Origin of the sequence: Paraburkholderia sp. BL17N1, from assembly GCF_003634175.1 — a bacterium.
Taxonomy (GTDB): domain Bacteria; phylum Pseudomonadota; class Gammaproteobacteria; order Burkholderiales; family Burkholderiaceae; genus Paraburkholderia.
This window is the reverse complement of sequence record NZ_RBIW01000001.1, coordinates 114351-171199: the sequence shown is the minus strand read 5'-3', so window position 1 is coordinate 171199 and position 56849 is coordinate 114351. Positions and strand designations below refer to the sequence as shown.

At 63.9% G+C, this 56849-nt stretch carries 47 protein-coding genes and 1 pseudogene (2 of these 48 cut by a window edge); 27 read left to right on the top strand and 21 right to left on the bottom strand.

The features are described 5' to 3' along the window. Together nth and rsxB are read right to left on the bottom strand one after the other, a co-directional pair. Positions 1–475, bottom strand: partial view of an endonuclease III gene (nth, locus tag B0G82_RS00795; protein ID WP_121306365.1) — the 5' portion only. Its footprint begins 170 nt before the window's first position; 475 of the gene's 645 nt are visible here — the first part of the coding sequence; it begins with the start codon at positions 473–475; its stop codon lies off the left edge, out of view. Between the two features lie 19 nt (positions 476–494). Further along, positions 495–1328 carry an electron transport complex subunit RsxB gene (gene rsxB, locus B0G82_RS00790; protein ID WP_121308575.1) on the bottom strand — a complete coding sequence of 278 codons (834 nt, stop codon included), beginning with the start codon at positions 1326–1328 and terminating at the stop codon, positions 495–497. A gap of 242 nt (positions 1329–1570) precedes the next feature. On the opposite strand from rsxB, the gene B0G82_RS00785 reads away from it, so the two are divergent. Then, positions 1571–2203 carry a TetR/AcrR family transcriptional regulator gene (locus tag B0G82_RS00785; RefSeq protein ID WP_012432273.1) on the top strand — a complete coding sequence of 211 codons (633 nt, stop codon included), beginning with the start codon at positions 1571–1573 and terminating at the stop codon, positions 2201–2203. Between the two features lie 88 nt (positions 2204–2291). On the opposite strand, the gene phaZ is transcribed toward B0G82_RS00785, so the two are convergent. Next, complete coding sequence (gene phaZ / locus B0G82_RS00780; protein ID WP_116142509.1) at positions 2292–3569, bottom strand: polyhydroxyalkanoate depolymerase; 1278 nt, start codon at positions 3567–3569, stop codon at positions 2292–2294. Between the two features lie 180 nt (positions 3570–3749). Beyond that, the gene (locus tag B0G82_RS00775) at positions 3750–5630 is read right to left on the bottom strand and encodes a glycoside hydrolase family 15 protein (RefSeq protein ID WP_121306364.1); all 1881 of its coding nucleotides are present in this window, start codon (positions 5628–5630) and stop codon (positions 3750–3752) included. A 241-nt stretch (positions 5631–5871) separates the two neighbouring features. Here B0G82_RS00775 and B0G82_RS00770 point away from each other — a divergent pair, with 241 nt between their 5' ends. Then, a complete protein-coding gene (locus tag B0G82_RS00770; protein ID WP_116119369.1) occupies positions 5872–6117 on the top strand; it encodes a hypothetical protein in 246 nt (81 codons plus the stop codon). A 252-nt stretch (positions 6118–6369) separates the two neighbouring features. Here the strand turns inward: B0G82_RS00770 and B0G82_RS00765 are convergent, their stop codons facing one another. Together B0G82_RS00765 and B0G82_RS39940 are read right to left on the bottom strand one after the other, a co-directional pair. Continuing rightward, positions 6370–6522 carry a DUF3096 domain-containing protein gene (locus B0G82_RS00765; protein WP_007175701.1) on the bottom strand — a complete coding sequence of 51 codons (153 nt, stop codon included), beginning with the start codon at positions 6520–6522 and terminating at the stop codon, positions 6370–6372. 129 nt (positions 6523–6651) lie between these two features. After that, positions 6652–6804, bottom strand: coding sequence for a hypothetical protein (locus tag B0G82_RS39940; RefSeq protein WP_199730140.1), 153 nt, complete (start codon positions 6802–6804; stop codon positions 6652–6654). On the opposite strand from B0G82_RS39940, the gene B0G82_RS00760 reads away from it, so the two are divergent. Next, positions 6754–8049, top strand: a complete 1296-nt coding sequence (locus B0G82_RS00760) for a lactonase family protein (RefSeq protein WP_121306363.1) — start codon at positions 6754–6756, stop codon at positions 8047–8049. The two genes, B0G82_RS39940 and B0G82_RS00760, sit on opposite strands and share 51 nt — an antisense overlap. Positions 8050–8255: 206 nt before the next feature. Here the strand turns inward: B0G82_RS00760 and B0G82_RS00755 are convergent, their stop codons facing one another. Together B0G82_RS00755 and B0G82_RS00750 are read right to left on the bottom strand one after the other, a co-directional pair. Next, entirely contained in the window at positions 8256–12638 is a 4383-nt protein-coding gene (locus tag B0G82_RS00755) for a DNA translocase FtsK (protein WP_121306362.1), read from the bottom strand. A 261-nt stretch (positions 12639–12899) separates the two neighbouring features. After that, a complete protein-coding gene (locus B0G82_RS00750; RefSeq protein WP_106280230.1) occupies positions 12900–13439 on the bottom strand; it encodes an META domain-containing protein in 540 nt (179 codons plus the stop codon). Positions 13440–13692: 253 nt separating this feature from the next. Between B0G82_RS00750 and purT the strand changes: the two genes are divergently transcribed. From purT to B0G82_RS00715, 6 genes are all read left to right on the top strand, one after another. After that, a complete protein-coding gene (purT, locus tag B0G82_RS00745) occupies positions 13693–14907 on the top strand; it encodes a formate-dependent phosphoribosylglycinamide formyltransferase (RefSeq protein ID WP_121306361.1) in 1215 nt (404 codons plus the stop codon). A 135-nt stretch (positions 14908–15042) separates the two neighbouring features. Next, complete coding sequence (locus B0G82_RS00740) at positions 15043–15255, top strand: DUF6726 family protein (RefSeq protein WP_121306360.1); 213 nt, start codon at positions 15043–15045, stop codon at positions 15253–15255. Between the two features lie 91 nt (positions 15256–15346). Continuing rightward, positions 15347–15715 carry an MliC family protein gene (locus B0G82_RS00735; RefSeq protein WP_106280236.1) on the top strand — a complete coding sequence of 123 codons (369 nt, stop codon included), beginning with the start codon at positions 15347–15349 and terminating at the stop codon, positions 15713–15715. 271 nt (positions 15716–15986) lie between these two features. Next, the gene (locus B0G82_RS00730) at positions 15987–17639 is read left to right on the top strand and encodes an acetolactate synthase large subunit (RefSeq protein ID WP_121306359.1); all 1653 of its coding nucleotides are present in this window, start codon (positions 15987–15989) and stop codon (positions 17637–17639) included. A 25-nt stretch (positions 17640–17664) separates the two neighbouring features. Continuing rightward, positions 17665–19101 carry an aldehyde dehydrogenase family protein gene (locus B0G82_RS00725; RefSeq protein WP_121306358.1) on the top strand — a complete coding sequence of 479 codons (1437 nt, stop codon included), beginning with the start codon at positions 17665–17667 and terminating at the stop codon, positions 19099–19101. 359 nt (positions 19102–19460) lie between these two features. Next, entirely contained in the window at positions 19461–20933 is a 1473-nt protein-coding gene (locus B0G82_RS00715; RefSeq protein WP_116142501.1) for a DEAD/DEAH box helicase, read from the top strand. A 192-nt stretch (positions 20934–21125) separates the two neighbouring features. Here B0G82_RS00715 and gluQRS read toward each other — a convergent pair whose 3' ends face one another. Together gluQRS and B0G82_RS00705 are read right to left on the bottom strand one after the other, a co-directional pair. Continuing rightward, positions 21126–22016 carry a tRNA glutamyl-Q(34) synthetase GluQRS gene (gene gluQRS / locus B0G82_RS00710; protein WP_121306357.1) on the bottom strand — a complete coding sequence of 297 codons (891 nt, stop codon included), beginning with the start codon at positions 22014–22016 and terminating at the stop codon, positions 21126–21128. Between the two features lie 31 nt (positions 22017–22047). Beyond that, positions 22048–22911 carry a sulfurtransferase gene (locus tag B0G82_RS00705; RefSeq protein WP_106280245.1) on the bottom strand — a complete coding sequence of 288 codons (864 nt, stop codon included), beginning with the start codon at positions 22909–22911 and terminating at the stop codon, positions 22048–22050. A 331-nt stretch (positions 22912–23242) separates the two neighbouring features. Here B0G82_RS00705 and dnaE point away from each other — a divergent pair, with 331 nt between their 5' ends. After that, positions 23243–26821, top strand: coding sequence for a DNA polymerase III subunit alpha (gene dnaE, locus B0G82_RS00700; protein WP_121306356.1), 3579 nt, complete (start codon positions 23243–23245; stop codon positions 26819–26821). Between the two features lie 36 nt (positions 26822–26857). Here dnaE and B0G82_RS00695 read toward each other — a convergent pair whose 3' ends face one another. Next, positions 26858–27619, bottom strand: coding sequence for a glycosyltransferase family 2 protein (locus tag B0G82_RS00695; protein ID WP_121306355.1), 762 nt, complete (start codon positions 27617–27619; stop codon positions 26858–26860). A 200-nt stretch (positions 27620–27819) separates the two neighbouring features. On the opposite strand from B0G82_RS00695, the gene msbA reads away from it, so the two are divergent. The 5 genes from msbA (at position 27820) to B0G82_RS00670 (ending at position 34889) form a co-directional block, all read left to right on the top strand. Continuing rightward, positions 27820–29613: a lipid A export permease/ATP-binding protein MsbA gene (gene msbA, locus B0G82_RS00690; RefSeq protein WP_121306354.1), complete on the top strand. Its 1794-nt coding sequence runs from the start codon at positions 27820–27822 to the stop codon at positions 29611–29613. Positions 29614–29726: 113 nt separating this feature from the next. Further along, complete coding sequence (locus tag B0G82_RS00685; protein ID WP_121306353.1) at positions 29727–30803, top strand: glycosyltransferase family 4 protein; 1077 nt, start codon at positions 29727–29729, stop codon at positions 30801–30803. Positions 30804–31150: 347 nt separating this feature from the next. Next, positions 31151–32278 carry a glycosyltransferase family 9 protein gene (locus B0G82_RS00680; RefSeq protein WP_121308574.1) on the top strand — a complete coding sequence of 376 codons (1128 nt, stop codon included), beginning with the start codon at positions 31151–31153 and terminating at the stop codon, positions 32276–32278. Then, complete coding sequence (locus B0G82_RS00675) at positions 32278–33624, top strand: O-antigen ligase family protein (protein ID WP_121306352.1); 1347 nt, start codon at positions 32278–32280, stop codon at positions 33622–33624. The genes B0G82_RS00680 and B0G82_RS00675 overlap by 1 nt, the downstream gene beginning before the upstream one ends. A 5-nt stretch (positions 33625–33629) precedes the next feature. Then, positions 33630–34889, top strand: coding sequence for a glycosyltransferase (locus B0G82_RS00670; RefSeq protein WP_121306351.1), 1260 nt, complete (start codon positions 33630–33632; stop codon positions 34887–34889). 16 nt (positions 34890–34905) lie between these two features. On the opposite strand, the gene B0G82_RS00665 is transcribed toward B0G82_RS00670, so the two are convergent. After that, on the bottom strand, positions 34906–35226 hold the full coding sequence (locus B0G82_RS00665; RefSeq protein WP_116119385.1) for a hypothetical protein: 321 nt from the start codon (positions 35224–35226) through the stop codon (positions 34906–34908). Between the two features lie 85 nt (positions 35227–35311). Then, a complete protein-coding gene (locus tag B0G82_RS00660) occupies positions 35312–35860 on the bottom strand; it encodes an ester cyclase (protein ID WP_121306350.1) in 549 nt (182 codons plus the stop codon). Between the two features lie 219 nt (positions 35861–36079). Between B0G82_RS00660 and B0G82_RS00655 the strand changes: the two genes are divergently transcribed. From B0G82_RS00655 to B0G82_RS00640, 4 genes and pseudogenes are all read left to right on the top strand, one after another. Continuing rightward, entirely contained in the window at positions 36080–37006 is a 927-nt protein-coding gene (locus B0G82_RS00655; protein ID WP_106280261.1) for a recombination-associated protein RdgC, read from the top strand. A 244-nt stretch (positions 37007–37250) separates the two neighbouring features. After that, positions 37251–38658 (top strand): annotated as a pseudogene (locus B0G82_RS00650) (DUF308 domain-containing protein). Positions 38659–39028: 370 nt separating this feature from the next. Next, on the top strand, positions 39029–39955 hold the full coding sequence (locus tag B0G82_RS00645; RefSeq protein ID WP_121306349.1) for a transglutaminase family protein: 927 nt from the start codon (positions 39029–39031) through the stop codon (positions 39953–39955). 142 nt (positions 39956–40097) lie between these two features. Further along, positions 40098–40901, top strand: coding sequence for a transglutaminase family protein (locus B0G82_RS00640; RefSeq protein ID WP_106280454.1), 804 nt, complete (start codon positions 40098–40100; stop codon positions 40899–40901). Between the two features lie 90 nt (positions 40902–40991). On the opposite strand, the gene B0G82_RS00635 is transcribed toward B0G82_RS00640, so the two are convergent. The 4 genes from B0G82_RS00635 to B0G82_RS00620 all read right to left on the bottom strand — a co-directional run bounded on the left by B0G82_RS00635 (position 40992) and on the right by B0G82_RS00620 (position 45067). Next, complete coding sequence (locus B0G82_RS00635; RefSeq protein WP_121306348.1) at positions 40992–42203, bottom strand: MFS transporter; 1212 nt, start codon at positions 42201–42203, stop codon at positions 40992–40994. Positions 42204–42347: 144 nt separating this feature from the next. Next, on the bottom strand, positions 42348–42821 hold the full coding sequence (locus B0G82_RS00630; protein WP_121306347.1) for a VOC family protein: 474 nt from the start codon (positions 42819–42821) through the stop codon (positions 42348–42350). Positions 42822–42857: 36 nt separating this feature from the next. Beyond that, positions 42858–43325 (bottom strand): VOC family protein, encoded by a 468-nt coding sequence (locus B0G82_RS00625; protein WP_106280270.1) that lies wholly within the window; start codon positions 43323–43325, stop codon positions 42858–42860. A 131-nt stretch (positions 43326–43456) separates the two neighbouring features. After that, positions 43457–45067 (bottom strand): SH3 domain-containing C40 family peptidase, encoded by a 1611-nt coding sequence (locus B0G82_RS00620; protein ID WP_121306346.1) that lies wholly within the window; start codon positions 45065–45067, stop codon positions 43457–43459. Between the two features lie 265 nt (positions 45068–45332). Here B0G82_RS00620 and B0G82_RS00615 point away from each other — a divergent pair, with 265 nt between their 5' ends. The 3 genes from B0G82_RS00615 (at position 45333) to B0G82_RS00605 (ending at position 48499) form a co-directional block, all read left to right on the top strand. Further along, on the top strand, positions 45333–45758 hold the full coding sequence (locus B0G82_RS00615; RefSeq protein ID WP_121306345.1) for a TOBE domain-containing protein: 426 nt from the start codon (positions 45333–45335) through the stop codon (positions 45756–45758). Between the two features lie 186 nt (positions 45759–45944). Beyond that, positions 45945–46445: a GAF domain-containing protein gene (locus tag B0G82_RS00610; protein WP_106280276.1), complete on the top strand. Its 501-nt coding sequence runs from the start codon at positions 45945–45947 to the stop codon at positions 46443–46445. Between the two features lie 356 nt (positions 46446–46801). Continuing rightward, positions 46802–48499, top strand: a complete 1698-nt coding sequence (locus B0G82_RS00605) for a GGDEF domain-containing phosphodiesterase (RefSeq protein WP_121306344.1) — start codon at positions 46802–46804, stop codon at positions 48497–48499. Between the two features lie 56 nt (positions 48500–48555). Here B0G82_RS00605 and B0G82_RS00600 read toward each other — a convergent pair whose 3' ends face one another. Next, positions 48556–48771 (bottom strand): DUF2945 domain-containing protein, encoded by a 216-nt coding sequence (locus B0G82_RS00600; protein ID WP_106280280.1) that lies wholly within the window; start codon positions 48769–48771, stop codon positions 48556–48558. 192 nt (positions 48772–48963) lie between these two features. On the opposite strand from B0G82_RS00600, the gene B0G82_RS00595 reads away from it, so the two are divergent. Continuing rightward, positions 48964–49773: a mechanosensitive ion channel family protein gene (locus B0G82_RS00595; RefSeq protein WP_121306343.1), complete on the top strand. Its 810-nt coding sequence runs from the start codon at positions 48964–48966 to the stop codon at positions 49771–49773. 150 nt (positions 49774–49923) lie between these two features. On the opposite strand, the gene B0G82_RS00590 is transcribed toward B0G82_RS00595, so the two are convergent. Together B0G82_RS00590 and B0G82_RS00585 are read right to left on the bottom strand one after the other, a co-directional pair. Continuing rightward, positions 49924–51036, bottom strand: coding sequence for a PHB depolymerase family esterase (locus tag B0G82_RS00590; RefSeq protein ID WP_121306342.1), 1113 nt, complete (start codon positions 51034–51036; stop codon positions 49924–49926). Positions 51037–51126: 90 nt separating this feature from the next. Beyond that, on the bottom strand, positions 51127–51552 hold the full coding sequence (locus tag B0G82_RS00585; protein ID WP_106280285.1) for a CopG family transcriptional regulator: 426 nt from the start codon (positions 51550–51552) through the stop codon (positions 51127–51129). Between the two features lie 501 nt (positions 51553–52053). Between B0G82_RS00585 and B0G82_RS00580 the strand changes: the two genes are divergently transcribed. From B0G82_RS00580 to B0G82_RS00560, 4 genes are all read left to right on the top strand, one after another. Then, entirely contained in the window at positions 52054–53460 is a 1407-nt protein-coding gene (locus tag B0G82_RS00580) for a class I SAM-dependent methyltransferase (RefSeq protein WP_121306341.1), read from the top strand. A 1-nt stretch (position 53461) separates the two neighbouring features. Next, positions 53462–54799: an ATP-binding protein gene (locus B0G82_RS00575; protein ID WP_121306340.1), complete on the top strand. Its 1338-nt coding sequence runs from the start codon at positions 53462–53464 to the stop codon at positions 54797–54799. Between the two features lie 7 nt (positions 54800–54806). Continuing rightward, positions 54807–55211, top strand: coding sequence for a response regulator (locus tag B0G82_RS00570; protein WP_121306339.1), 405 nt, complete (start codon positions 54807–54809; stop codon positions 55209–55211). A gap of 180 nt (positions 55212–55391) precedes the next feature. After that, positions 55392–56402: a response regulator gene (locus B0G82_RS00560; protein WP_121306337.1), complete on the top strand. Its 1011-nt coding sequence runs from the start codon at positions 55392–55394 to the stop codon at positions 56400–56402. A gap of 59 nt (positions 56403–56461) precedes the next feature. On the opposite strand, the gene B0G82_RS00555 is transcribed toward B0G82_RS00560, so the two are convergent. Next, positions 56462–56849: the 3' portion of a dihydrofolate reductase family protein gene (locus B0G82_RS00555; RefSeq protein ID WP_121306336.1), read on the bottom strand. Its footprint extends 275 nt past the window's final position; the window shows 388 of its 663 coding nt (coding positions 276–663); its start codon lies beyond the right edge, outside the window; its stop codon occupies positions 56462–56464.

The following is a 56849-nucleotide window of genomic DNA, read 5'->3' as shown; positions in this document are numbered from 1 at the left end:
CCGCGCGAACGTCCTTGCCGGGCGCGAGGCCGGTTCGATTCGCAACCCGAAAGATGTGCGTGTCGACCGCAATGGTCGGATGACCGAACGCCGTGTTCAGAATCACATTGGCCGTTTTCCGGCCGACGCCCGGCAGACTTTCGAGCGCTTCGCGATCCTCGGGCACTTCGCCGCCGTACTGGTCGAGCAAAATGCGGCACGTCGCGATGACGTTCTTCGCCTTGGTGCGATAGAGGCCGATAGTCTTGAGGTAGCCGGTCACGCCTTCCTCGCCCAGATCGAAAACCTTCTGCGGCGTGTTCGCGACCGGGAACATCTTGCGCATGGCCTTGTTGACCGACACGTCGGTGGCCTGTGCGGACAGCAACACGGCGATCAGCAGTTCGAACGGAGTGGTGTACTCGAGTTCGGTTGTCGGATGAGGATTGAGACTCTGAAGCGTCTCGTAGATGGCGCGGCGTTTGTTCGCGTTCATGCTGGGCGTGACGGTGCGGTTAGCGCTTGTCGGACGGCGTGCCGGTGTCGTCCGCGGCGAGGCCGAGACGGCGGCGGCGCGCTTCGGCGGCGTCGATCTGCGCCTGCACATCCGCGCTCACGCGCTCGGTGTTGAGCGGGCCCTGGCCTTTGGCGGCCAGTTCCTCTTTCTTCTTGCGAGCACGTTCGAGCGCGGCCTGGATGATCGCGCGTTTCTTTGCATCGGCGTCGTCCGCGGCGGGTGCAACCGATGGCGTCGCCTCGCTGGACGCAGTTGTTTCGGTAACCTGAGCAGTGGGAGTGCTGCCTGCTCGCCGCGCTGCAGCACGTGCTTCGGCGGCCTCGCGCTCGCGTGCGAGACGCGCTTCGCGCCGGTCGTGGCGCGCGCGCGCGGCGTCGGCCTGTGCCTGGCTCCATGCATTCCAACCGGTCGCTTCACCCGTGACCGGCGGCAAGGCGATGCAGTCGACGGGGCAGGGCGGCACGCACAGGTCGCAACCAGTGCAGAGTTCGACGATCACCGTATGCATCTGTTTCGGTGCGCCAACTATTGCATCGACTGGACAGGCCTGCATGCACAACGTGCAACCGATGCAAACTTGCTCGTCGATAACCGCCAACGGGCGCGGCCTTTCGACGCCATTGGCGGAATTGAGCGGAATCACCGGCTTGCCGAGCAACGCGGCAAGCCGCACGATGCCTTCGGCGCCGCCCGGCGGGCACTGGTTGTAATTGGCCTCGCCGCTTGCAACGGCTTCGGCATAGGGACGGCATGCGGGGTAACCGCACTTGGTGCATTGCGTCTGGGGGAGCAGATCTTCGATGCGGTCTGCGAGGGTTCTGGTATCTGTCACGGTCACGGCGTGGGGCTCTGACTGGTGCTTTGGCTTGCGGCCGCACAGCTTGAACTAAATAGCACATTATCGCCGATTTCCCCAATTGCCATCCGCAATCCATGTGCCATAATCGAAGCGCTTTTTCGAAAGACCGCAGAAGGGTATTCCCCCAACCAGCCCGTTCAGTGCTGTCGGTGCAAGGCCCGAGGAGAGGCCGGCGGCGCGATCCGGATAACGCGGCTCACGAAGACGATGCCACCATGAATCAGCCGAAAATCAAAAGAGATCCTGAAGGCACACGGCGCCGCATTCTGCTCGCGGCGGCCGAAGAGTTTGCAAATGGTGGGCTATTCGGCGCGCGCGTCGATCAGATCGCTCGCCGCGCGGAAACGAATGAGCGCATGCTCTATTACTACTTCGGTAGCAAGGAGCAACTGTTTACCGCGGTACTCGAGCACGCGTTCAGCGCGCTCAACGAAGCGGAGCGCACGCTCGAACTCAATGGCATTGCCCCGGTCGAGGCCATCACGCGTCTCGCGCATTTTGTTTGGGATTACTACCGCGATCATCCCGAGTTGCTGCGTCTCATCAATAACGAGAATCTGCACGAAGCACGCTATATGCAGAAGTCCACGCGCATCCGCGAAATGATCTCGCCGATCGTCGCCACGCTCGGCGGCATTCTCGAACGCGGTCAACGCGCGGGGCTGTTTCGCACCAATGTCGATCCGCTGCGCTTCTATGTCACGCTGTCCGGCATGGGCTATTACATCGTGTCGAACCGCTTCACGCTCGAAGCCACGCTCGGCCGCGACTTCAGCAGTGCGAGCGAGCGCAGTGAAGTGATTCAGATGAACACCGAGTTGCTGCTCGCCTATCTGTTGCGGAAGTAACGTCGCGCCGCGCCCCGAGGCTTCGGGATCCTCAGAAACGACAACGGCCTCCGAAGAGGCCGTTGTTTATCGACTATGCGTGCGACGCTCAGGCTTCGACTTTTTCCTTCGCAACCTTCGGCGCCTTGTTGTGCTCGAGGATGAAGTCGCGCAACTGCGGATAGATGATGGTGCGCCAGCGGCGCCCTGAGAAAATGCCGTAGTGCCCGCACTTTTCCGCGGTGAAGTGACGCTTGTTCGCTTCCGGAATGCCCGTGCACAGATCGTGAGCGGCATAGGTCTGGCCGTCGCCGGAGATATCGTCCAGTTCGCCTTCGATCGTGAAGAGCGCGGTCTTCGTGATGTCCTGCGGTTTCACCCGTTCGCCGGAGACGTCCCACGTGCCTTCGGCAAGGCTGAATTCCTGGAAGACCACGCGGATCGTGTCGAGGTAATAGTCAGCGTCCATGTCGAGCACGGCGTTATACTCGTCGTAGAAGCGGCGGTGCGCTTCCGCGTCGTCCTCGTCGCCGCGCAGCAGGCTCTGGTAGTAATCCCAGTGCGACGCCGCGTGGCGTTCCGGATTCATGGCCACAAAGCCGGTGTGCTGCAAAAAGCCCGGGTAAACCTTACGGCCCACGCCCGGATAATTCGGCGGCACCGTGAAGATCACGTTGTTCTCGAACCACTCGTACGAGTGCTGTGTGGCGAGCGAGTTGACCGAGGTCGGGCTTTTGCGGGCGTCGATCGGGCCGCCCATCATCGTCATGGTGCGCGGCGTGTCTTCACCGCGGCTCGCCAGCAGCGAAATGGCGGCGAGCACCGGCACGGTCGGCTGACACACCGAGATCACGTGCAGATTCTTTGCGCCGATGTGACGGATGAATTCCTGAATGTAGGCGACATAGTCGTCCAGACCAAACTCGCCGGCTTCGAGCGGCACCATGCGCGCGTCGATCCAGTCGGTCAGGTAGACCTTGTGATCCTGCAGCAGCGTTTTAACGGTGTCGCGCAGCAGCGTGGCGTGGTGTCCTGACAACGGTGCGCACACCAGCACGACCGGTTCATCTTTCAATTGGATGACAGCGTCGCTGTCGTCCGCGAAACGCTTGAAGCGCATCAGGCGGCAAAACGGCTTCTCGATGATCGTCTGTTCGATGATCGGGATGTTATGGCCGTCTTTGACAATCTGATGAAGATTGAACTCGGGCTTTTCGTAATCTTTACCAAGCCTGTAGAGCAGTTCGTAACCGGCTGAGAGGCGCGTGGCGCCAGGCACGTAGGCCAAAGGGCTGGCGGGATTCGCAAAGGATTTCGATGCGGCCTGAGCCCAGGCGGTGAGGGGGCTCAACATCGCCCGTTGGAATTCGTGCAGTTGGTAGAGCATGGGTGCTCCGTTTTAAGCGGTTCGCATGGGGCTTCGCAAACACGCCTGTGGCGTTGCAGCGGGCCAAATTGTTTGTAGGCACATTGTTTTTCGGCCGACAGTCTCGTCGATCATATCGAACAAAGCGTACTTGTGCAATGCAGCATTTTGCGCGCACACGGCACGCAAACTGTCATTAAATCATGCTACTGGCGATGTTGCCGCGCCGCTATCCGGGGTTGCAGCAGCATCAAGTTCCGTGTCTCCGGTGCCGTTATGGGAGGGGTGCCCGGTCGCCTGCGCCATGGCCTGTTCATGTTTCATCAGGTTCAGGCCGGTGTGGACCAGCGCCACGTGCGAAAACGCCTGCGGAAAATTGCCGACAAGGCGCTTCGCAGCCGGGTCGTATTCCTCCGCGAGCAAACCGACATCGTTGCAGAGCGCGAGCAGCCGTTCGTACATCGCGATCGCTTCGTCGATACGGCCTTGCAGCGCCAGGTTGTCCACCATCCAGAACGAACACGCTAGAAACGTGCCTTCTCCCGGCGGCAGGCCGTCGTCGTATTCGGTCGTGCGATAGCGCATCACGAAGCCGTCGTGCATCAGGTCGCGCTCGATCGCCGCCACGGTGCCTTTTACGCGCGGATCGTTCGGCGGCAGGAAGGCGACTAGCGGCATCAGCAGCACGCTCGCATCGAGCTGGTCGGTGCCGTAGCATTGCGAGAACGCGTTGAGCGCGGGATTCCAGGCCTTCTCGCAGACTTCCGCATGAATTTTCGCGCGGGTGGCGCGCCATTCGTCGAGCGGCCCGTCGAGCTTGAACATTTCCGCCGACTTGATGGCGCGGTCGTAGGCGACCCATGCCATGACCTTCGAGAAGGTGAAATGCTGGCGGCCGCCGCGCGTTTCCCAGATGCCTTCGTCGGGTTCCTGCCAGATCGTGTCGAGGTGCGAGAGCAGCGCGCGCTGCACGTTCCATGCGGTGTCGTCCGCCTGCAGGCCGCCGACGCGCGCCAGATGCAGCGCATTCATCACTTCGCCATAGACGTCGAGCTGGCGCTGGCCGACCGCGTTATTGCCGATCCGCACCGGTTTCGCGTCCTGATAGCCCGGCAGCCAGTCGATTTCGAATTCGGGCAGGCGCCGCTCGCCGGCGATGCCGTACATGATCTGCAACTGGTCCGGCGCACCGGCCATCACGCGGCCGAGCCAGCTGCGCCATGCGCGTGCTTCGTCGTAGTAGCCGCCGCGCATCATCGCGAGCAGCGTGATGGTGGCGTCGCGCAGCCAGCAGTAGCGGTAGTCCCAGTTGCGCGTGCCGCCGAGCTGCTCCGGCAGCGACGTAGTGGGCGCGGCGACGATGCCGCCGGTCGGCTCGTAAGCGAGCGCCTTCAGCGTGATCAGCGAGCGGCGGATCGGTTCGGCCCAGCGTCCTTCGACCGTGCTGCGCGCCGACCATTCGAGCCAATGATTCTCGGTGCGCGCCAGCGAGGTGTGCGCATCGCGCGCCGGCGGAATGCGCAGATGCGAGGCCGCATAAGCCAGCGAGAACGGCACCCGTTCGCCTTCGCTGACGGTGAATTCGGCAACTGTCTTCATGTCTTCGCCGTGCAACCCGACCGGCGTGCGCAACACGGCGGTGTCCGGTCCGACGATCGCCTTGATGCCGCTGTCGTGCTTCAGGCGGTCAACCCAGGGAATCGAGAAGCCGTAATCGAAGCGCAGCACCAGTTCCATCTTCATGGGCACCCTGCCGCGTCTGCCGACCACGAGCCGCACCATTTCCGACCAGCCGTTACCCGGCGGCATGAAATCGATCAGCGTGACGGCGCCTTCGGGCGTCTCGAAGTCAGTTTCGAGGATCAGTGTCTCGCCACGATAGCGACGCGTGATGGTCGGCGGCGTGTCCGAGACCGGCGAGATCAGCCAGCGGCCGTTTTCGGGCGTGCCGAGCAGGGCGGCGAAACAGGCGCCGGAATCGAAGCGCGGCCAGCAGAGCCAGTCGACGGATCCCTCGCGGGAAACTAGCGCGGCCGTATGGCCGTCGCCGATGAGCGCATAGTCTTCGATAAGTGCGGGCATGAGAGCGAGTCAGTAGTGCGCGCGGCGAGTCGCGCCCGCGCGAGGTGTCGTTGAAGTGTCGTTGCCTTTACCCGACTGGCTGGATGCGTTTTGGTTCATCACGCAACGCAGCAAAACGCGGGTTGGTAATTGTCAAATCAATGCCTACAATCAGATTTCATACCGACGCCCCGGAGCTTTCCGGATTATGACCCAGCCCCGCCCATGGCGCATACAGACGCCGTTTCCGAGGACTAAAGCTATGCTGAACCCGTCGAAATCTGATTGCATCACGATTCTCTCGGCCGCCAGCGAACTTGCCGACGATTCGATGCTGCCACTCGATCATGGCCGCCTGGGCCTGACCCGCAACGGCTTGATGACCGCCGCCGCCTTTCTGGTCGAACGGGCCTGTTTCCGCCGTTACCAGACAGGCGACGGCCATTATGCCGTCGGCGCGCTGTCGCTGCAGGGACGCCTGCGTCTCGACCAGCTTTCGAACGGTTGACTGACGGCGCTTTATGCACACCGGATGGTGACTTCGCCGCACTGACCGCAAGCTCACCATGCTTCGGCCGAACGAACCGTGCTTCGCCATGCCGTCCGGGTTCATCGCTTGCATCGAGCTTCACGGCCAGTTGGCGCGTGAAGCTTTCGCACATCTCATGTCCTGACTCGATGCGGGGCGCAGCCGGGCCGGCGCTGCGCCCGGTCGCGCGTTGCATGCTTGCGTAACCCTTGCGTAAGCGCTTGCCGCCGTTCAGAAGTGCGACGACCCCACGCCGAAGATCCCAATGATGCCGATGATGATCAGATAGAGCGCGACGATGTAGTTCAACAGGCGCGGCATGACGAGAATCAGAATACCGGCGATCAACGAAACCAGCGGGCCCAGACTGAGTGTGACGTTCATGAAGACTCCGTAGTGTGAGACGCGATTAAAAAAACGCCCCGTCAGGCGGGACAATTGCTACTCATGCTGCCGATTGCCGTTGACCGGATGCCGGTCGGCGGATTCGCTGCATGATCCGACACAACGCTTTTATACTTCTTTCGATAAGAACAACGCTCGACCGATTGCGCGGCAGACCAGCGACATCATGACAACCGATTCAACCAAATAACCGCTGTCCGAGGAGGTCATATGCTTCGTCGTCACCGAGCCGCCGCGATGCGTGCCGTTGCGGATTTCCACTTGCCTTCTGCTGCTGATCCCACTTCACGGCGCGTAACGCATGGTCCACTGCGCTCCGCCCGCTCGATAATAAAAGGTTTCGTGCTCATGGTCTCGATTGTTGCTTCGCATGCGTTTGCGCAAGATTCCGGCCCGGCTCCCGCCGACGGCGTCTATGACATGCTGGTCGGCACCTATACCGGCCCAAAGAGCGAAGGCCTGTACGTCTATCGCTTCGACACGAAGACGGGTGAAGCGACACGCGTCTCGGTCGCGCAGACGGTCAATCCGTCCTACCTCGTGATGAGCCGCGACCGCCGCTTCGTCTACGCGGTCAACGAAATGCCCGGCGACAACGGTCCGGCCACGCAGCGCGGCGGCATCAGCGCGTTTCGTTTCGACGCCGCGAGCGGCCAGCTGACGTTTCTCAACAAGGTCTCCTCGGACGGCAACGATCCGTGCTATCTGAGCCTTTCGCCGGACGGCAAATATTTGCTGACCGCGAACTACTCAGTCGCCGCCGATCCCGGCGGCAGCTTCGCGGTGTTCCCGTTGCAGGCCGACGGCCAGGTCGGCGCGTCGGTGCTCACCGTGCACCACGAAGGCGGCGGTCCGGTGAAGGGACGTCAGGACAACTCGCACGTTCACTCCACGGTGTTCTCGCCGGACGGCCACTATCTGTTCGCGCAGGATCTCGGCGCGGACAAGCTGTACTCATATCGCTACACGCCTGACGGAAGCCGCGGCCTGTTCGGCCCGACCGACTGGCGCTATAACCAGGAAAAAGCCGGCTCGGGTCCGCGCCATCTGGTGTTCGGCGCCGACGGCAAACACGCATACCTGACGAGCGAAATGGCCGCCACGGTCAGCACGTTCAATTACAACGACGGCAAGCTCACGCAGGTGCAAACGCTGCCGCTGACCGAACCCGGCTTCAAGGGCGCGGTGGGCGCGGCGGCGATTCATCTGTCGCCGGACGGGCGCTTTTTGTATGCCACCAATCGTGGCGACGCGAACGACATCGTGATCTTTTCGGTCGATCCCACCAACGGGCACCTGAAGAAAATCGGTCATCAGTCGAGCATGGGCAAGTCGCCGCGTGAATTCGCGATCGACCCGACCGGCAATTGGCTGATCGTCGGCAATCAGAACAGCGATACCGTGTATGTGTTCAAGCGCGATCAGCAGAGCGGTTTGCTCGAAGCGAATCCGAAGCATTTCGAACTCGGCGCGCCGGTCGATTTCAAGCTGGTTTCGCCGTCGTAACACGAGATGCCGACGACGCGGTGAAAGACGAGGCGGGTGATATCGACGCGCCGCGCGCGCGATGAAAAAACGGGCCGCTTTGTGAAGCGGCCCGATTCCTTTTTTGTGGTCGATTTCGCGGCGAGGTTGTTTGCGCTTGCGTCTTGCGGCCCTCGGAAGCGCCGGCGATCAACTGCAATCAGCGGCGTTCACCGGCCATTCGCCGCTCATTCCGCCGGCCCCGGCGCCAGCACTTCGCGGCTGCCGTTGATGCCCATCGCCGACACGAGGCCCGCGGTTTCCATCTGCTCGACGAGCCGCGCCGCGCGGTTATAACCGATGCGCAACTGCCGCTGCACCGACGAGATCGACGCGCGCCGCGTGCGCACCACGAAGGCGACCGCTTCGTCGTAAAGCGGATCGGCTTCCGCATCCGGCGACTCGCCGAACAGGTCTTGCGCCGCGCCGCCGTCGGTGGCCGGGCCGTCGAGAATACCTTCCTCGTACTGCGGCTCGCCGAACTGCTTCAGATATTCGACGATCCGATGCACTTCCTCGTCAGCGACGAACGCGCCGTGCACACGTTGTGGATAGCCGGTGCCGGGCGGCAGGAACAGCATGTCGCCCTGGCCGAGCAGCGACTCCGCGCCCATCTGATCGAGAATCGTGCGCGAGTCGATTTTTGACGATACCTGGAAGGCCACCCGCGTCGGAATATTCGCTTTGATTAGGCCGGTGATCACATCCACCGAAGGACGCTGCGTCGCCAGAATCAAATGTATGCCGGCAGCGCGAGCCTTCTGCGCGAGGCGCGCGATCAGTTCTTCGATCTTCTTGCCGGCCACCATCATCAGGTCGGCGAGCTCGTCGATCACGACCACGATAAGCGGCAGCGGCGCGAGCGGTTCGGGCGCTTCCGGCGTCAGCGAGAACGGGTTGCCGAGCTTCTTGCCCTTGGCCTCGATATCGCGGATTTTCTGGTTGAAGCCGGCTAGGTTGCGCACGCCGACCGCGGACATGAGGCGGTAGCGCTTTTCCATTTCGCCGACGCACCAGTTGAGCGCATTGGCGGCCAGCTTCATGTCGGTGACGACGGGTGCGAGCAGATGCGGAATGCCTTCGTAGACCGACAACTCCAGCATCTTCGGATCGATCATGATGAGGCGGACTTCTTCCGGCGTCGCCTTGTAGAGCAGCGAGCAGATCATCGCGTTGATCGCCACCGACTTGCCCGAACCGGTCGTGCCGGCCACCAGCATGTGCGGCGCCTTCGCCAGATCGGCGACGACCGGATGGCCGGTGATGTCCTTGCCCATGGCGAGCGTCAACTGCGAATGCGAGTTCTGATAGACGCTGGCTTCGAGGATTTCAGAGAGGCGGATCGTCTGGCGCCGGGCGTTCGGCAATTCGAGGCCCATGCAGGTCTTGCCGGGAATCGTCTCGACCACGCGGATGGACGTGAGCCCGAGGCCGCGTGACAGATCCTTCATCAAGCCGACGATCTGACTGCCGCGCACGCCGAGCGCCGGCTCGACTTCGAAGCGCGTGATGACCGGGCCGGCCGACGCGCCGACGACGGTGACCGGCACCTTGAATTCCTGCAGGCGCTGTTCGATCAGCAGGCCGGTTTCGATGAGTTTTTCTTCGGAGACTGGTTCGACGTCGATGTCCGCGGGAGCAAGCAGGTCGAGCGTGGGCAATTCGACCATCGATGCCGCGGGCGCGCGGAACTCGAAGCCGTTGGCGGGGCTGTGGCCGCGCAGGGGAGGGCGTGGTTGGACGGCGGGTTCGGTGGGCTCTGTGGCCTCGGTTGCTTCGGTTGCTTCTACGGATGGGGCCGCGTTGGTGAATGGCGCCGCGAGCGATGCCGATGCTGCCGGCGCTTGCGGTGGGATAGCGGCGTTGTCAGGACGTTCTTCAACGGCGAAAGATTCGTAGTCAGCGACATCGGATGCCACGGGCGCCGTCTGAACCGCGAAGCCCGGAAAGCGAACCACGTTCGATGCTTGCGGCGCGAGGTTCTGGGGTGGCACCGCCGTAGGCAGGTTCGACGCATGCGCGTTAGCCGACGAGCCCGAAACCTGCGGCGCGATGCTTTGCGGCGCCGCTGCGGTGCCTGGGTTCGCCGCGTGCGCGGCGGCCGGTGTCTCCGAGACGTGCGGCATGACATTCTGCGGTGGCGTTGCGGCGGTTATGTTCGCCGCGTGCCCAACGGTTGCCGAGTCCGATGCTTCAGGTACGCCTGACAGGGCAGGGGCGTGCGCCGTTTCGGTTTCGACGGGCGTGGCGGACTCGACAGCGCGCGCCATGTTCAGCGATGGCATGGCGTCATGCGTCAGGCCGGCTCCGCTCGACACACCGACGTGGCTGACACCCGGCAAGCTCGATGACGAAGCCGTGTGTTGCGCCAGTACCGCATCGAGTTCGGCTTCCCAAGGCGCGAGAGTTTTTTCGATCACCACTTCAGCAGCCGACGCAGGCGCGGCGGGCTGCGGCTCGACGAACGGCGCGGCTTCTTTCGCCTGTTCGGCAATTGCTGGCGCAGCGAACTGCCCGGCGACACGCGGTGCGATAACTTCTGAATGGTCCGCAGGCTGGCTGAGCGTCGGTGCGGTTTCAACGCTCGGACCTGTGTGATGGTCGGCGTATGTTGTCGATACAGTCGGATCGTCTTCGAACGGCGTTTCATCCTCGTGGGCCTCGCTTGCTTGCAACTGCGCAGCGAAAACCTGAAACGTCGTCGGTGTAGCGGCCGGCGGCACATACTGCGATCCAGGTGCAGGTGCAGGTGCAGGTGCAGGCGAAACAATCGACACGTGCTCAACCACTGGCGCAGTTATTGGCGCAGGCGTAGACGTAGACACAGACACTGGCGCAGACGTCGGCGCTGGCGTAACAACCGACCCGTGCTCAACCACTGGCGCCGCCGTCAACGGCGGTCGAATAATTGGCGGCTCGATCGGCCACTGCACGACAGGCTCGTGGCTCACTTCGGGCGGCGCCTCGACCACTGCTTCCATGCGCGGCGCGTCGGACGGCGCCTCTGACACGTGATCGGCCGGCGCGTTGTCTGCAGCTTCAAACGAAGGGCGATGCGCATCCGGCGTCAAAGCCGCTTCAGCCGCATCCGTCCGTGGCACATCGACAATCGACTGCTCAGGCTCGAACGACGGCGCCGCGTTCGGCGCATCCGTCACTTTCGCATTTTCCGAGCCGGTGCTGCGCGCGAGGCTCACGCCCGCAATATCGGTCCAGCGTGCGGCGTTTTCCGCGATGCTGCGAAGGGTCTCCTGGACGCTGGCAGGTGGCGTGACTTTCTGCGTCACCGGCATTGGACGTGTGTAGCTCGGTGCCGGCCGGCTCGCTGCTCGCGTCGGCGTGACTTCGTTCGAACGCGGGGCGGGCGAGAAAGCTTGCCGGGGCGCCGACGTGCGGTTGACGGAAGCCGCCGAGGCCGCTGTGTCATGGGCCATCGTCGAAGGACGGCCCGCGCCGGCCGCCGCATTTCCAACTGAACCTGCGGCGGAATGAGAGCCCACGCTGCCCGACGCGGCCCGCGCCGTTGCTGACGTATGCACCGCTGCCTGAGTTACCTTGGCCGCAGCGCCCGCAGCGCCCGCAGCGCCCGCAGCGCCCGCAGCGCCCGCAGCGCCCGCAGCGCCCGCAGCAAAAGCGCCCGCGGCTGCCGATCCCACGTGCCGTTGCTCGCCGGCCGAACGACGTCCAACCTGCGACGCGCCAACGCGAGCGGAAGCTCCAGACACCCCCGACCCTGCTGCCGCACCCGAGACCGATCCCGCCACCGATCCCGCTCCCGGCGCAGCCGCCCGCGTCCCCGACTCGCGCAACCAGCCGGCCGGCGCAACCGGTTCAGCCGGCATCCAGGCAGCCTTGTCCGCTTTGAGTGGTTGCGTCTGCATCGGCCCATGTCGCGGCGGTGTGGCCGCGGCGCCGGTGCGCAGCACCGGCTCGGCCTGCGTCGCCTGGCTGCGCGGCGCGGCCGCGCCTGTGCGCCAGCTCGCTGCACCGCTACGCGCCGCCGCATCCTTGCCCGCCACGCTCGCCGCAGCGCCAGCCGCAGCCGCGTCGCGTCCACGCGCCGGCGGACGCCAGACCGTCGGGCGCGCGTAACGACCATTGGTTTTAGGCGCCATCGTATTGGTGGCCGGCGAAACATGCGACGGCAAACCGTCATCGACGCTGCGATGACGGCGCGCTTCCTCGTCGCGTTTCGCGAGGCCGCGTGACAGGCCGAGGCCGAACGCGCCGTCGGCCCAGGCAGCGAAATCGCGCCAGCGGAAGTCGATCAGCCACGGCAGGCTGATGAAAAGCAGCGCGAGCGCCGCGAGAGGCGTGCCGATATGCCCGAGCAGATGGCCGAAGCCCGCGGCCAGCGCATGGCCGAAGCCGTTCACGCCGGCCACGCCGATCAGCGATGCCTCGAGTGTGCAGCTCGCCACCAGCACGCAGACGAAGCCGAGCCACAGCCGGATCGTGCCGGGGCCGCGCAGACCCGCGCCGCCCGGCAGAACCGACTTCACGAGACGCCACAAAAGAGGAATGAACCAGACGGCTGACCCGCCGAACCAGCCGAAAACTACCGTGTGCATACTAGACATCAACGAATGACGGACGCGCAAAAACGCAATCCGACGAGTTTAACCGGCGAAGCCCGATGCTTCGAAGGCAGACGCAAGTATGCTGGCGTCCAATTGAAAAACAGACCGGCGCGCGGCGTGCCGTCGGTGAAAAACAACGGCTGTCGGGACAGCCTTCACCCGTCATATGGACCGCCTGGCGCGCGGCGCCGCTGTGCAGCCCGCTTCGGTCAGCAGCGTGCCGAGGCGTCGATGGGAGGATCCGCGACGCGTTCATTTCGTGCTGCTGTCGAAGGTCAGCGTGTCGCCGTTGTCGAGCACCAGTTGCATCTGCTGCGGCGCGCGCATCTGCACGCCGGTGCGGTCGATGTGCGTGAGCGCATTGAGATAGGCGCCTTCGATCTGTCCGCCCGGCGTCATGCAGGCCATGCGCGTGCCGCCGAGCGTGCCGAAGCTCAGCTTGCCGTCTTTCAGCGCGTACGAGCCCATGTAACGGTTGCAGCCGGAAAAGCCGCTGGCGTGGCGCTGGCCGGTCGAGGTCGAAAGCGTGAGGGTAATCGGCGCGCCCTGGTCGGCGGACGGAATCGCGCGCGTCGTGCCGTCGGCCTGTTTCCAGGCGCTCAACACCCAACTGGTGTCGTCGAGCAGTTGCGCGGCGGCGGGATTGAATGGATCGGGCGCGGCGGCTTGCTCGTCGGGATGTTTCGGGATCGCACAGGCGCCCAACAGCGCGGCGACGCTCAACGCGGCAATGGCGGTGCGCAGATACGGGGTGAAGCGCGCAATACGTCGCGCGGAGGAGCTTTGGAGCATGGCGTCGTTCCTCTTCAAACTGGCGAAGGCGTAAGGGTAACGCACTAAGCTCGCCGCACGCGAGAGCAACGGCACGCGAAAGCGCTGATTCGGAGCGCCGCGGCGCCCTTGCGCGCCGCCTTCTTGCTACGCCGTTGCCCTGCACGCGTGAAGCATGGTGCGGCCGCCGCGAGCAAGGCGCGGCGAGGGGCCCGCATGTTAACATCGTGCTCTACCCAATCCCACCCTCATCCGACTTTTATCTGGAGACCTCATGCAGATCGGCCAACGGATCGGCACACCCCTTTCTGAATCCGCCACGCGCGTCATGCTGCTCGGCGCCGGCGAGCTCGGCAAGGAAGTGATCATCGCGCTGCAGCGGCTGGGCGTCGAAGTGATTGCCGTCGACCGTTACCCGAATGCGCCGGGTCACCAGGTGGCGCACCGCGCGCACGTGATCGACATGACCGACCGCGCCGCGCTGCGCGCGCTGGTCGAACAGGAGCGCCCGCACCTGATCGTCCCCGAGATCGAGGCAATCGCGACCGACGCGCTCGCGGCCGTTGAAAGCGACGGTCTCGCCGAAGTGATCCCGACCGCGCGCGCCACGCAGCTCACCATGAACCGCGAAGGCATCCGCCGTCTCGCCGCTGAGGAACTCGGCTTGCCGACCTCGCCGTACGCCTTCGCCGATTCGCTCGACGAACTGCGCGCGGGCATCGCCAAAGTCGGGTATCCGTGTGTGGTGAAGCCGGTCATGTCGTCGTCGGGCAAGGGGCAGTCGGTACTGCGCAGCGACGCCGACGTCGAACCCGCATGGCAATACGCGCTGGCCGGCGGCCGCGTGAATCACGGCCGCGTGATCGTCGAAGGCTTTATCGACTTCGAATACGAAATCACGCAATTGACCGTGCGCGCCATCGATCCGGCAAGCGGCGAAGTCAGCACGTATTTCTGCGACCCGATCGGCCACGTGCAAGTGGCCGGCGACTACGTCGAATCGTGGCAGCCGCAGCCCATGAGCCCGCTCGCGCTGGAACGTTCGCGCGAGGTCGCGCACAAGGTGACGGCCGCGCTCGGCGGCCGCGGCCTGTTCGGCGTGGAACTTTTCGTGCGCGGCGATGACGTATGGTTTTCGGAAGTGAGTCCGCGTCCGCACGACACGGGTCTCGTCACGCTGTGCTCGCAACGCTTTTCGGAATTCGAATTGCACGCGCGCGCGATTCTCGGTTTGCCGGTGGATACGTCGCTGCGGGCGCCGGGTGCGTCGGCGGTGATTTACGGCGGGCTCGACGAGGCAGGCATTGCCTTCGAAGGCGTCGCCGCGGCATTGGCGGTGCCGAACGCGGACTTGCGTCTGTTCGGCAAGCCGGAGAGTTTCATCAAGCGCCGCATGGGCGTGGCGCTCGCCACTGGCGAGAACACGGACGAAGCCCGTTCGCGCGCGAAGCAGGCCGCGGCGGCGGTGCGGCCTGTGTCGGCAAAGTAGGGCACGGCGCAACGCACGGCGAACGCTGTACTGAAGCGATTTGCCATGCGCTGCCCGACCCGCGTGCCCGGCACCATTGCCGCGCGCGCAATCCGAATGGTTGGGCTCATCGGGCTCATCGGAGTAAAGGTACGTATGGCGCTGGAAATCCGCAACACCACGCGGCGCGGTTGGACCGGCCGTGTCGGCACACTCGGCGTGCTGCTCGCGCTGTGCGCGGGATTGTCGGGATGCGGCCTCGCGGCGGCGCCGTGCCGGGTCGCCTCGGCAGGCTTGAAGATCGTGCCGCTGGTGGGGCATGTCGCCGCTGCGCCGACCGACGCGTGCGCCGACGTGATCGATCCATAACCGATCCGTCGTCGGACGTTTAGCCGCAGCGCGAGGCGCAATAGGCGGCGCGTCACCCGTGTTAGATTGGTAGCAACGATCGAGGCATCTAATGAAGAAATGGCTTGTTGCAGTCGCCACGGCGGCGGGTCTCGCGGCGCTATACAGTGAGGCGTGGGCCGCGCCGTTGCAGTTCTCCGAGATTCAGACCAAAAACCGTCAGACGCACAAATACACCTGCGCGACCGGCAAGATCCTGCAAGTCACCTACTGGAACACGGCGAACGGCCAAAGCTTCGCGCTCGTTCCGGTGAAGGGCAAGCAACTGCTGTTCGTCAACACGCTGTCGGCGTCCGGCGCGAAATATCAGGCCGGCAGCTACACGTGGTGGACCAAGGGCCCGCGCGCCGACCTGTATGACGCCATGGCCGGCCAAGACGCGCCGCCCATGCTTTCCGACTGCATCGCCATCAATCGCTGAGTGCGACATATGGCGGCATTCTCCACCCATGCCGCCGTTTCTTCTTTCCCCCTGCCTTGCGGCGTTGTCCGCCGGCGCACACCGTTTCCATTCGAGTAGTAAGCTGTCCCGCATGGCATTACCGCCGTGCCGCCGCGTCATGCCATCGTAGTCATGCCGGGCATTGCCGGCGTGGCCGGCGTCGTTTTCGATCGTCCGTTTTTGATCGCCAGTTTCCGGGCCCCGGCGACGGGGTCGCGGCCCGCGTCCGTATCATCAAGCGAGACCCTCAATGAAAGCATCGGACCTGTTCGTCAAATCGCTGGAAGCCGAAGGTGTCGAGTACGTGTTCGGCATTCCCGGTGAAGAAAATCTCGATCTGCTCGAATCGCTGCGCCGCTCGAAAATCCGTCTGATCCTCACGCGCCACGAACAGGCGGCCGGCTTTATGGCCGCCACGTACGGCCGTCTCACCGGGCGCACGGGAGTGTGTCTGGCCACCCTCGGGCCGGGCGCGACCAACTTCGTGACCGCCGCGGCCTACGCGCAACTCGGCGGCATGCCGATGCTGATGGTCACCGGGCAAAAGCCGATCAAGTCGAGCAAGCAAGGACATTTTCAGATCGTCGACGTGGTGCGCATGATGGAGCCGCTCACCAAGTACACGCGGCAGATCGTATCGATCGCCAATATTCCGGCGATGGTGCGCGAGGCGGTTCGTCAGGCGGAGGAAGAGCGGCCGGGCGCCACGCACCTTGAATTGCCCGAAGACGTCGCGCATGAAGAAGGCGACGGCAAGCCGATTCCGAAGAGCTACAGCCGCCGTCCCGTCGCCGAGGAAAAAGCCGTGGCGCGCGCGGTCGAGGCGATCACCAGCGCGAAGCATCCGTTGCTGATGATCGGCGCGGGCGGCAATCGCAAGACCACCACCAAGATGCTGCGCGAATTCGTCGACCAGATCGGCATTCCGTTCTTCACGACGCAGATGGGCAAGGGCGTGATCGACGAATCGCATCCCATGTGGCTCGGCAATGCGACGCTCTCCGACGGCGACTTCGTGCACCGCGCGATCGATCACGCGGACTGCATCATCAACGTGGGTCACGACGTGATCGAGAAGCCGCCGTTTTTCATGCGCAGCGGCGACACGGGCGAGAAAACGGTGATTCACGTCAACTTTCTCGGCGCGGAAGTGGACACCGTGTACTTCCCGCAGATCGAAGTGGTCGGCGATATCGCCAACGCGGTGTGGCAACTCAAGGAAAGCCTCAAGGAGCGGCAGGAGCATTGGGACTTCACGCGGTTCAAGGAAATCAAGGAGCACTTCGAGGCGCATCTGGCCAAAGGCCAGCACGACGACCGCTTTCCCATGTATCCGGTGCGCGTCGTCAACGACGTGTACGAGACCACGCCGGTGGACGGCATCGTGTGTCTGGATAACGGCATGTACAAGATCTGGTTCGCCCGCTACTACCGCGCCCACGAACCGAATTCGCTGCTGCTCGACAACGCGCTGGCTTCGATGGGCGCGGGCTTGCCGTCCGCGATCGCCACCAAAATCGTGCACCCGGACCGCAAGGTCATGGCCGTGTGCGGCGACGGCGGCTTCATGATGAACTCGCAGGAACTGGAAACGGCGGTGCGTCTGAAGCTGGATCTGGTGATCCTGATCGTGCGCGACGACGCCTTCGGCATGATCCGCTGGAAGCAGGAAAACATGAACTTCCCGGACTACGGCATGACGCTGAGCAATCCGGATTTCGTCGCGTATGCAGAGAGCTACGGGGCGAAGGGGCACCGCATCGAAACGGCGGGGGAATTCGCGCCGCTGCTGCGCGAATGTTTCGCCACGCCCGGCGTGCATGTGATCGATCTGCCGATCGACTATTCGGACAACGAGCGCGTGCTGAATCGCGAAATCAAGCGGCTTTCAGCGCAATTGTGAAGGCATCGGATCAAGGAGACGCGTCATGTTGCAGAAGACTTACCCGTACTACCTGGCGAACGTTGCGGTGGCCGCCAACACAGACCTCGAAGTCACCGATAAATTCAGCGGCGAAGTCGCCACCCGCGTCGCGATGGCCGACGCCGCCGCGATCGACAAAGCGATCGGCCATGCCGTCGACGCCATGCCCGCTTTGCGCGCCTTCCCGCCGTTCAAGCGCCAGGCGGTGCTCGAACATTGCGTGAAGCGCTTTCGTGAGCGCTACGACGAACTGGCGCTTGCGCTGTGCATCGAAGCCGGCAAGCCGATCAACGACTCGAAAGGCGAGGTCACGCGCCTGATCGATACGTTCAAGGTGGCGGCGGAGGAATCGGTGCGCATCGACGGCGAGATCGTCAATCTGGAGATATCGCCGCGCGCCAAGGGTTATCACGGCTATGTGAAGCGCGTGCCGATCGGCCCGTGTTCGTTTATTTCACCGTTCAATTTTCCGTTGAACCTGACCGCCCACAAGGTCGCGCCGGCTATCGCGGCGGGCGTGCCGTTCGTGTTGAAGCCGGCGAGCCGCACGCCGGTCGGCGCGCTCATAATGGGCGAGATTCTGGCGGAAACCGACCTGCCGAAAGGCGCGTTCTCGATTCTTCCGGCCCACCGCGACGGCGCCGATCTGTTCACCACCGACGAGCGCTTCAAATTGCTGTCCTTCACCGGCTCGCCCGCGGTGGGATGGGATCTGAAGAAGAAAGCCGGCAAGAAGAAGGTGATCCTGGAACTGGGCGGCAACGCGGCCGCGATCGTCGACGGCGATCAGGGCGACAAGCTCGACTATGTGGTCGACCGGCTCGCGTTCGGCGCGTTCTACCAGTCAGGGCAGAGCTGTATCGGCGTGCAGCGGATTCTGGTCCATGCAAAGGTCTACGATGCGCTGCGCGAGAAGCTGATCGCGAAGACGAAGACGCTGGTGATGGGCGATCCGAAAGACGAGAAGACCTTCGTCGGGCCGATGATCTCCGAATCGGAGTCCAAACGCCTCGCCGGCTGGATGGAAAGCGCGGTCCAGGCGGGCGCGAAAATCATCGCGGGCGGCAAGGTGGACGGCGCGATGTTCGAAGCCACGCTGCTCGAAGGCGTGAAACGCGACACGGATCTGTATCGCAAGGAAGCTTTCGGGCCGGTGGCGATCCTGGAGCGCTTCGACGATTTCGGCGCCGCGCTCGCAACCGTCAACGACAGCGACTTCGGGTTGCAAGCGGGCGTGTTCACGGATTCGCTCGCGCATGCGCATCGCGCGTGGGACGAACTCGACGTGGGCGGCGTGGTGATCAACGACGTGCCCTCGTTCCGGGTCGACAACATGCCGTATGGCGGCGTGAAGGATTCCGGGCTGGGGCGCGAAGGCGTGCGCTACGCGATCGAGGACATGACCGAACTGCGCCTGATGGTGATGCGCGAGACGTGGTGAGGCGCCGAACCCACACGCTGTCACACAACTGTCGTCCCCACAAACTACGCTGCGAGCGGGGCGCACCACGGCTTTGCCGCGATTCTCCGGCGGCTGCGGAGCGTCTCGGCGGCTAGCTTTCGCGGACGTAAGCAGAAAGCCGCCGCATGCGCCATGAGTGTTTTTGCTGAAGTGCTACAATACCGGCCTTTCCGGCGGGTGTTTCCGCCGGCCGGAGCCGGCCGCAATTTTTCCCGCCGTACCGACAGTACCAACGGGTCCCGTGCGGAACGCCGTGGCTCCGCCTTCATCACAATGCCCTCTGCGGTTCCGACCGCTACCGCGCGCACGCGCGAAGCGCATTTTTAGCGAAAGCCACCATGTCCGACACAGCCGTCACGCCCAGTACTGCGACTTTTGATCAATTCGGCCTCGCGCCCGACATCCTGAAAGCCGTCAAAGAGTCGGGCTACACCATCCCCACGCCGATCCAGGAGCAGGCGATCCCTGTCGTGCTGGCCGGCCGTGACATGATGGGCGCCGCGCAAACCGGCACCGGCAAGACCGCGAGCTTCTCGCTGCCGATCATCCAGCGTTTGCTGCCGCAGGCCAGCACGAGCGCTTCGCCCGCGCGTCACCCGGTGCGCGCGCTGATCCTCACGCCGACCCGCGAACTGGCTGACCAGGTCGCCGCGAACGTGCAGGCGTATGCGAAACACACCGCGCTGCGTAGCGCGGTGGTGTTCGGCGGTGTGGATATGAATCCGCAATCCGAGCAACTGCGCCGCGGCGTCGAGATTCTGATCGCCACGCCGGGCCGTCTGCTCGATCACGTGCAACAGAAAACGGCCAATCTCGGCCAGGTGCAGATCCTCGTGCTCGACGAAGCCGACCGCATGCTCGACATGGGCTTCCTGCCGGATCTGCAGCGCATCCTGAACCTGCTGCCGAAAGAACGTCAAACCCTGCTGTTTTCGGCCACGTTCTCGGGCGAAATCAAGAAGCTTGCCGCCACGTATCTGCGTGACCCGCAGACCATCGAAGTCGCGCGCAGCAACTCGACCGCAACCAACGTGACGCAGGTCGTGTACGAAGTCGCCGAGGGCGACAAGACCGGTGCGGTCGTGCAACTGATTCGCGAACGCGGTCTCAAGCAGGTGATCGTGTTCTGCAACAGCAAGATCGGCGCGAGCCGTCTCGCGCGCAGCCTCGAGCGCGACGGCGTGGTTGCGACCGCGATTCACGGCGACCGCACGCAGAATGAGCGGATGCAGGCGCTCGACGCGTTCAAGCGCGGCGAGATCGAAGCGCTGGTGGCAACGGACGTCGCCGCGCGCGGCCTGGATATCGCCGAATTGCCGGCGGTGATCAACTTCGATCTGCCGTTCAATGCGGAAGACTACGTGCACCGGATCGGCCGTACTGGCCGCGCGGGTGCTTCGGGCGATGCGCTGTCGCTGTGCAGCCCGAACGAGCGCAAGCAGTTGGCCGATATCGAGAAGCTGATCAAGCGTCCGCTGGACGTGCAACGCCTGACGGTGGAAGCGCCGGTGCGGCATCATCATGAAGAACGCGCGCCGCGTCGCGAGCGCAGCAGCGACGGGCGTGAGGATCGCGGCAGCCGTCGTCGCACGGGTGCGTCGTCGTCGGGTTCGTACGACCGGCCGCATCATCATCGCGCGCAGCCCGTGGATGATTTCTTCCTGAAGCCTTATGAGCCGTCGCCTTCTTCGGTTCGCAAGATCGAGGAGGCCGCTGCTTCCGCCGCGCCGCAGAAGGCGGCGTCCAAGCAGCCGCTGGCAGCGCTGCTGGGCGGGTTTGGGATGCCGCGGAAGTCGTCCTCGTCTACCTGATTTGTAGTTCGCTGCTTGCGGCTCGGTTTATCTCAAGGGACCGGGCTCGGGCGCAAGCAGGGCGCCGTTTGAAGCGCGGCAAAATTTGAAGCGTGTCGAATACTTACGCCGCACCGCACGCCGTGCCGGTTGCCGCAGCCGGTTTGCGCAATGCGGGCCGCGCACGGCAAGATTTTCAGACGCGAATCGCGTTCACGCTTTCGGTAAGCCCATCCGTTTTGACCATGCTGCCGTGGCGGCAGCATAAAAGCCGTCTAGCGTCGTATAGGTCGCAGCGTTTCCCAGATCGAGCCCAAGATGCCGTGCCGCGGCGCTCAGCGCTTCAAGCGGCTTGTCATGGTCCAGTGCTGTGGCTCCGTTCTGCTTGCTGAGTTTTTCGCCCTCTTCATTCGTGACGACGGGCACATGCAGATATTCAGGTGTCGGCACGCCCAGGCAGCGCTGCAAATAGATCTGCCTGGCCGTTGAATCCATCAAATCCGCGCCGCGCACGATGTGCGTGATGCCCGCGTCCGCGTCGTCGACGACCACCGCCAGTTGATACGCCCATTGGTCGTCCGCGCGCTTCAGCACGAAGTCGCCGACCTCGGTGGCCAGATTCTGCGTCTGTTTGCCTTGCCAGCGGTCTTCGAACGTGATGATCGCCGGGTTGCCGTCCGGCACGCGCAAGCGCCATGCGCGCGCCGGTTTGCCGTGCAGGCCGTTGCGGCAGGTGCCGGGATAGGCGAGCGTCGTATTGCGCGTGTGCGCGTTGAGCAGCGAGTCGGCGATTTCCTTGCGCGTGCAGCCACATGGATAAATCACGCCCGTCGCTTTCAATTGCTCCAGTGCTTCCTGATAGCGCGCCATCCGCGTGCTTTGCCAGACTGGCGATTCGTCCGCATGCATGCCGAAGCGTTGGAGCGTGGCGAGGATGTCTTCCGCGGCGCCGGGCACAGTGCGCGGGCCGTCGATGTCTTCAACGCGAACGAGCCATGCGCCGCGATGAGCACGTGCGTCCAGCCAGCTTGCGAGCGCGCTGACCAGCGAGCCGAAGTGCAATGGCCCGGTGGGCGAGGGCGCGAAACGTCCGCGATAGGTCATGGGCCAGTGGTGGCGTGGTACGCCGCCGCCATCACGCGGCGCGCGCCGCCTTGCCGTCCGGATGGCATTCCGGACACGTCTTGCCCGCCACGTACAGCGGCGATTCTTGCGCTTGCGGCGGAACCACCGCGCGGCAGCCGAAGCATTGCGTGGTCTTGCTAGGTTCGAGCTGCGGATTGAGCGCGGTGCGGTAGTCGAACACGAAGCAGTCGCCGTGATAATGCGCGCCGCCCACTTCCTCGAAGTACTTCAGGATGCCGCCTTCGAGTTGGTATACGTTCTCGATGCCGACTTCCTTCATGTGGATCGCGGCCTTCTCGCAGCGAATCCCGCCCGTGCAAAACGACACGACCGTCTTGCCTTCCAAGTCCGCGCGATTGTGCTCGATCACTTCGGGAAACTCGCTGAATTTCGTAATGCGGTAATCGAGCGCGTTGTCGAATGTGCCGACGTCGACCTCGAACGCGTTGCGCGTGTCGAGCATCACGACTGGACGGCCCTGGTCGTCGTGACCGCGGTCCAGCCAGTTTTTCAGCGTGGGCGCGTCGACGAACGGCGCGCGGCCGAGTTCCGGCCGGATGGCCGGCTTCTTCATCGTGATGATCTCGCGCTTGAGCTTGACCAGCATACGGGTGAACGGCTGCTTGTCCGACAGGCTTTCCTTGAACTGCAGATTCACGAACTTGCCTTCGAACAGCGCGTCGTGGCGAATGTAGTGGATGAAGGCGTCGGTGTTTTCGCGCGTGCCGGCGACGAACAGGTTAATGCCTTCCGGCGCGAGCAGAATGGTGCCCTTCAGGCCGAGCGCATTGCAGCGTTCCGTGACGAACGGGCGCCATGCAGCGGTGTCTTCGATAGTCGCGAAATGATACGAAGAGAGATTAACGATACTCATGAGTGTCCAGCGGTAAGAAGTGACCGGCCTCGCGGAAAACGGGGCGCATTGGGCTGCCCGCCTTCAAACGCCATGCGGCGCGGCCACGTCGAATAGGGCGAAACCCGTATTATCCCTCAAGCCGGCGCTTTACCCGACTCGGCGGAATGGGCAACGGTTTGCGGTAGCGCAAATCGTTCGTCAACTTGCTGTCGATTCGCTCTGCGCGAGCGTCCGTTCGCGTGCCCGGCCAACGTAGAAGCGCCTGTGCAAGGGGCTTGCCAATATGTGTCCTAAGCTGATCGGCTAACGCGCTGCTTTGGCCTGAAAACTCCTGAAGGGTGGAGTTACAATGTCGCCCATGTCAGATCCCCGCTTCGTTCATCTCCGCGTTCACTCCGAATTTTCGATTGCCGACGGCATCGTGCGTCTTGACGACATCGTCAAGGCCGCGGCCAAAGACGGTCAGGGCGCGCTCGCCCTCACCGATCTCGGCAACGCCTTCGGCCTCGTCCGTTTCTACAAGGAAGCCCGCGGCAAAGGGGTCAAACCCATTGCCGGCTGCGACGTCTGGATCACCAATCCGGACGACCGTGACAAGCCTTCCCGATTACTGCTGCTAGTGAAAGACCGGCGCGGCTATCTGAATCTGTGCGAACTGCTCAGCAAGGCCTCGCTCACGAATCAGTATCGCGGCCGCGCAGAGGTCGAGGCGAGCTGGCTGGAATCCGGTCTCGGCGAAGGGCTGCTCGCTTTGTCCGGCGCGCAGCAGGGCGACATCGGTCTCGCGCTCGCGGCGGGCAACGAAGAAGCGGCAAAGCGCAACGCGTTGCATTGGGCGAAAGTGTTCCCGGGCGGCTTCTATATCGAGTTGCAGCGCTGTGGTCTGCCCGGCGGCGAGCAGTATGTGCAGCAGGCGGTCGCGCTCGCGGCGTCGCTGAAATTGCCGGTGGTCGCCACACACCCCATGCAGTTCATGACGCCGGACGACTTCACCGCGCACGAAGCGCGCGTGTGCATTTCCGAAGGCGACATTCTGGCGAATCCGCGCCGCTCAAAGCGCTTTACGTCCGAGCAGTACTTCCGCACACAGGAAGAGATGGCGGCGCTGTTCGCGGACATTCCGTCGGCGCTCGCCAACTCGGTTGAAATCGCCAAGCGTTGCAACCTCACGCTCGAACTCGGCAAACCCAAGCTGCCGCTGTTCCCGACGCCCGACGGCATGTCGCTCGACGACTACCTCGTGCAGCTGTCGAAAGAGGGGCTCGAAAAGCGTCTCGAGCAGTTGTATCCCGACGCGGCCGAGCGCGAAGCGCAACGCGAAACGTATTACGCGCGCCTCGAATTCGAGTGCGGCACGATCATCAAGATGGGCTTTCCCGGCTACTTCCTGATCGTGGCGGACTTCATCAACTGGGCCAAGAACAACGGCGTGCCGGTCGGACCGGGCCGCGGTTCAGGCGCGGGTTCGCTGGTCGCGTACGCGCTCGGCGTGACCGACCTCGATCCGCTGCGCTACAACCTGCTGTTCGAACGTTTCCTGAATCCGGAGCGGGTGTCCATGCCCGACTTCGACATCGACTTCTGCCAGCACGGCCGCGATCGCGTGATCCAGTACGTGAAGGAAAAGTACGGTGCGGACGCCGTGTCGCAGATCGCCACCTTCGGCACGATGGCGGCAAAGGCGGCGGTGCGCGACATCGGCCGGGTGCTCGATCTCGGCTACATGTTCACGGACGGCATTGCCAAGCTGATTCCGTTCAAGCCGGGCAAGCACGTCACGATTGCTGACGCGATGAAGGAAGAGCCGCTCCTGCAGGAGCGTTTCGACAACGAAGACGAAGTGCATCAGCTGCTCGAACTCGCGCAGCGCGTGGAAGGGCTGACGCGTAACGTCGGCATGCACGCGGGCGGCGTGCTGATCGCGCCCGGCAAGCTGACTGATTTCTGCCCGCTGTATACGCAGGGCGATGAAAGCGGCGTCGTGAGCCAGTACGACAAGGACGACGTCGAAGCCGTCGGCCTCGTGAAGTTCGACTTTTTGGGTCTGACCACGCTCACGATTCTCGACTGGGCCGAGCGCTATATCCGCCGTCTCGATCCGTCGAAGCAGGACTGGTCGCTCGGGCAGGTGCCGCTCGACGATCCGGCGTCGTTCTCGATATTGAAGAAAGCGAATACGGTCGCCGTGTTCCAGCTGGAAAGCCGCGGCATGCAAGGCATGCTGAAAGACGCGCAGCCTGACCGCTTCGAGGACATCATCGCGCTGGTCGCGTTGTACCGTCCTGGCCCAATGGATCTGATTCCGAGCTTCTGCGCGCGTAAGCACGGCCGGGAAGTGGTGGAGTATCCGGATCCGCGCGTCGAATCTGTTCTGAAAGAGACCTACGGCATCATGGTCTACCAGGAGCAGGTGATGCAGATGGCGCAGATCATCGGCGGCTACTCGCTGGGTGGCGCCGACTTGCTGCGTCGCGCGATGGGTAAGAAGAAGGCCGAGGAAATGGCCGAGCATCGCGAGTTGTTCCGTCAGGGCGCCGCGAAGAACGGACTGACCGCGGAAAAAGCCGACGAAATTTTCGACTTGATGGAGAAGTTCGCGGGTTACGGCTTCAACAAGTCGCACGCGGCCGCATATGCGCTGCTCGCGTACTACACCGCGTGGCTGAAGGCGCACCATCCGGCGGAATTCATGGCGGCGAATATGTCGCTCGCCATGGACGACACGGACAAGGTCAAGATCCTGTTCGAAGACTGTCTCACGAACAAGATGGCAGTGCTGCCGCCGGACGTGAACCTGTCCGCGTACCGCTTCGAGCCGGTTGCCGAGCCTGACGGCAAGCGTTCGAAAACGATCCGTTACGGCCTCGGCGCAATCAAGGGCAGCGGCCAGAATGCCATCGAGGAAATCCTGCGCGCGCGTGAAGAAGGTCCGTTCATCGACATCTTCGATTTCTGCAACCGGGTCGACCGCCGCATCGTCAATCGCCGCACGGTCGAAGCTTTGATCCGCGCCGGCGCATTCGACACCTTGCATGCGAATCGCGCGCAACTGATCGCGTCCGTGTCGCTCGCCATGGAAGCCGCCGAGCAGGCGAGCGCCAATGCCTTGCAGGCGGGTCTGTTCGACATGGGCGACGCGCCCTCGCAAGGTCATGAACTGGTGGACGAAGCGGAGTGGCCGGAAAAGAAGAAGCTGCAGGAAGAGAAGGCCGCGCTCGGCTTCTACCTGTCGGGCCATCTGTTCGACGCCTACAAGGGCGAAGTGCGCCGCTTCGTGCGCCAGAAGATCGGCGAACTGAAGGAAGGACGCGACAAGCTGATCGCGGGCGTGATCGCATCGCTGCGCACGCAGATGACCCAGCGGGGCAAGATGTTGATCGCGTTGCTCGACGACGGCACCGGCCAGTGCGAAGTCACGGTGTTCAACGAAACGTTCGAGGCGCACAAGCAGCTGTTCAAGGAAGACGAACTGCTGGTCGTGCAAGGCCAGGCGCGTAACGACGCGTTCACGGGCGGTATCCGCTTCACCGTCGACACGGTCATGGACCTCGGCCGTGCGCGCTGCCGTTATGCGGAGGCGGTCAAGGTGCAGATGAACGGCAATGCGGACGCGCTGGCGTTGCGTCGCGTGCTCGAAGCGCACAGCGCGGGCAAGGACGAACCGCAAGCGGTCGCGGCGCCGGCGGCTTCATCGCGAGGTGGAAATGGCGGAAATGGCGGCGGCCGTAATGGCGGTGGCTATGGCGGAGGTGGCCAGCGTCAGGCGGTACAAATCCCGAACGGGCTTGCCGTTCAGGTGGTCTATCGCAGCCAGAACGCGGAAGGCGAAATGCGTCTGGGCGACGCATGGCGCGTGAAGCCGACAGATGAACTGCTCGCAGCGTTGCGCGGTGAGTTTGCGGGAAGTTCGATCGAGATCGTCTATTGATCGGTCGGGAGGCCTGCGCGGCTTAAGTCTCACGACCTATCGCCGCGCCTTCTTCCCCAGCCGCGCCAGCTTCAAAAACCGGTAATACACCGTCTCCGCATTGAAGATCGCGATCATGAAACCGGCGCGGCCGTCCAGAAAACCACGCCGCAACAAGTAAGTCCGCACGAACGCCCACGCACCGCGCCCGAGTGCCTTGCCGAAGCTGCCGCGCTGACCTGCCGCATGACGTTGCTGGGCGCCCGCTGTCGAATACGCGTCGAGCTTGCGCAACACGCCTTCGAAGTCCTCGTAGGAGTAATGCATCAGCTTGCCGGTGAGCCGCTGCGCAGGCGTGTCGAACACCAGCCGCTCGTGCACGAGGTCGTCGGAGAATCGCGCGGCGCCGCGTTTGAAGAGGCGCGGAATCCAGTCCGGATACCAGCCGCTGTGATGAATCCAGTGGCCGCAAAACCTCGACAAACGGTCTACCGCGTAGACATCGGCAGTGGGGGCCACCAGCGCCGCGCGAATCGCCGACGCCAGTTCCGGCGAGACGATTTCATCGGCATCGATCGACAGAATCCAGTTCGTGCCGAGCGCGTCGACCGCGCGATTCTTTTGCGGGCCGAAGCCCGGCCAATCGGTCTGTTCGATCACGCGAGCGCCGTGCGCGCGTGCGATCTCGGCGGTGCCGTCGGTGCTGCCGCCGTCGATCACGACGATCTGATCGGCGAAGGCCACGGCTTGCAGGCATTCAGCCAGCCGCGCCGCCGCGTTTTTAGTGATGATGGCGACGCCGAGGGTGGTTTCTTGCATACGTGAGTAGCGTAAGGGCGGAGTGACGGAGCGAAGCGCGCAGGCAAGCCGCGCGAAACGAGTCGCACCGGGAGTATACACAGCCGGCTTCTAACCGCCGACGCTCACCCCCAAGCGTTTACAATGCTCCTTTTCGATATTCCGCCCGGCCGGCATTCCGTCCACCGCGCGGCTGCCGTTCCGCCTTCTCAGAGGATTCCTTGAGCGCGAAGCCAACGTTAAGCAAACCCATCGGTTCAGGCGAGGCGTCGTCGGCCGCCGTCGTCTTTAAACGGCTGTGGCCGTATATCCAGCCGCTGATCTGGGTTCTCCTCGGCGCAATCGTCGCAATGGCCGTCAGCGCCGCCACCGACGCGGCGATCCCAGCCTTGCTCAAGCCTCTGCTGGACAAGGGCTTCGGCGCGCACGCCAACGACAAGACCAAGTGGTTCGTGCCCGCCGCGGTGATCGGCCTCGCCCTGGTTCGCAGCCTGTCGCAATACGCGTCCGGCTATCTGCTCGCCTACGTGACGAACAAGATCCTGCTCGACCTGCGCCTGAAGATGTTCAGCCGCATGATTCACACGAGCGTCGCCTTCTTCCAGCGCGAAACCGCGAGTACGGTCATCAATGCGATCGTCTTCGAAGTGAACCAGATTCTCAACGTGCTGCTGAGCGTGCTGGTCACGCTGGTGCGCGATTCGCTCACTGTTGTCTTCCTGCTCGGCTATCTGTTCTATCTGAACTGGCGTTTGACGCTGATCGTCGCGGTGCTGCTGCCGGCCATCGGCTGGCTGGTCGGCAAGATCAACCGTCGTTTGCGCCGTCTGAACCGCGAGCATCAGTTGCTGACCAACGAGCTTTCGTACATCGTCGAAGAGTCGGTGGGCGGCTACAAGGTCGTCAAGGTGCACAACGGCGAGCAGTACGAGATGGACCGCTTCGAGGCGATGAGCAAGCGTCTGCGCGGCTACGCCATGCGCATGACCGTGTCCGGCGGCCTTGCGCAGCCGTTGACGCAGTTCCTTGCGTCGATCGCGCTCGCCGTCGTGATCACGATCGCGGTGGTGCAGTCGTCGTCGGATCAGACCACGGTCGGCGGCTTCGTCGCCTTCGTCACGTCGATGCTGCTGATCATCTCGCCGCTCAAGCATCTGATGGATGTGAACCAGCCGCTGCAACGCGGCATGACGGCGTGCGAACTGATCTTCGGTCTGATCGACGAGCCGTCCGAGCCGGCAGGCGGCGGCAAGCCGCTCGAGCGCGCGCGCGGCGAAGTGGAATTCCGCGACGTCTCGTTCAACTACAGCGCTAACGCGACACACAACCGCCACACGCTCGACCAGGTGTCGTTCAAGGTGGCGCCGGGCGAAATGGTCGCGCTCGCGGGCCCGTCGGGCAGCGGCAAGACCACGCTGGTGAATCTGCTGCCGCGCTTTTTCGATCCGACCGCCGGCCAGATCCTGGTCGACGGCGTGGCGATCCCCGAATACGATCTGCACGCGCTGCGCAGCCAGATCGCGATGGTGAGCCAGGACGTGGTGCTGTTCAACGATACGGTCGCCAATAACGTCGCCTACGGCCAAACCGCCGATCCCGACAAGGTCAAGGCGGCGCTGCGCGCGGCCAACCTGTGGGATACCGTCGAGGCCATGCCGAAAGGCATCGACACATTGGTCGGCGACAACGGCTTGATGCTCTCGGGCGGCCAGCGGCAGCGTCTGGCAATCGCGCGCGCGATCTACAAGGACGCGCCGATCCTGATCCTCGACGAGGCGACCTCGGCGCTGGATTCCGAGTCCGAGCGGCACGTGCAGGCGGCGCTGGAAACCTTGATGAAGGGCCGCACGACACTCGTCATCGCGCACCGCCTCTCGACCATCGAGCGCGCCAACCGGATTCTCGTCATGGAGGCGGGGCGCATCGTCGAGAGCGGCAGCCATCGTGAACTGCTGGCGCGGGACGGGCTGTACGCGCATCTGCACCGCATCCAGTTCCAGCAGACCACGGCCTGACGCGCGCGACACGTCGTTCCGCCATTCGGCTTTCCATTCACGCGGCCCGCTGGCCCGGACCGCGCATGACTTCCCCCTTAACATTTGACGAGGCGCAGGCGCGCGCGGTCTGAATGAAGAAACTTGGACTCTCCAGTAACGCCCTGCGGCACAGCGGCGGGCTCGAGCGCTACGCCATGGATCTGGTGCGAGGCTTGGCCGCGCTCGGCGTCGAACCGGCTTTCTTCGCGCGCCGCTTCGACGCGTCGTTGCCCGAATTCAAACTGGTCGAGCCGCACCGTATCAACGTCTCGTTCCTGCCGGGCAAACTGCGCGATCGCTGGTTTTCGTGGCGCTTGCGCGCGGCGCGGCGCGCGGCGCAGGTTGATGTGCTGATCGGCTGCAACCGCGTGGATTCGTCGGAGCTGGCGATCTGCGGCGGCACGCATCTTGGTTTTCTGCGGGCGACGGGGCGCGCGCAGAAGCCTTCGGACGGCTGGCAGATCGCGCTCGAACGCCGTCAGTACGAGCGCTCGAAAGTGGTCGTGGCGCATTCACAGTTGATGCACGACGAACTGCGCGAACTATACGGGGTCGACGAAGCGAAGATCCGCGTGCTGTATCCGCCCGTCGATGCCACACGCTTCGCACCGACCGACCCCGCCACGCGCGCCGCGTTGCGCCACAAATATGGTTTCGCCGACAACGAAATCGTCTTGCTGTTTCCGTCGAGCAGCCATGAGCGCAAGGGCTTGCCGCTCATCGAAGCCGCGCTGCGTGACACGTCGCTGCCCGTGGTGGTGGCCGTGGCGGGGCGGCCGCCCGCGCGCACATCCGAACGGCTGCGCTATATCGGCTACGTGAAAGAGCTTGCGCAGTGCTACCAGGCCGCGGACTTCACGATCCTCGCATCGACGTATGAGCCGTTCGGCCTGGTCGGCATTGAATCGGTGATGTGCGGCACGCCGGTCATTTTTCCGTCGAGCATCGGCTGCTGCGATGCGATCGCGCCGCACGCGAAGTTCGTTTTCGCGCCGGACGACCTCGCCGACCTGCGTGCCACTCTCGAGCGGGCAGTGCGCGCGCATCGCGACGGCACGCGTCGCGCGCCGTCCGAACTTGCCCGCGACGCGGTGCTTTACGACGCAAGTGTGGCCGCTCACGCCAGCGAGCTGTTGACGCTGGCGCGGCAGATCGACGCCGCGCGTTAGGACTCGCCGCTGCCTTGCCGTGTAAGGCGCGGGCGGCCCTGCTGGCGCGGTTTTGCGTCGTTCGGCGGCAGGGCCACATGTTATAATTTCGAACTACCAACGCTCGAACTCAAATCGAGCGGAACGCCCCATTTTATTTCATCGAGCTTTCCATGCCGGCCTGGACAGGCGGCGGGCCAAAGGCGCCGCGTCCCGAGCCGCGCCAGCCCGTCGTGACGGGACCGTCGCCGCTGCACTGGAGGCCTTCGGGAAGAATACCGCTGGAGATTGTGCATGGCGAACGCGACCTCACGCCGGGTATCGGCGTACTGCAAGATCGCGGCGGGAACCCACGCGCCGATGAGCCTATGAGTCGGCTTGCCGGGCGTCTTCGTATTTTTGCGCGGGCTATCCCGCGACTGCTGATCAAGCCACTGCGCCGCGAGTCGCGGCATCCGCGCCGTATCCTGATTGCGCATCATCTGTTGCTGGGCGACACGCTGCTGCTCACGCCGTTGCTCGCCAAGCTGCGCGAGCAATACCCTCAGTCGCAGATCGTTCTCGCCTGTCCGAAGGCGATCGTGCCTCTGTACGCCGGCCGGCCCTTCGACGTCACGGCCTTGCCGTTCGATCCGCGGGATTCGAAGTCCGTGCGCGACGTTCTGCTTTCCGGCCCTTACGACCTCGGCATGGTGCTCGGCGACAATCGTCATAGCTGGCTCGCGCTGGGCGCGGGCTGCCGCTGGATCGTCGGACACTCGGGCGATCGGCCGGCCTGGAAAAACTGGCCGCTCAACCGCAGCGTGCCGTATCCCGACACGGCGGCGGCCTGGGCCGACCTCGCCACGGAACTGATCGACGGGCCGCCGCCGCGCGCTTATCGCCCGGCCGACTGGCGCGCGCCGCAACACGCGGCGCTGCCCGAGCCGTCGCTGCTGACCCAGCCTTACGTCGTGCTGCATCCGGGCGCGAGCACCAGCGTCAAACGCTGGCCCAACGCGCGCTGGCGCGATCTGGCGCAACGCGTGGAAGCACTCGGCTATCTGCCGGTATGGACCGGCGGTCCGGGCGAGGCGGAACTGATTCGCTCGATCGACCCGGACCCGCATCATCCGAACCTGGCGGCGCGGCTCGGCCTTGGCGAGTTGTGGCATCTGTTTGCCGGCGCGCAAGCCGTGGTTTGTCCCGATACCGGCGTCGCGCATCTGGGGCGTCTGATTGGGGTGCCCACGCTCGCGCTGTTCGGGCCGGGCAACGCGCTGATTCACGGCGCGGGCCGCTATTGGCGCGAGGTGCCCTTCGTGCCGATTACGATCGCTGACATGCCGTGCCGCGATCAGCCTTTTATTTTCCGCCGCGAGGTAGCATGGGTGCGACGCTGTGATCGCAACGAGACAACCTGCGTCGCGTGGCGCGGCGACCATGCCGACTGCATGGGCCGGCTGTCGGTCGAGTCGGTATATAACGCATTGCAAAATGTTCTGGTGAAAGTGTAATGACTCACACGGCTGCGCGAGTGGAGCGCGTGTTCTGGGTTGCCTGTCCGGTCATTCTGTTCGTGGTGATGTTCGGCCACATGACGGCGATCGTCTTCAACGCGCTCGCCCTGATGGCGCTCGGCGTGGCGGCGGCGGCCTGGTCGCCCGAGCGGCCCTCGCCGCGGCATTGGCCGCTGGCGCTGCCCATCGCGGGCTGGGCCGGCTGGAGCCTCGCCTCGGTCGCGTGGTCCATGTATCCGATGATCAGTCTGCACGCGTGGTGCGACGAAGTACTCTATCCGCTGGTGTCGTTCTGGGGCTTCTGGCTATTCGGCACCCAGCTGCGGCGGCCCGAGCCCGTGGTGGCTGTCAACTGGATCGCCTGCGTGGCGGTCGCCGTGATCAGCGCGCTCAACTGGGGGCATTTGCAACCGCCCACCGCCAATACCTTCCCCATGCATTTCTATAACCGCGTCGGCCACACCAGCACGCTCGCGGTATTTGCCATCGCGCTGTTCGCGGGCTTCATGCTGCGGCCTCGTTGGCGCGTGATCGGCGCGAGCGGCATCGTGCTGTGCCTCTTCATTGGCCTCGCAACGCTCAACCGGTTCTTCTGGCCGGCGGCCGCCGCGACGCTGCTGGTCGCGCTGTTTCCGCTGTACCGGCGGCGCCTGCCGCTGGCGTTGCTGGTCATTGCCGCGGTGGGCGCGGCCGGCATCGGCACGCTCGAACTTAGCTCCCGCCTGCGCACGGCTGCTCTGCCTCCTTCGGTGCAGCAGCCGCACGATCTGTCGATCGACGGTCATCCGGTCTATGTGCCGGGTTCGCTTTCCGCGATCGGCGACACGGTATCGGCCGACACGCGTCCGAAGCTGTGGGCGTTCTATATCCACGAGGCCGAGCGCCACAGGTGGATCGGCGTGGGTTTCGGCAAGCCGCTGCCGGGTATCGTCTATCGCAGCGAAATGCCGGCCAGTCTGCTGGCGGTCGAACCGCAAGCGCTGACGCATGCGCACAACCTGTTCATCAACACGTGGTTGCAGACGGGATTCGTCGGCGTGGTGCTGCAGACCGTGCTGTTGCTGTGCCTCGTTTTGCGTTTCTGGCGGCTGCGGCGAGTCAAGCCCTGGCAGTGCGCCGCGGGCGTTGCGCTGGTGGCCGGTATGATCGCGAAAAATTCGACCGACGACTTCATGTGGCAGACCACCATGCTGGCATTCTGGGCTTTTGCGGGCCTGCTGCTAGGTTGCGCGGAACAGGCGCGCGCGCCGGGCGCAGCGTCGAGCGGGACCGCACGTGGGCAATCCACGGCGGCACGCAGTGAACAGCGGCGCGAAGCGCCAACGGCCGAGTTGGGCGAATAACCAGGATGACGAACGTGAACCCCCGCTCTATCGAAGCAGACCGCACCCCGCTGCGCATCCTGTTTCATATCAACGATTTCGGCAAAGGCGGCACCGAGACCGCGTTGCTCGCCTGGCTGAAGACGCTCGACCGGCGCCTGTTCGCGCCGAGCCTGTCGGTGGCGTATCCGACCGACGACCTGGCGTTCTGGCGCGCGCAGTCGATCCCCGAAGACGTTCCCGTCCACGTGCTCGCCTCGTCGAAATGGATGTACGCGCTGCATGACGCGGCGCGCCGGCGCAAGCTGGGCACCGGCGAGAAGTTACTGCACAAGCTGTCGACCTATGGCGCAATCCGGCCGCTGCTGGCGCTGCGTATGCGGCATCTGGTCAAGCAACACGATCTGGTTTGCGATTTCGATTTTTCGCTGCGCCATATGGCGGGCAGTGGCAATGTGCCCTGGTTCGGCGTCAACCATTTCAGCCTGGCAGCACGGCTCGGCGGCAAGAGCGCGCGGTACATCGCCCGGCGCGTGCGGCATTACGCGCGCTACTCGGCAATCACCGTGCTGATCCCCGCCATGCTGCACGAGGCGCGGGAACTCTTTTCGACAACCGGCGTGGAGATGGACATTGTCGAGTTGCCGAATGTGATCGATGTCGACACGCTGCGGCAGGCCGCGCGCGCGGAGATCGAACGTCCGGCTGAGTCGTTCATCGTTTCCGTGGCGCGTCTGGACGAAGGTCAGAAGGACCACAAGACCTTGTTGCGAGCCTACGCCCAGTTGCGCGAGCGTGGCCGCTGCGAGGCGGCGCTCGTTCTGATCGGCGAAGGGCGGGACCGGCGCGAGCTGGAGCAACTCGCCGACCAGCTGGGGATCGGTGCATCCGTACAGTTTCCTGGCTTCTGCGCCAATCCGCTGCCCTATATCCGGCAGGCAGAAATGCTCGTGCTGAGCAGCCGCTATGAGGGTTGCGCCGTGGTGCTCGGCGAGGCGATGGCGCTCGGCACGCCGGTGCTGTCGACGGATTGCCCGACCGGCCCGCGAGATATGCTGGAAGGTGGCAAGGCCGGCCTGCTGGTGCCGATCGGCGACGTGGACGCCATGGCGCTCGCCATCGAACGCCTGCTGACGGACACCGAGCTGCGCCGCAGCGTCGCGCAAGCCGCGCTGCAAAAAGTCGAGACGTTCACGCCGCCACGCGCCAATCAGCGGATGCTGGAACTGGCGCTGCGCCTGCTGGCGAAGCAGGGTTCGCCGTCGGGCGTGCTGGAGCCTCGCTGAAGCGCAAGCCCGAGATTCACACGCCGCCAGTCACTAGCGGCAACACCGTCAGGTCCGGATGCGTGCCATCCACAATGCTGCGGCCCACGTGCACGGCTTCATACACGGCTTCGTCCTCGCCGGCAAAACTCTCTTCGCCGTCGGGGTGAAACGGCACCGCATGGCCGGGAATGGCCGGATCCGCGCCCGGATGGCAAACGTAGCCGATATACGTGTAGCGCAGATTCGCCGCGCTCGGCGTGTGCCCTTCGCTGGGCGGGTTCTTCAGGAACGGCGCTACGTGAATCTCGAATCCCTCGTACTCCACCATCTGCCAGGCTGCGGTTTGATCGGCCATGGCCGCCTCCGTCTAGTCACGCGCTTGTCAAAAAGTCTAGGTGATTTAAACGTAACGCGCGCTCAAAACGGCTACGGCTAAACCATTACGGCTTGATGGCGCCGAGTTGCTTGAGCAGCGTCAGGTTGTCTTCGAGGTGCCAGTTTTCGACAATGCGGCCGTCTTTCACGCGATATAGATCGAAGGCCTGGAAATCGACGGTCTGGCCGTTGCCTTTGAGGTGCTGAAACTGCCCGGTGAAATGACCATGGAAATGCAGATGAACCGAGGCGCGATCGCCGGCCACCACGAGGTCGTCGATTTCCGCATGCAGGTCGGGCACGGCCGCGCGAAAGCCTTTCGACGCCTGCAGCGGACCGTCAGGACCTTGCGGGCGTCCATCCGGCAAGGTGCGGTCGATGAAGGCGGGCGAGAGTGCGAGTTTCGCGTAGGCCTCGTCGCCGGTATTCCAGAAGGCGGCATATCGCCGGGCGGTTCGCACGACTTCGGCGCTTTGCGCCGAAGTCGACGCGACGGCGACGTGGTGCGGCACGGGCAGGTCTGCGTCGCTTGCGGCCTGGGCGCTCAAGGCGCCGGCGACGCTCGCGGCGATCAGCACGCGGCGGCCGATTCGCGAGAGGGATGGGGTGGACATGGTGCGCTCCGGAGAGAGTTGAAGTGGATGAAGCGTATTCTCCAGAGTAAGGCCGTGTTTGATAATCGGTCTGTCGCTTAAAGGATTATCCGTTTTTATTTGAAAATGGCCGCGACGCCGTGAACGCTCGGGCGACGAAGTAACAGAGTCCTTCCAGCCGACCGCGCGACGTCTCTCGTCAGATAGAATGGTGCGCTTTGCCCGTACACGACTCCGCCAATGTGGTTCAAAAACCTTCAGCTTCACCGTCTTCCCGCTCCGTGGTCCGTCACTCCGGAACAGATGCAGAAGTGGCTCGCGCCGCACGCGTTCGCGCCCGGCAACAGCGTCGAGATGCAAAGCCATGGCTGGGCATCGCCGCGCGATAACGACTCGCTGGTGTACTCGCTCAATGGCCAGATGTTGCTGGTGTTTCGCGCCGAAAAGAAGCTGCTGCCGGCGTCGGTCGTCACGCAGGTGACCAAGGAACGCGCGCTCGAACTCGAGGATCAGCAGGGCTTCAAACCCGGCCGCAAGCAGATGCGCGAACTCAAGGAACAGGTCACCGACGAACTGTTGCCGCGCGCTTTCAGCATTCGCCGCGACACGCGCGTGTGGATCGATTGCAAAAACGGCTGGCTCGTGATCGACGCGGCTTCGCAAGCGGTCGCCGATGAAGTGCGCGGCCTGCTGGTCAAGTCGATCGATCAATTGCCGCTCGGCACGGTGCGTGTCACGCATTCGCCGGTCGCGGCCATGACCGAATGGCTGCTGTCAGGCGAGGGCCCCGCCGGCTTCACGCTCGACCAGGACACCGAGTTGCGTTCGCCTACCGAAGGCAACGCGACCGTGCGCTATGTGGGACATACTTTGGATGCCGAAGATATGCGCCGTCATATCGAAGCCGGCAAGCAATGCATGCGTCTCGCAATGACGTGGAACGACCGCGTGTCGTTCGTGCTGACGCCCTCGCTGACGATCAAGCGCATCGCGCCGCTCGACGTGCTGAAGGAAGCGAGCGACCCCACCGCGCAAAACGACGACGAACGTTTCGACTCCGACGTCACGTTAATGACCGCCGAACTCGACCGCATGCTGAGCAATCTGCTCGATGCGTTGGGTGGCGAGCAGGGCGGCGAAGCCATGCCGCAAGCCAAGGCGGCGTAAGCAGCTTCTGGTTTCATGGTTCGTTGCAGGCCGGCGCGTTGAAGTCATTTCCGCGCCGGCCTTTTTTGTGGCCGATCGATCTGGGCGCGAAAGCGCATCGGCGTGAGCGGCACAAAAATACGCGAGCGAGGCGTGGCAAATGTGCGCTGTCGCTTCGTGGATCACTCCCGGGCCACGCGCGCCCGCGCCGCCAAAGTGGTTAAGATGGCGATCAGCAGAACGCATCAGTCACGGAGGACTCGCAATGGTTCGTCTGGTCATGATTCTGTTGGGCGTCGATTATCTGCGCACGCGCTGGCGATCGTTGCGGATTGCCGGTTGCATCAGTTTTCTGCTCGGCGTGTTTGTGTTCATCGACGCGCTCGATAGCGCGCTCTATTTTCCCATCACCCCGTTCGTCTCGTTGCTGTTGCTCGAAGGCCTTGCCACGCTGGCCGTCGCCTGGACAGGCATGGGCGGGCAACGCACGCTGCGCTATGTGAAGGGCATCGCGTTCACGACTGCCGCGGCACTGATTCTGATCGGCCACGAGCATGGCAATTTCATTCTGTCGATGATCTTCGGCACGCTCTTTTTCGCCGATGGCCTCCTGCAGATCGTCGCGGCAAGAGTGGTCCGCTTTCGCACATGGCGGCTCGCGATGATCGGCGGCGCCGTCGAAATTGCGCTGGCGATTTTCTTCTATCAACCCTATCCGACCCACTACGTGGGCACGGTGCCGTACTGTGTCGGACTCGGGCTGATCTTTGGCGGATGGAACATGATCCTGCTGAGCACGCGGGTGCGGCGGCTCGCGTCGAACCCCGCGGTCGCCGCCGGCGACTCCGCGGCCGACGCCGGCATTGCCGCCGCGAGCGCGCTGGCCGCCAGCCGTCTGATCGCGCACGAATGGGACGGCCCGCCGGCCGCCGACGAGGCCGCGTTGACCGTGCATGTGTGGACGCCGGTCGGTTCGGCCAAGGGCGAGGCGCGCCGGCAATTGATCGTCGATCGCTATATCGCGGCGGTGGATCGCAACGGCGTGATATCGACCGGCCATGCCGCGCTCGAATCGCCCGAGGGCGTCTATATCAGCCTGTATCCTGGCGTCGAGATCGATCGTTCGCCGGACGATTTCGCGCGGCTGCTGCGTGCCACGCGCGAGAACGACATGCCGGGGCTATTTCAGCCCGATTACCCGACCGAAGCGAAAGCGTGGTGCCCGTCGACGGTTCAGGTGCGCATCCGCAACTACGATCCGGTTCGCCTGAGCCGCTTCTGGGAGACATATCGACAGGACACGACTTACAACCTCACGCATCGCAACTGTTCGAGCAGCGTCTCGCGGGCACTGGAAGCCGCGATCGAAGGCGCCTCGTCGCGCGTGTGGGGCAATCTCGGCGGCTGGCAGCCGTTTTTGCGCGTGATCTCGACGCCGGAACTGTGGGTCGCCGCGCAAGTGCGCAAGCGAGCCGCGACGATGGCGTGGACACCCGGCCTCACGCTCGACTACGCGCGCGCTGAGCATGCTGGCCGACCCGCGGCCTTCGGGCTGGGTCAAGATGGCACGGCTCGCGGTGCGCAGAATGGTTCGCTCGCGTCAGCGGTGGCGCGAAGAGGCCCGTCACGCGCACGTTGCCGACGACGCGGCGCGCGGCACGGTGCGCGAATGACGCGCGCCGGGTGCACGCCGGGTGCACGCCAGGCGCACGCGCTGCCCAACTTCGGCATTGCGGAAGAAATGGCAATCGCATCAACGGCTTGCGGTTTTTGCCGGATAGTTATGCACAGATTTGCGAACAGATTCTGTTGATAACTTCCCCGCGCGATGCCGCGGCCAAATGAGTACTTTCAACCAATATGGCGGGTGTATGCTCAACCCGTCAGTTTCTGTTTGAGAGCACTCGACCACACCGCAACCCGGCCGTGGCTCATTGAAGATCAAAACCGCGCCGCGCGCTTTTTGTCCGCAGCGGCAGCGGCTTTTTACAAGCGCGAACGCGATGGACACGATGAACCCGGCGGCATCCATCGGGCGGTCGGATGAATGAGCCGCAGCGTTTCACGGTGCGCCACGTCAGCGTCTACCGTTACTCGGAACCCGTGCGCTTCGGCGAACATCGCATGATGTTCCGGCCGCGCGCGAGCCACGATCTGCGGCTCGTCACGAACAGGCTGGTGATCACGCCCGAGCCGTCGCGGCTGCATTGGCTGCACGACGTGTTCGACAACTCGGTGGCGGTCGCGAGTTTCGCGGGCAAGGCGAGCGAATTGCGCTTCGACAGCGAAGTGACACTTGAGCACTTCGAAGCGCCCATGCCCGATTACGCGCTCGAGCCGTATGCGGTGAACTGGCCGTTCGCGTACACCAACGAGGAAGCTGCAGATCTCGTGAACGCGCGCAGCCGCCAGTATCCGGACAGTGACGTGGACGAATGGGCGCGCCGCTTCGTGCCGATCCTGGGCAGTGCTGCAAGTGCTGCAAAGACCGGCGGCAAAGGTGGCAAAAGCAGCGCGGGTAGTGGCGGCACGATGGCGCTGCTGCGTGCCATGACGCTCGAAATCAAGAGCACGTTTTTCTATGTGCGCCGCACGGAAAAAGGCGTGAACCGTCCGGGCGACACGTTGCGCAGCCGTAGCGGCAGTTGCCGCGATTTTGCCGTGCTGATGATGGACGCGGTGCGCTCGCTCGGCCTCGCGGCGCGCTTCGTGAGCGGCTACCTGTTCGTGCCCGAGCACGACGCCACGCAAGGCGGCGGCGCGACGCACGCGTGGCTGCAGATCTATTTGCCCGGCGCCGGCTGGGTCGATTTCGACCCGACCAATAGCATCGTCGGCAATCGCCATCTGATTCGCGTGGCGGTGGCGTGGAACGCCTATCAGGCGCTGCCGTTGTGGGGCACGTGGCATGGCGCGCCGCATTCGTTTCGCGGCTTGCAGGTGGACGTAAGCGTGACCGAAGGCGAATGACCGCCAAGCAACGCGAATAAGACGAATGAACGCGCGCCGAAATCACGGCGCATCGAATCGAAACGTGTTTGCGGGGGAGTGCCGCTGCGGGCGGCTCGTCGTGCGGGTCAATTGAATGTTTCAACTGGAAAAGGGCGCTGCGATGAAATTGCGCGTTGGCTACGAGCTGGTCTATGAGTGCGTGCAACCGACGCCGATGTTGCTGATGTTGAACACCCACTATTCGCACGCGAAAGAGGTGCTGAATCCTGATGTGCTGGTGGTCGATCCGCCGGTGCCGATCAGGCAGTATCGCGACTCGTTCGGCAATCTGTGCAGCCGGCTGGTGGCGCCGCCGGGAAAAATCTCTTTTTCGACGAGCGCGGTGCTGGAGGTGTCGTCCGAGCCGGAGATGCGGCCGCCGTACACCGAACAGCATCCGGTGGAAATGCTGCCCGACGATACGCTGGTCTTTCTGCTCGGCAGCCGCTATTGCGAAACCGATCTGCTCTCCGAATTCGCGTGGCAGACCTTCGGCAAGCTGCCGCTCGGCCGCGGGCGCGTGGATGCGATCTGCGACTACGTGCACAACCACATCGTGTTCGGATACGACTTTGCGCGGCCGACCAAGACCGCCTGGCAGGCGTGGCAGGAGCGCAAAGGCGTGTGCCGCGACTTCGCGCATCTGGCCGTGGCGCTATGCCGGGCCATGAATATTCCAGCGCGTTATTGCACGGGCTATATCAGCGACGTCGGCCTGCCGCCGCCGTACGCGACGATGGACTTCGCCGCGTGGTTCGAGGCCTACATCGGCGGATGCTGGCAAACCTTCGACCCGCGCAACAACGCGCCGCGCACGGGACGTGTGCTGATGGCGCGTGGCCGCGACGCCGCCGACGTGGCGCTCAGCAATGCGTTCGGGCCCACGCAGTTGTTGAAGTTCGCGGTGGTATGCGAGGCGGTCTAGCTGAGTTGCGGATAACGACCTCAAGCCACCCGGGCGCCGCATAGCCCGCGCCCGAGATTAATCACGGCATTCGGGCAAGCCAACGCGGCTTCATTCCCCGAGCGCCAGTGCGCGCTTCCGCCTTCGCACCAGCGCCGCGCCGACCGATACCGCCGCGCCGATGCCGCCCATTGTCAGTGAAAGAATCACGATCAGCGGACCGGTTTGCGCGCGCGCCGAGAACACGCCGACCAACAGACCCGCGAGTGGCTGCGTCATGTTGTTCAGAAGGATCACCACGCCGGTCGTCTTGCCGTAGTCCTGCGGCGGAATGATTCGTTGCCGCGCGCTGCGGATGTAGACGTTGAACATCTTGTCGAAGCCGACGATCAGCAGGAAGCCGAGCGCATAGCCCCACGGCGCCGCGCTCGCGCCGGCGATTACGCCGCCCGCGCAAATCGAGACGAAGGCGACCAGTCCCAGCGTGCGCGCCGGCCATGCGGCGCGTGCAATCGTCAACAGGATCAGCACCGTGGCGACAGCGCCGGCGGTTTGCAGTCCGGCATAGTAGCGATTCGATTGCGCGTGAAGGCCGGTCACCATGGCCGCGGACGTGGCGAGTGTTACGCCGATCACCAGATTTTCGGCGGCGGCGAGCAGCACGACTTTCTTCAGGCCCGGCAGCACCAGCACATGACGCAGCGCGATGCGCAGCGGCAGCGTCCAGTGGCCAGGCGCCAGAGGCGGCGGCTCGGCGGCGCGAAAACCGCTGGTACGTTGCCACAGCAGCAGGGCGGCATCGGCGAGAAGAAACAGCATGCCGGTTACGCCGACCACCCATTCCCAACGCCACAGGCCGAGCAGCAGCGCGGCGAGCATCGGACCGAGCACGAAGCCCAACTGGTCAGCCAACTGCGAGTAGGCGAGCACGCGCTGGAACTGCTGCGTGCTGAAGATTTGCGGCAGCATGACTTCACGTGCGACGAGGCCCTGGCTCGTCAATACGCCGCACACCGCTGAGAGTGCGATCAACCAGCCGATGCCGCCGAACAACGCATAAGCGAGTATGCCGCCGAAGCAGGCCAGCGCTCGCACCGCCTGGCTGATGCGCATCAACCTGAGCGGCGAGATGCGATCGCACAACGCGCCGAAGAAAGGAAACACCAGATAGCGCGGCAGCGTTTCGATAAAGAACGCGAGGCCCGACCACGAGACTTGGTGCGTGGTTTGGAAGACGACGAGCGGCACGAGAAACAGCAGGACCTGATCGGCGAGACGCGCGACAAACAGCGAGCAGAAGAAAGCCTGATGGTTGACGCGCACCGTTTATGTCCCGCCGTTAATGGGTCGAGACCGATCCTATCAAAGATGGAGCTGTCGCGCCCTTCGCCCGCTCGCTGCGCTGTGAATGCACAGCGCATGCAAGCGGCCCGCGCGCCGACGGCGGCGCGCGGTCAGGGGCGCACTTCAATCGCCGCGATAAGCCGCTTCGAGCGGCGCGATATCGAGCTTGACCATGCTCATCATCTGTTTCATCACGCGGCTCGCCTTGACGGTGTCCGGGTCGCGCAGCATCTCGCCGAGTACGTCGGGCGCGATCTGCCACGAGACGCCGAAGCGGTCCTGAAGCCAGCCGCATTGCCACTCCTTGCCGCCGTCCAGGAGTTTCGTCCAGTAACGGTCGATTTCCTCTTGCGACTCGCAGTGCACGAACAGCGAAATTGCCGGTGTGAAGGGGAACTGCGGGCCGCCGTTCAGGGCCATGAACTCTTGGCCCTCGATCTCGAACGTGATGGCCAGTACGTCGCCCGCCGGCCCGGGTCCGGCGTCCGTGTAATGCATAGTGGTGGCAATGCGGGAATCGGAAAACACGGACGTATAGAAGCGGCTCGCCTCTTCGGCATTGCCGTCGAACCACAGGCACGGCGCAATCTTTTGCATGACGTTTCTCCTCCTTCTCACCGAACGGACCGCGCCTTACTTCATGCAGTCCATCATGGCTTTCTGGATTTCTTCCGGGCTCAGGTCGCGCTTGTGCGTGGCCAACGACCAGCTATGGCCGAACGGGTCTTTCACCTGACCGTACCGGTCGCCCCAGAACATGTCGGTGACAGGCATGACGACGGTCGCGCCAGCGTCGACGGCCTGCTTGAAGCTGGCGTCGACATCTTCCACATAGTAGTGAATCGTAACCGGCGTGCCTTTCAGCGTGTTCGGGCCGAACGACTGGTGCTCGGGCCATTCGTCGGTCAGCATCAGCATGGAATCGCCGATCTTCAGCGTGGCGTGCATGACCTTGCCGCCAGGGCCGGGCAGGCGGACCTGTTCGACGGCGTTGAAGGCCTTGGTGTAGAACGCGATGGCGTCCGCGGCGTTGGCGCAGATCAGATACGGGGTGAGCGAGTGCATCCCGTCGGGGATCGGTTTGACAGCGTTGCTGGACATGACGGCGACTCCTTGAAGTAACAGGTTCGTGAGTTGAAAGACCGACTCGGTCGAGTCAGGTCTTCAACGTTACGACGGTTACGTGACCGATGAATCGACACTCCGGGAAAAATATTTTTCAGGCGTGCGTTTCAACCGGCCGGATTGTCCTCGTCCGGCGGCGCGGCGGACGGCGCCGGCGTGCCACCACGCGGCGCGCCGAGGATGCTGATCTGGAACGTCGGCGTCGCCGCGAGCGATTGCAAGGTGGCGTCTTCGGGAATGTGTTCGAACAGCGGCAGAATCACCGAGCCGCCGATCACCGCGCGCCGGCTGTCGTCGGCGGGCCGCAAGCCCCATACGTCCTGATAGACGACCGGCACCGCGCTGCCGTTGCGGGTGGTGTTGCCGATATACAGCATCACATGCCCACCGATGTAGATCAGCGTGCGCAACGGCTCGCCGTGCTGCGCCAGATAGTCGAGCCGCTGCGCGGGCGTGGACGACGACAGGTCGATCATGCGGCCGGCGCTCATCTGCGTGGACGAATGGCGCGGCAGCCAGACGCCGAACGCGGCGAAGATGCTTTGCAGTTCCGACGAACAGTCGTTGTAGAGCCCGCTATTGCCCCAGCCGTACGGGCGGCCGATCAGCGTTTTCATCAGCATCGCCAGATGGCGCGGCGTGGCGGCGAGCGGCGCCGGCGCGATTTGCGCGTCGCTCAGGGCGGCGGTGCGGATCAGCGCCTGGCCGTCCGCGTCGCGGGCCGGGACGAGTATTTGACGCGCCGCTGCCGGCTCGGTTGCGGCGCCAATGTCGCTCGCGGCAGGCTTCGCTTGCGCCGGCCGCGCGGCATTGGCGGGCACGATCGGCAGCAGCGTGCCGGCCGGCGCGTCGAAGCGGAACACGCCGCGGCTGTCGCGCACCGGCGCCGACGCCACGATCACCGCACCGAGCGCTTTGCCCGTTGCGGCGCGCCATGTATCGACGAAGCGATCGTCGGCCATGCCGACGCCGTCGCTACGCACCCAGCCTTGCACGTCGGGCGTCTGCACGTAATGCCACGCGCCGTCGACACTGCCGCCGAGCACGTAAAGCGGCGTGCCGGGACGCACGGCCGAGATCTGCAGGTTGTCGAACGGATAGCCTTCGCCGGCCAGGCGGTGGTCGTAGAACGACGGGTCGTTGGTCGGCAGTTCGCGCACCATCAGGTTGCTGGTGGCGATCGCGCGGCGCTGCGGCTGATAAACGGCCGTCTGCGTGAACTGCGCGACGTTCATGTTTTGCGCGATGGCGTCGATCCACGCCTTGTCATGCGGCCGAAAATTTTCGCCGTAGCCGATGTCCGCGCCGCTCTTGCCCGTGTTATCGAACCTGGCAATGCGCCGCTGCTGCAACGCGGCAATGTCCGCGCCTTGCTGGCGATAGACGCGCATCGTCACGAAACCGGCATTCCACGGCGAGGGCGCCGCGGTGCCGGTGCCGAAGTAGCGCGCGTAGAGCGCCTTGAAGTGCGCCTGCTGTTCCGCCGGACTCAGGAACGGCCGGTCGTAGCCCGGGCTGTCCGGTTCGAGCCAGTGATCGACGTTCTGGTCGTAATACGCGATGGGGAACAGCGTGACGGTGTCGAGCTGGGGGTGCGTGTCATGCGTCGGCGACGGGTTGCTGCACGCGGTGATCGCGGCGAGCATGGCGCATAGCGCGGCGCCGCGACGGGCGCTCGGCCAGGCGGCGGCAAGGCGGGATGGAACGGCAACGGGCATAGGGTTCGGCGAAGAAGGTCCAGGGCACGATGATACGGTGTCGGCGCATTGTGCGGCACGTTCGACCGGCGCCGCGCTGTGCACGCCCATGCATAATGCTTATGTGGTTTCATTGGGCGTTCGCATTGTTCATGGCGGCTGCGCGATACCGCGCTTTACGCGCAGCTTTGCGCAGCCGGCGAGCATTTCACGACGCTCACCGCTCAACCCGACAGATGGCTTCCAACCAACGTTCGTACGAGGTCGCCTAACCAAGGAGAACAACATGCAAACCAGCGCGCGCAATCAATTCGCCGGCGAAATCACCGAACTCAAACACGGCGCCGTGAACGACGAAGTCACGCTGCGCACGCAGGACGGCCTTGAGATCGTGTCGATCATCACCCATGGCAGCGCAACGTCGCTCGGTCTCGCGGTGGGCAAACAAGCCTTTGCGCTGGTCAAGGCGTCGTCCGTGATCGTGATGGTCGACGTCGCGAAAAATCAGGTGTCGGCGCGCAATTGCATCGCCGGTACGGTGTCGGCGCTCACGAAGGGCGCGGTGAATTCCGAAGTGTCGATCAGCGCGGGCGGCGCGCAGATCGCGGCGATCATCACCAATGAAAGCGTCGATCGCCTGGGTCTCGCGAACGGCAAAGCGGCGACGGCGATCTTCAAGGCATCGAGCGTGATCATCGGCGTCGATCAGTAATGGTCGTGTGGTTGTTCCGTTGGTTTCCGCCTTGCGCGGAGGCCGACGGGTCTGACGGAACCGGAAGGAAAGCGAGCGTTGCTGTGCGCCCGTCGCCGCGCGTGTGCGCGACGTGAAGGAAATGGCGGCTTGCTTTAAACTGCACGACTCGCTGTTCCTCCTTCCGCTTTCATCACGGACACCGTCATGTTCGAAGTCTCCTCCGCCTCGCATCTGCCCAAAGCCGCGCACTACGAAGAACTGGTCGCGCAGGCGCGCTCGCTGCTCGCCGGCGAAACCGACTGGATCGCCAACGCCGCGAATTTTTCCGCCTTCGTGTTTCATTCGCTCAGCGATCTGAACTGGGCCGGCTTCTATTTCCACGACGGTCGGGAACTGGTCGTCGGACCGTTCCAGGGCAAGCCCGCGTGCGTGCGAATTCCGCTCGGCAAGGGCGTCTGCGGCACGGCCGCGCAGACCCGCGAGACGCAGGTGGTGCGCGATGTGCACGAGTTTCCCGGCCATATCGCCTGCGATTCGGCCTCGCAGTCGGAAATCGTCGTGCCGCTCGTCGCGCCGGACGGCACGCTGATCGGCGTGTGGGATGTGGACAGCCCGAGCGTCGCGCGCTTCGACGAAGAAGACGCGAAGGGCATGGAAGCACTGTGCGCGGTGTTCATCGAAGCAGCGCTTCCGCGCGCCGCGTAAAAAACGGAACTGCGGCCGTATGCTTTTCCGTACATAGAGTTAATGCAGTTCGGGGGATCGGTCGGCGGATCTCATCCCGCCATCGTTCTCTCCAACGCGCTTGAGACAGCTCACGAGCGCGACGAACCGCCACCAGGTTCTGGCGACACGCATGCGTTCCGCCACCGCTGCCACCGCCAGCCCGCTGACATTTCAACGCCCCCCGCCGCGGCCAATTCGGCGGGGGCGCGAAAGCCGTTATCATACGCACGGTTGCCCGCAACATCGGACCGGAATTTCGGGGCTACTGGTTGCGCCCACGCGTCAAAAAAACGCTCGATCGCTTTCACTACTCAGGAAAATCAAAGGCCGGCGCGATGCACGTCCCCCTCTACGCTGAAACGCGTACGCGCGATGCCGCGCTTGCGTCGGCGCCTTATGGCATGTTTACCTGCACTGCGGACGGCACGTTCGACTCCATCAACGCCGCTTTCGAGAAGCTGACGGGATGGGCGGCTGAAGAACTGATCGGTCGGCGCACCTTCGAGTCTTTGTTCGATCCAGCCGAACTGGCCAAACGCCGCGCCGAATTGCCGCCGCTCGCCATGGTGACTTCGCGCTATGAAGGCGAGTGGAGCTTTTTGCGGCGCAACGGTACGCCGGTTCGCGTGGTGCTGGCGTTGGCGCCGCTCGTCACCGGGCCCGCCCAGGCTGCTTGTCCGGCGCTGTATGTGGGTATCGCCATCGACATGACGCGTTACGCGCAATCGGAAGCGCGTCTCTGGTACGTCGCGCATCACGACGGCGTGACCCGCCTGCCGAATCAAACGCTATTCACCGAACGGCTGGAACTGACGATTGCGCGTTGCGAGCGTAGCGGCAGCGGTTTTACCGTGCTGATCGCCGAGCTCGATCATCTGCGCAAACTGCGCGACGCGCTCGGCTTGCATGCGGCTGAACTCGTGCTGCAGATTGTTGGCGAACGCTTGCGCGGTCTCTTTCCGAACGACGGCACGATCGCTTCGATCGGCGGCACGCAGTTCGCGTTGCTGGTCAACGAAACCGGCCCGGCGGCCGATGCGTTCGCCGCCGAAGCGCTAGGGCGCATCGCCGAGGCGATCGACTACGCCGGCACCGCGTTGACCATTACCGCGAGCATCGGCATCGTGGCTTATCCGGCCGACGGCGGCGATGCGCCTACGCTGATGCGTCGCGCGGGTGTGGCGCTGTCGGCGGCTTCGGCGGTGAACGGCAATGCGGTGCGGCGGTTTTCCACCGCGCTCGAAGGCCAGGCCGCGCGCCGCTTCGAACTGCAGACCATGTTGCGCGACGCAATCGATCGTCAGCAACTGCATCTCGTGTATCAGCCGCAGGTCACGCTCTCCAACGGCCGCATCGCGCAAGTGGAGGCGCTGCTGCGCTGGAACCATCCGCAACGCGGCCTGATCAGTCCCGTCGAATTCGTGCCGGTTGCGGAAGAAGCAGGTTTGATCGAGCAGATCGGCGAGTGGGTGATCCGGACCGCGTGCCGCGACGCCGGCAAGTTGCTGCGGCTGACGGGCCACTTGCCGCGCTTCGCGGTGAACGTCTCGCCGCAGCAGTTCCAGCGGCACAATCTGTTCGAAACGATCCGCGAGGCATTGGAAGATGCCGCGCTCGACCCCTCGTATCTCGAAGTGGAAATCACCGAGGGCGTGCTGCTCGGTGACACCGAACAGGCTTTGCAGACGCTTTTTGCCCTGCGCGATCTAGGCGTGGAGGTCGCAGTGGACGACTTCGGCACCGGCTATTCGAGCCTGGCTTATCTAACGCGTTTTCCGCTGAACCGCTTGAAAATCGACCGCTCGTTTGTGATGCGCATGAGCACCGATCCGCAGTGCGCGGCCCTGGTGGGCGCCATCATCGCGATGGCGCACGCGCTCAAACTGCGCGTGACGGCCGAAGGCGTCGAAACGGCCGAGCAGGCCGCCCAACTCGAAGCGCTCGGTTGCGATGAAGCGCAAGGCTTCTGGTTCTCGCGACCGGTTACTGTTGCGGCACTGCGTAATCTGCTGAGGCCTTTGGGCACTCTTTGAAGCCGGGTTGCCGCAAGCATGGATCGCCGTGCGCGTGGTGTGTTTAGCCATCCGTATCAATTCTTCAATCGATGCAACGCGTCGCCGCGATGAACGGCATGCTTGCCACTCTTCTCGCTTTGTACCTCGTAGTGTGGGTCGGATGTCGAGGCATCGACGGTTCTGCCGTCCACGGTCGTATGAGTTGAAATGACACGCACGACTTTGCCGTGCGTGACGCCTTGCGGCGTGTTCCAACTGACACGGTCGCCAGACTTCAGATGTTGGGACATGTGGCGCTCCTTCTTGCCGGACGAAGGGCAGCAACGAGACTGCCTTGCTAATCAGGCTTCGCATGATTCGCATAGTTACTGTTCGCATTGGCGAGCAAGCCGCGTGCCTTCGCACGTGAAATGTAAGGGCTGGGAACGTATCCTGCTTCGGTGCGTCAGGGCACTTACACCGTAACGGAGCGAAGACTCGAGATGAACGATCTCTTAACCCGACTCTTTCACTTCCAGCCGTCGTTGCTCGTCATGCTGACGCACGACGCCCTTCATATCGTGCTGGCCGTGCTGATCCTCGCGGTCGGCTGGTGGCTGTCGAACCGCATCGGCTCCATGTTCGCCCGCGCGCTCGCGCGCACGCATGCTGACCCGACGCTCGCACCGATGCTGGCTGCCATGAGCACCTGGGCCGTGCGGGTGCTCGTATTCATCGCGGCGCTCAGCGAAGTCGGCATCGCCACTGCGAGCGTGCTCGCGGTGCTCGGCGCCGCCGGTCTCGCGATCGGACTCGCGCTGCAAGGCACGCTGCAAAATATCGCGGCCGGCATGATGCTGCTGATGCTGCGTCCGTTTCGAGTCGGCGACGTGATCGAGGGCAGCGGCGCGGCAGCGGGCATCGTGCGCGAAGTGGGGCTCTTCACGACGCGCATCGAACGCGGCGACGGCAATGCCGTGTTCGTGCCGAATAGCCAGATCTGGAGCAATCCGGTGATCAACTACAGCAGCGGTGGCACGCAGCGCATCGAGGTCGAAGTGGGCCTCGCGCAGCGCAAGGACGTCGACGCCGCGATCGGCGAATTGAAGAAACTCGTCGCCGACGAACCGCGCGTACTGAGCGGCGCCACGCTCGCGCCGATCGTCACGGTCGCCGACTATCCGGACGATGGCGGCGCGACGCTGCGCATCGCGGCGTGGGTGCGCACGCCGGACGCGTCGCTGACCAGCGGCGACCTGCACGAGCACGCGCAGGCCGCGCTCGAACAGGCCGGTTGCCCGGTTGCGGCTTAGGTCGCGGCGCTGTCTTTAGCGGGGCCTTTTACTGTCCGTCAGCGCCGGTAAGTCGCAAGGCGCCTCGTATCATCACGCCACCGTCTCTACAGCAAGCCAGCGGTCACTCATGTTGAACGCGACCGGTCTGGTCCATGCTGGGGTGCAGGCTCAATGCGTACGCGGATGGGCGAGAAAGAATCGCACCATTTCCGCAGCGGCGTCGGGGCCGGACGGGTCCGTGTACGAACCGCGCTGACTGCCGCCGGCCCACGCGTGACCCGCGCCGTGAATCGACCACGACTCCGCTTCCACGCCGTTCGCCGCGACATGCCGTTGCCGCGTATACGCGCGCCGTCCGGTTGCAGCGCCTGATTGCTCGCTGACGGTGGTGGTGCCCGCGTCGAAGGCCGCGACAATCTCGGCCGCATTCGACGGATGGACGGTGGTGTCAGCGTCGCCATGAAAGACGATCAACGGACGTTGCGGTGTGCCATGCGCGCGTTTGCGTTGCGCCTTGCCGCCCTTCATCGCGCTGAGCGCCGAAGGCAGGTCCTTCGCGCAACCGTAGGCAAGTCCAGAATGCACGCCGGCCGCGGCGTAGAGATCGGGCGATGTCTTCAGCATGATGTCCGCCATCGCGCCGCCCGCCGACAGACCCGCGACGTACACGCGCGCCGGATCCACGCGATAGCGGCCCATCACTTCTCGCGTGATGCCGGCGATCAACGACGGCTCGCCCTGGTCGCGTAGTTGATCGGCGGGCTTGAACCAGTTCCAGCATTTCGAATGATTGGCCGCTTGCGCCTGATTCGGATACACGACGATAAAGCCATGACGCTCCGCCAATTCGTTCATGCGCGTGCCGGCGGCGAAGTCGTCGGCGTTCTGCGTGCAGCCGTGCAGCATGACGATCAGCGGCAATGGTTCGCTCTTGTAGACAGCCGGCACGTAGAGTTTGTACTGGCGTTGTCCGGCCGCGTTGCTGAAGGTGTGCGTGCTGAAGGTGCCCGGCGAGTCGGCGTCGAAAACCGGCGCGGCAGGGGCGTGCGGAGCGGGGCGCGCCTGGGCCTGCGCCTGGGTTTGCATCTGCGACCACGCTTGCGCCCATTCGCTCGCATTCGACGGCGTGTTCGATGTCCGTACGTGGTCCGCGCGGGCCTCGTTCGCTTTGCCGCCCGCGAGCGCGCGCTGAACCGCCGCGGTGGCTTCCTGCGGGCCCTTCGTGCGCAATAGCTCGAAGGCGTCTGTCATCGATTTCAGGAAATCTTCGTTCATTTTCATGATGGTTTGCAGTGGCCTGTGTGGGGCGTGGATGAGCGAGTCGACCGATAAGTCGCTGCTACAGCCACGGTAATGAGTCGAGCGTCGCGCCTAGCTGATGCGGCCGGCGAGCGCCGCCTTGACCGCGGGCGACGCGTGAAAGGCGCCGAGCACCACCACCGATGCAATCGTGGCCGCCGCGAGTTCGGGCGGCACATCGGCTGCGATGCTGGCGAGGCCTAGCACGTGAATGTCGAGTTGCTCGTGCGCGGCCTGGGCCGCCTCGAGGTCCTGCCGCGAGAAGTGCTGCATGCCCAGCACCATGGCGCGCCGGGTTACCGTCTCCGCGACGACCTGGGCATGCACCGCGATCTGGTTGCGGATCGCCGTGCGGATCAGGTCGGTGCGGTTCGAGTAAAAGCCTTCTTCGACCAGCAGGTCGATCTGGCCGAGGTCGATCGGACCCAGGTTGATGGTGATTTTTTCAGTCTCGCCGCCTTTGGGGCGCGAGGCGTCGACGAGCTTGAGTTTCGGCATTTGCACTCCGGTTGGCATCCGTAGACCATCCAAATAACATCCAATGGGATGGTTATACGCTTGTCGACGGAGTACGGTCAAGGAGGAAATTGGGGGCTCGTTCGGGAGTGACCCGGCAGTTGGCTGATGAATTGGCGTGAGACGACAGCATTCTTTTTTATCAGTAGAATGCTGCAATCGCAAAGGGCCGTATTGTCCCGAAGCCGGCCTTCAGGGCCACCCGGCTAACGAGTTTCATTGAAGCCGTGAAGCCATGAGCACGCGCGCTGCCGTGAGATGAGCGGACAAGTCGAATGCATAACTTGTCCGGCCGATGCAGTTCGGGAGGAAGGGGTGCGCGGCCGGAAAATGAGTTGCTGCTGCGACAACTGAAATATCCATGGCGACGCTTCGTCACCGGGACCTGAGGAAACCATCGACGCTGAACCGGCCGATCTGCTGGCCTGGTATCGCACCAGATTCCAAACCAACTTCTCGTGGTACTTTCCTGGCCGCCATACTGTGTATTCCAAAACGCAAATCGATCCGGTAGTGAGCTTCCTCAACTCGCAGGGCGAGCAGGTGCGGGGCACGATCATCAATCTCCAGCGAAAGTCCCTGGTGATGGAGGTCTATAACCCGTACTCGATCGTCCAGGTCAGTGAGGTACTGAGCGACCTGTCGGTCAAGATGGGCGTGGAACACGCCTATTCGGGCAAGGCGGTCGTGATCAGCATGGTCAACACGGGCCTGACAGCCATTGTCTCGGTCACGCTGATCGCCGAATGGCGGGAACTGAGCGGCGGCGTGCTGGAAGCGCGCGCGGTCGGTGAAGAAGCGCGCCGGTTCTCGCAGGACTGGGCCGAGCGCTTCAAAATCCGTCGTGACTACCAGATCGCGGTCAACCAGATCCGGGCTTTTCTCTCGGACATGTCCCGCTGGGTCGAGCAGGCGGACCTGGCCGACACCATGCCGAAGGATGGCAAAAGCCTGCGCGAGGATTTCTTCCTCGAACTGGCATCGCCGCTGATGGAAAGGACCAAGGTCTACTTCGACGAATTCGAAGGCGAGGCGCGTCTGGTCGACGAAGAACTGGCGCCGGCACACCGTGCCTTTGCCCAGGCCGCGCTCCATCCGCTGCTGCTGCGTTCGCCCTTCGTCTTCCGCACCTTCACCAAGCCGCTGGGCTATGCCGGCGACTACCAGATGGTCAACCAGATGCTCGACGATCCCCGCCAGGGCCCGAGCACGTATTTCCAGATCGTCAACGCGGCCTTCCTGCAGACGGCCGTGGCACGCGCGCACCGCAATCGCGTCGAGTTGCTGGTGGACTACCTGACCCGGCTGGCCAATGAGGCGCGTGCCGCGCGGCGGCCGTTCCGGGTCCTGAACGTGGGCTGCGGCCCCGCTCAGGAGATTCAGCGATTCATGCGTGAATACGACGAACCGGAGTGGCTGACGTTCGAACTGCTCGACTTCAGTCAGGAGACACTGGACTGGACGCGCGACCGCCTCGCGGCGATTGCACAGGAAACGGCCAGGCCCATGACCATCAGCTACACGCATGACTCGGTCCACCACCTGCTCAAGCGCCGGATGGATGCGGACGCACCGGACGTCCGCGAGTTCGACGCGGTCTATTGCGCCGGCCTGTTCGACTACCTCTCGGACAAGGTCTGCGCCCGGCTGAACCAGCATTTCGCCAGCCGCACCAGACCGGGCGGCCACCTGCTGGTCACCAATGTCCACGCCGACAACCCGGAGCGCCTCAGCATGGAGCACGTGCTGGAGTGGTACCTGATCTATCGCAACGAGGCACAGATGGCCGAAATCATGCCGGAAAACTGTGGCGAGCCGCGCCTGTACACGGATGCGACCGGGGTGAACGTATTCGCCGAGGTAATGATCGGCCGGCAACAAGTAGCCTGAGATGACGACATCCCTGGCTGGGCTGCGTTCGAACTATCGTGAAGAACTGCGCGACTACCGGTTGCTGTGCAGCAAGGCTGGCGGCCTGACCGTGATCGTGCTGGTGCTGATGGGCGTGGCGCTGGACTATGTCGTGTATCCGGCCGAGCAGAAGCGCTTTGCCATCATTCGGGTGCTGACCAGCGCGGCCATCGGCCTGGCGTTGCTCTCGCTGTACACGGAAACGGGCAAACGCCAGGTGCAGGTCATCACTTTCTTCTGGCTGCTGCTGCCGCAGGCCATGATCTCGTGGATGATTTATGTCACGCAGGGCGGGGAGTCGCTGTTCTATGCCGGGCTTATGCTGACGATCTTCGCGGTCGGGATCCTGTTCCCCTCCGGCTACTGGCAGACGCTGGCATTCGGCCTCGCCACCGTCTTGCTCTACTACATTGCCTGCGCGGCGCATCCGGGCGGTATACAGAACCCAAGCAAGTTTCAGTTCCAGCTCATCCTGATCTTCTTCTGCGCGTTGGCCAGTTCCATTTACACCTACTTCAACGAGAAAGGCCGCTTCCAGCTTTTCCGGCTGAAGGACGAGGTGGCGCACAAAAACGACCAGCTCGCGCTGACCAATGAAAGCCTGTCGCAGATTAAAGGCCAGTTGCTGCAGCAGGAGAAGATGGCTGCAATCGGTACGTTGTCCGCAGGGCTGCTCCACGAGGTCAACAACCCGGTGAATTTCTGCCTGATGGCCATCGAAATAGCCATGGAAGAACCGGAGGTCAAGGACAGCCCGTCGCTGCAGGAGTGCCTGACGGACGTCAAGCAGGGCATGCACCGCATCCAGCATATCGTGTCGGACCTGAAAACCTTTGCCTACCGCAAGCCCGGTGCGGCGGCGGACGACGTGCCGTTCCTGTTCGAGAAGGCACTTGACTCGTCGATCCGGCTGAGCGCGCATGAACTGCGCGGCGTGAGCGTCACGCGCGAGCTGCCCGGCGATACCCTCGTGCTGGGCGACGAAGCCGCCATCATCGGCGTGCTCATCAACCTGTTTTCGAATGCCGCGCTGGCTATGCACAAGGCCGGCACCGCATCGCCGAAAGTCCATGTCACGGCGCAATGGCGGGACGACCGGCTGCATGTGAAGGTGCGCGACAACGGCCCGGGGATCGCCGCGGAGAATCTGGCGCGGGTGTTCGAACCATTCTTCACTACGCGCGAAGTCGGCCAAGGCTTAGGCCTTGGTCTGTCCATCAGCTATGCGGTGGTGGAGCGGCACGGCGGCACACTGTTTGCGGAAAGCCAGTTGGGCGAGTGGACGGCGTTCAACTTCGACCTGCCGCGTCTGGAGTGATGTAGAAATGAGAGAGACCCAACAAGCGCGGCAGACTGTCGTTTATGTCGATGACGAGGAGCTGGCTCGCAAGTACTTTGCGCGCTCGGCGGGTCGCGATTATGACGTGCTGCTCGCCGGCAACGCGGACGAGGCCATGTCGATCCTGCGCCGCGAAGGTGCGCGGGTGACGATTTTGGTGACCGACTTCCGCATGCCTGGCCGGCACGGCGACGACCTGCTGCGGCAGGTCTCCCAGGAGTATCCGCATATCGTCCGGATCCTGGTGACGGCCTACGCGGACAGCAACGCGCTCTCGGGCGCGGTCGATTCCGGCGAAGTGTTTCGAATCCTGGAGAAGCCGCTAGGCGTGGCCACGGTCCGCGAGGTGCTGGCATCCGCGGCTACGGCCCCGGTGTCGCGCCCGAAGTGATGCAGCGCATGCCGGTCGGCCCGTTATCACGAACGCGGGCGTGAGCGGCCGGGACATGATTTTCTGCAACCGCGTCATGCAGTGCTGCGGCGAGCGTATCAGGATCGCGTCCGCGTCCGGCGCCGGCATGACCGTGACGCTGGAATTCCCAATTTTCAAGGATCGAATCAGGAGTTACCCATGAGCGATACGATTGCCAACCAGACGCCGCCACCGGCGATTCTGTTCGTCGATGACGAAGCCACCGCGGTCAAATATTTCGAGCGCGCCATCGGTGCAATCGCGCCGGTCGTGACGGGCGCCTCCGTGGAGGACGGCAAGGCAATGCTGGATGCCCACGCCGGCAGCCTGGCCGTGCTGGTGTCCGATCAGCGCATGCCGGGCGAATATGGCAACGAACTTCTGCGCTATGCGCGCGAGCGCTATCCCCACATCGTCCGAATTCTGACGACGGCTTATTCGGAGCTGGACCAGACCGTCGAGGCCGTCAACCAGGGCCAGATACATCGCTATATCAAGAAGCCGTGGGACATCAGCGCGCTGCGCATGGAGATGAAGCAGGCGCTGGAGTTGTCGGGACTGCGCAAGGAACGCGACCAGCTCGTGCGCGAGAAGCTGAGCGTCCTGCAGACGCAGACCGTGGCTACTCGCATCGGCATTGTGCAGACGCTGTGCGTCAGCCTGATCGGGCCGGGCCGCTTTCAGCCTGTGGAGACCTACCTGGCCGGTGCCGATCTGGCCGGTACGCGTAATGTGGAGCCGGACTGGCAGCGTATGGATTACGCCGATCTGGTACGGGTCGAGAGCGAATGCAGCGGCAGTTTTGGCCATGCGGTTGGCACGCGCCTGGCGGAACTGCGTACGCGGAATGCGGGGCGCAGCGCTGTCGATGCGGTGCAGGTTTTCGCTGACGTTCTCGGCGCCGCAGTACGCGGCGATGGCGATGCGCTGATCTGGACTTCGCCGGCCACATTGAGTGAGTTCCTCACCCGGCCCGTGGCGCAGGCCGTATCGGCCGAGCACGCCGCCTGGCTCGCCTGCCTGCTGTGGCTGGAAGAAGCTGGCGGCGCCCTGCGGTTCGCGCGTGAAGGTGAGACCATCGTCTGCCGCGCCGGCACACGCGCCGCCAGTTTTGCGGCCGACCGCCTGGCGCTCTGGATCGAGCGGTTCTCGGAGCGGGCGTTCGACTAGGCAAAGGAGACGATCCGCTGTGCGAGAGCCCACGCAGGACCGGCCGCGGCAATCAGTGCTTAGGCGCCCGCGCGCGCCTGACGCCGTAGGACCATGTGCGTGGCTTTCTCCGACGCTACGAATTCGACGCATTCGTATCCCAGAGCCCGCAAGTCAACCCCTTCGAACAGCCGTTCTCCTCCGCCGAGCAGGACGGGCGCGATAGCAATGTGCAGTTCGTCAATGAGGCTCTCGCGAAGATACTGCTGAATCGTTTTCGCTCCACCGCCGATGCGCACGTCCATTCCGCCGGCCGCCTCGCGTGCCCTTTCAAGCGCTTCGCGAATGCCGCCCGTGACGAAATGGAACGTCGTGCCGCCTTCCATCTCGATGGGTGGACGTGCATGATGCGTCATGATGAAGACCGGAACGTGGTACGGCGGAATGTCTCCCCACCAGCCTTTCCAG

What these genes read in the sequence shown, in the direction of transcription:
- B0G82_RS00740 (WP_121306360.1), top strand. Translation starts at nt 15,043, where the DNA reads ATGGCGCTGGAAATCCGCAACACCACGCGGCGCGGTTGGACCGGCCGT.
- B0G82_RS00675 (WP_121306352.1), top strand. Translation starts at nt 32,278, where the DNA reads ATGACTCACACGGCTGCGCGAGTGGAGCGCGTGTTCTGGGTTGCCTGT.
- B0G82_RS00685 (WP_121306353.1), top strand. Translation starts at nt 29,727, where the DNA reads ATGAAGAAACTTGGACTCTCCAGTAACGCCCTGCGGCACAGCGGCGGG.
- B0G82_RS00630 (WP_121306347.1), bottom strand. Translation starts at nt 42,821, where the DNA reads ATGCAAAAGATTGCGCCGTGCCTGTGGTTCGACGGCAATGCCGAAGAG.
- B0G82_RS00600 (WP_106280280.1), bottom strand. Translation starts at nt 48,771, where the DNA reads ATGTCCCAACATCTGAAGTCTGGCGACCGTGTCAGTTGGAACACGCCG.
- B0G82_RS00575 (WP_121306340.1), top strand. Translation starts at nt 53,462, where the DNA reads ATGACGACATCCCTGGCTGGGCTGCGTTCGAACTATCGTGAAGAACTG.
- dnaE (WP_121306356.1), top strand. Translation starts at nt 23,243, where the DNA reads ATGTCGCCCATGTCAGATCCCCGCTTCGTTCATCTCCGCGTTCACTCC.
- B0G82_RS00560 (WP_121306337.1), top strand. Translation starts at nt 55,392, where the DNA reads ATGAGCGATACGATTGCCAACCAGACGCCGCCACCGGCGATTCTGTTC.
- B0G82_RS00765 (WP_007175701.1), bottom strand. Translation starts at nt 6,522, where the DNA reads ATGAACGTCACACTCAGTCTGGGCCCGCTGGTTTCGTTGATCGCCGGT.
- B0G82_RS00610 (WP_106280276.1), top strand. Translation starts at nt 45,945, where the DNA reads ATGTTCGAAGTCTCCTCCGCCTCGCATCTGCCCAAAGCCGCGCACTAC.
- B0G82_RS00760 (WP_121306363.1), top strand. Translation starts at nt 6,754, where the DNA reads ATGCTTCGTCGTCACCGAGCCGCCGCGATGCGTGCCGTTGCGGATTTC.
- gluQRS (WP_121306357.1), bottom strand. Translation starts at nt 22,016, where the DNA reads ATGACCTATCGCGGACGTTTCGCGCCCTCGCCCACCGGGCCATTGCAC.
- B0G82_RS00680 (WP_121308574.1), top strand. Translation starts at nt 31,151, where the DNA reads ATGAGTCGGCTTGCCGGGCGTCTTCGTATTTTTGCGCGGGCTATCCCG.
- B0G82_RS00655 (WP_106280261.1), top strand. Translation starts at nt 36,080, where the DNA reads ATGTGGTTCAAAAACCTTCAGCTTCACCGTCTTCCCGCTCCGTGGTCC.
- B0G82_RS00645 (WP_121306349.1), top strand. Translation starts at nt 39,029, where the DNA reads ATGAATGAGCCGCAGCGTTTCACGGTGCGCCACGTCAGCGTCTACCGT.
- B0G82_RS00735 (WP_106280236.1), top strand. Translation starts at nt 15,347, where the DNA reads ATGAAGAAATGGCTTGTTGCAGTCGCCACGGCGGCGGGTCTCGCGGCG.
- B0G82_RS00695 (WP_121306355.1), bottom strand. Translation starts at nt 27,619, where the DNA reads ATGCAAGAAACCACCCTCGGCGTCGCCATCATCACTAAAAACGCGGCG.
- B0G82_RS00785 (WP_012432273.1), top strand. Translation starts at nt 1,571, where the DNA reads ATGAATCAGCCGAAAATCAAAAGAGATCCTGAAGGCACACGGCGCCGC.
- B0G82_RS00570 (WP_121306339.1), top strand. Translation starts at nt 54,807, where the DNA reads ATGAGAGAGACCCAACAAGCGCGGCAGACTGTCGTTTATGTCGATGAC.
- B0G82_RS00640 (WP_106280454.1), top strand. Translation starts at nt 40,098, where the DNA reads ATGAAATTGCGCGTTGGCTACGAGCTGGTCTATGAGTGCGTGCAACCG.
- B0G82_RS00770 (WP_116119369.1), top strand. Translation starts at nt 5,872, where the DNA reads ATGCTGAACCCGTCGAAATCTGATTGCATCACGATTCTCTCGGCCGCC.
- B0G82_RS00670 (WP_121306351.1), top strand. Translation starts at nt 33,630, where the DNA reads ATGACGAACGTGAACCCCCGCTCTATCGAAGCAGACCGCACCCCGCTG.
- B0G82_RS00730 (WP_121306359.1), top strand. Translation starts at nt 15,987, where the DNA reads ATGAAAGCATCGGACCTGTTCGTCAAATCGCTGGAAGCCGAAGGTGTC.
- B0G82_RS00715 (WP_116142501.1), top strand. Translation starts at nt 19,461, where the DNA reads ATGTCCGACACAGCCGTCACGCCCAGTACTGCGACTTTTGATCAATTC.
- B0G82_RS00615 (WP_121306345.1), top strand. Translation starts at nt 45,333, where the DNA reads ATGCAAACCAGCGCGCGCAATCAATTCGCCGGCGAAATCACCGAACTC.
- B0G82_RS00705 (WP_106280245.1), bottom strand. Translation starts at nt 22,911, where the DNA reads ATGAGTATCGTTAATCTCTCTTCGTATCATTTCGCGACTATCGAAGAC.
- B0G82_RS00775 (WP_121306364.1), bottom strand. Translation starts at nt 5,630, where the DNA reads ATGCCCGCACTTATCGAAGACTATGCGCTCATCGGCGACGGCCATACG.
- B0G82_RS00750 (WP_106280230.1), bottom strand. Translation starts at nt 13,439, where the DNA reads ATGCTCCAAAGCTCCTCCGCGCGACGTATTGCGCGCTTCACCCCGTAT.
- B0G82_RS00725 (WP_121306358.1), top strand. Translation starts at nt 17,665, where the DNA reads ATGTTGCAGAAGACTTACCCGTACTACCTGGCGAACGTTGCGGTGGCC.
- B0G82_RS00665 (WP_116119385.1), bottom strand. Translation starts at nt 35,226, where the DNA reads ATGGCCGATCAAACCGCAGCCTGGCAGATGGTGGAGTACGAGGGATTC.
- B0G82_RS00590 (WP_121306342.1), bottom strand. Translation starts at nt 51,036, where the DNA reads ATGAAAATGAACGAAGATTTCCTGAAATCGATGACAGACGCCTTCGAG.
- B0G82_RS00625 (WP_106280270.1), bottom strand. Translation starts at nt 43,325, where the DNA reads ATGTCCAGCAACGCTGTCAAACCGATCCCCGACGGGATGCACTCGCTC.
- B0G82_RS00620 (WP_121306346.1), bottom strand. Translation starts at nt 45,067, where the DNA reads ATGCCCGTTGCCGTTCCATCCCGCCTTGCCGCCGCCTGGCCGAGCGCC.
- B0G82_RS00585 (WP_106280285.1), bottom strand. Translation starts at nt 51,552, where the DNA reads ATGCCGAAACTCAAGCTCGTCGACGCCTCGCGCCCCAAAGGCGGCGAG.
- phaZ (WP_116142509.1), bottom strand. Translation starts at nt 3,569, where the DNA reads ATGCTCTACCAACTGCACGAATTCCAACGGGCGATGTTGAGCCCCCTC.
- B0G82_RS00755 (WP_121306362.1), bottom strand. Translation starts at nt 12,638, where the DNA reads ATGCACACGGTAGTTTTCGGCTGGTTCGGCGGGTCAGCCGTCTGGTTC.
- purT (WP_121306361.1), top strand. Translation starts at nt 13,693, where the DNA reads ATGCAGATCGGCCAACGGATCGGCACACCCCTTTCTGAATCCGCCACG.
- B0G82_RS00595 (WP_121306343.1), top strand. Translation starts at nt 48,964, where the DNA reads ATGAACGATCTCTTAACCCGACTCTTTCACTTCCAGCCGTCGTTGCTC.
- B0G82_RS00605 (WP_121306344.1), top strand. Translation starts at nt 46,802, where the DNA reads ATGCACGTCCCCCTCTACGCTGAAACGCGTACGCGCGATGCCGCGCTT.
- B0G82_RS00660 (WP_121306350.1), bottom strand. Translation starts at nt 35,860, where the DNA reads ATGTCCACCCCATCCCTCTCGCGAATCGGCCGCCGCGTGCTGATCGCC.